The sequence below is a fragment of the Rhizobium laguerreae genome (assembly GCF_002008165.1).
In the GTDB taxonomy this organism is placed as follows: domain Bacteria; phylum Pseudomonadota; class Alphaproteobacteria; order Rhizobiales; family Rhizobiaceae; genus Rhizobium; species Rhizobium laguerreae.
The window spans coordinates 226776-267849 of the sequence record NZ_MRDM01000031.1; the positions used below are offsets into that span (position 1 = coordinate 226776).

The following is a 41074-nucleotide window of genomic DNA, read 5'->3' on the forward strand; positions in this document are numbered from 1 at the left end:
CCGGGCCGAAGGGCGGTGAATCGAGCTTTGCCGGCGGTGACACGCTTTCCCTGATAAAGGGCATCAGCGACGAGAAGAAGAAAGTCGCGCTCGATTTCGTCAATTTCTACATGCAGCCCGAGCAGCAGGTCTATATCACCCAGGAATCGGGGATGCCCTCGCGCACCGACCTCGCAGCGGAAGCCTATGCAAAGTTCGACCCGCGCAATCTCGTCGCCTACAATATCCTCGCCAATGCGCGCACGCCCTACACATTTTCGTCCGACGAACTCTTCGTCAGCCGCACCGGACCCTTCCTCAATCTGATCCAGGGCACGATCTTCGGTGACGATGTCGACGGAACGATCGCCAAGACGCAGGCCGACTTCACCCGCATCCTCGAACGCACCAATCCGAACTGAATCCGACGGGGCTTCGGCAGGGTATTCACGGATGCCCTGCCGTTCCCTTCACATCTCGACATTCAAACGGAAGGAGGAGTTGCGGTGATACCCTCGACACTTCGCAACCGGAGGCGCACAGCCGCTACCGGAGAGCCCGAGCCGAAGGGTTGGCTCGGCCTTGCCTTCATCTTGCCGGGCTTGCTGTTCATCGTCGTGCTCTTCCTCGTGCCGCTTGTCATGACCGTCTGGATGAGCTTCTACAACTGGCCGCTTCTCGGCCGGACGAAGTTCGTCGGCCTGTCCAACTATGCCGAACTGATCGGCGACACCCAGCTCTGGCATTCCCTGGGCTTCACGCTGCTCTACACCGTGCTGGTCACGGCTGCGATCTTCCTGGTGGCCTTTCCCCTGGCGCTGCTCGTCGACCGGCCGCTGCGTATCGCCGGTTTTTTCCGCACGATCTATTTCATGCCTGTCGTCATCGGCTTCGGGGCGGCCTCGACATTGTGGATGTGGCTGCTCAATCCAGATAGCGGCGTCTTTGCGCAGCTGTTGCGCGGCGCGGGCATCATCGACAGCGCGCCGAGGCCGCTTGAAAGTTTCTGGCCGGCGCTCGGCGTCGTCATCCTGATGGTCGTCTGGAAAACGGCGGGCTTCACGATGATCATCCTCCTGACCGGCCTTCAGAGCATTTCGAACGACGTCATCGAAGCCGCCAGGATCGACGGCGCCAGCGTCTGGAGCCGGTTTCGCCGGATCACGCTGCCTTTGATGAGAAACTCGGTGGTGCTGGCGCTCGTCCTCAACGTCACTTCATCGATGCTGGCCTTCGATCAGTTCTTCATCATCACCCAGGGCGGCCCTGAGAACAGCACGATCTCCGCGGTCTTCTCGATCTATCTCGCGTCGTTCTCATCCTACCGTCTCGGTTACGGCTCGGCGATCTCCTTTGCCCTGCTCGTCGTCCTGGTGGCGATCAGCGCGATCCAGTTCGTCCTGCTGCGCCAGCGGCCGGAGGAGGGTTGATGGAACGGCTCAACCACAAACTCGCAGCGAAGCCGGTGAGCGAGCGGCTCGGTTATCTCGCCTTCGTTCTGGCGGCATGCGTCTTTGCCGTCTTCTTCGTTATGCCGATCGTCTGGTCCTTCGCCAATTCCTTCAAACCCGCGGCCGCAGCACTTGCCGATCCGGCAGCGCTTTTCTCGAAGGCATTCTCGCTCGAAAACTACCGCCGTCTCGAACATGTCGGCGCCGGCTGGTACGTCTATGCCGGTAATTCGGTGCTGATTGCCGCCGGAACGGTGGCCCTGACGGTACTCGTCTCGGTGCCGGCGGGATACGGTTTTTCGAAATTCCGCTTTCCCGGCCAGTCGCTGCTCTTCGTGCTGATCATGGCAACGATGATGATCCCGTTCCAGTCGATCCTGACGCCGCTTTTCCTGATCCTGAAAGTCTTCCGGCTGCAGAACAATCTTTTCGGCCTGGTGCTGATCTACGTGACCTTCCAGCTTCCTTTTTCCGTTTTCATGATGCGCAACGCCTTCGACGCGGTGCCGAAGGCGTTGATCGAAGCGGCGCGGATAGATGGCGCGTCGCAGGCGACGATCCTGCGCCGGATCATGCTGCCGATCGCGCTTCCCGGTGTCGCCACCGTTGCCATGTTCGCCTTCCTGAATTCCTGGAACGAATTCCTCGCTGCCCTCATCTTTCTGTCCGATCAGAACAAGTTCACGCTGCCGATCATGCTGGTGAATGTTTCGTCGGGCATCTATGGCATCATCGACTGGGGCGCGCTTCAGGCCGGCATAGCCGTGACTATGGTTCCCTGCATCCTGCTTTTCCTTCTCTTGCAACGATATTACGTGCGCGGCCTGACGGCCGGCGCCGTGAAGTAACAGCGCTCGTCCGCTCAGGAGTCCTCATGACCAGCTCACCTCGCTTTCAACCGGCACGCGCTGCGGGACGGCAGCGATACAGGCCTGCCGACCATTCCGGTGTCGTATTCGATGGCGGTTTCTGGCAGAGCTGGACGGAGACGGTCCGCAACGTCACCATCCCGACGCAGCACAAGCGGCTGGAAGAGGAGGGCTTCCTCGATGTGCTCGATTTTGACAAGCCGGCCGGGCCGCTGGTGCGCCCGATCCAGCCGAGCGGACTGTCGATGCAGCATTTCTTCGATTCCGATTTCGGCAAATGGATCGAGGCCGCAAGTTACACGCTGAAGGCTCACCCGAATGCTGCGCTCGAAACGAAGATCGACACCATCGTCGAAAAGCTCGAAAAAGGGCAGATGGCGGATGGCTATCTCAACAGCTGGTTCATTCGCCGCGAGCCGGACAGGCGCTGGACCAATCTGCGCGACCTGCACGAGATGTATTCGATGGGCCACTTGCTGGAAGGGGCCGTCGCCTACTACGAGGCGACGGGAAAGCGACGTTTCCTCGATGTGATGATCCGCGCCGTCGACCATATCATTGCCACCTTCGGTGCGGAGCCCGGAAAACTCAGAGGCTACGATGCCCATGAGGAAATCGAGCTGGCGCTGGTGAAGCTCTACCGCGTGACGCGCGATCCGCGGCATCTGAAGCTTGCGACCTATTTCGTCGACGAACGTGGCCGGATGCCCTCATATTACGATGAGGAGGCTCGCAAGCGCGGCGAGAGCCCTGATGATTACGTCTACAAGACATATGCCTATAGCCAGGCCCATATGTCGGTGCGCGACCAGTACCAGGTCGTCGGCCACGCGGTTCGCGCCATGTATCTGTTTTCTGCGATGGCGGATCTCTCCCATGAAAACGACGATCCGACATTGAAGGAGGCCTGCGACCGGCTTTTCGACAATCTGGTCAGCCGCCAGCTCTACGTGACCGGCGGCCTTGGCCCATCCGCATCCAATGAAGGGTTCACCCAGGAATTCGACCTGCCGAACGAGACGGCCTATGCCGAGACATGCGCAGCCGTCGCACTCGGCTTCTGGAGCCATCGCATGGCGCAGGTCGATCTCGATAGCAAGTTCACCGACAGACTGGAAACGGTGCTCTACAACGGCGCGCTTTCCGGCATCTCGCGCGACGGCGAACATTATTTCTATGAGAACGTCCTTGAAAGCCACGGGCAGCACCGCCGGTGGAAATGGCATTACTGCCCCTGCTGCCCGACCAACATTGCCCGTTTCATCACGTCGCTCGGCCAATATTTCTATTCGACTGATGATCATGAGCTCGCCGTCCATCTCTACGGCACCAATTCCGCCGAGCTGACAGTCGGCGACAGCTTCGTGCGCCTGGTACAGGAGACGCAATATCCCTGGGATGGCGACATCAGCCTGCGGTTCGCAGTCGAGCGGCCAAGCCGGTTTCAGCTTCGTCTTCGCATCCCCGGATGGTGCAGGCAGGCGCAGATTTCGGTCAACGGCGTTGCCGTCGATCTCGATCAATGCGTGACGAAGGGTTATGCCGCAATATCAAGGGAATGGTGCAATGGTGACGAGGTCCGCATCGGCTTCTCGATGCCGGTCGAGCGCATCTACGCACATCCTGCCGTCTCCGAAGACGGCGGACGCGTCGCGCTGCGGCGCGGGCCTGTCGTCTATTGCATCGAGGAGACGGACCTCGGCGGCGAGCCGCAGCGGCTCCGCCTGCCGGCATCTGAGGAAATTTCTGCCCGTTACGATGCCGCGCTTCTCGGCGGAGCGACCGTCCTCGAAGGCAACGCGCTCGAAGCCGATATAGCCGATTGGCAGAATGCACTCTATCGCACCGCGCCTCCCTCGCTGAAGGAGCGGCCCTTCACGGCGATCCCCTATCACCTCTGGGCCAATCGCGAGCCCGGAGCGATGGCGATCTGGCTGCAGGAGGTCTAGGAGAAAACCATGGCACGGCTGGAACTCAAGAGCATCGTCAAATCCTATGGCATCTACGAGGCCGTGCGCGGCATCAGCCTTGACATCGAAGACAATGAATTCGTCGTTTTCGTAGGCCCGTCGGGATGCGGAAAATCGACGACATTGCGCATGATCGCGGGTCTCGAACACATTACCGGCGGTGAGATCGTGATCGGCGACCAGGTCGTCAACCGGCTTGGCCCGGGCAAACGCGATATCGCCATGGTCTTTCAGAACTACGCGCTCTATCCGCACATGACGGTGCGGGAGAATATTTCGTTCTGCCTGGAGCAGCAGAAACTCGCCAAGAGCGAGATCGATGCGCGTATCATCAGGGCGGCGGAAACCCTGCATATCAGCGAGCTGCTCGGCCGGCGTCCGGGCCAGCTTTCGGGCGGCCAGCGTCAGCGCGTCGCGATGGGGCGCGCGATCGTGCGGAATCCGAAAGTCTTTCTCTTCGACGAGCCGCTGTCCAACCTTGATGCCAAGCTTCGCGTGCAGATGCGCACGGAGATCAAGCGGTTGCACCAGCTGTTGCCGACGACGACCGTCTACGTCACGCACGACCAGGTCGAGGCGATGACCATGGCGGATCGTGTCGTGGTGATGAATGGTGGCATTATCGAACAGGCGGGGCCGCCGCAAGCACTCTATCATCGGCCGGTCAGCCAGTTCGTCGCCGGCTTCATCGGCTCACCGTCGATGAACTTCCTGTCCGCGACGCTGCTATCAGGAGAGAAGGGTCTCGTTGTCAAGCTGACCGACGGCAGCGAGCTTCCAGTGCCGGAGACGCGCGCCGGCGACTATGCCAGCCATGCCGGTAAATCAGTCGTGTTCGGGATCAGGCCGGAATCGATCACCGAGCGCCAGGCCCGTCCTGGTTATGCCGACATCGAAGCGAAGATCGATCTTGTGGAACCACTCGGGCCGGAGACCATGGTTTATTTCGGCATCGGCGAGGCAAGCCTTTGCGCCTGCATCGATCCGGAGAGCGGGCCGAGGCCGATGTCGACGATGCCGCTCTCGTTCAACATGAACCGGATGCATCTGTTCGATCCGGCGAGCGGCCGGTCGCTGGCGCTTGCCTGAACCGCAAACACGGAAAGGCCGGCAACCGCGGGGTCGCCGGCCTCGTTGTATCAGGCGGCCTGGCGGATCTTCGAGGGACGCGTGGCGGCGGCCTTCTCGACCATGGCGGTGACTTCAGCGCGGCGGGCGCCCGAAAGCGGCAGGCGCGGCATGCGAACGCGCTCGGAGCCGCGGCCCATGATCTGCTCGGCAAGCTTGATCGACTGCACGAGGTCGTGTTCGGCATCGAGGTGCAGAAGCGGCATGAACCAGCGATAGATCTTGCGGGCCTCTTCCCAGTCGCCTCGTTCGGCGGCGGCAACGAGCTGCACGGATTCCTCCGGGAAGGCGCTGGTCAAGCCCGAGACCCAGCCCTTGGCACCGAGCAGCAGGCCCTCAAGCGCGACGTCGTCGAGACCTGCGAAGATATCGAAACGATCGCCGAATTCATTGATGAGATCGGTGAAGCGGCGCGGATCCGGCGCACTTTCCTTGACCGCCTTGATGTTCGGCACGTCGGCAAGCACCTTCAGCACATCGGCGCCGATATTGACGCGGTACGCCGGCGGGTTGTTGTATAGCATGATCGGCAGCGAGGTCGCTTCGGCGACGGTGCGGAAATGCGCGATCAGCTCTTCGGGTTTCGGCACATAAACCATGGCCGGCAGCAGCATCAGGCCGTCAGCGCCGAGCTTTTCGGCGTCACGAGCATAGGCGACGGCACGGCGCGTGTCGAATTCGGACACGCCGGTGACCACGGGAACGCGGCCGTTGACGACTTCGACGGCAGCTTTCAAGATCGTGCGCTTCTCCTCGGGGTCCAGCGAATTGTTCTCGCCACATGTGCCCATGACGATTAGTCCGTTGACGCCATCGTTTACAAGCGCGTCCTGGACGCGCTGGGTCGAGGGCAAATCAACGGAAAGATCATCGTTGAACTGTGTCGTTACGGCGGGAAATACGCCCTTCCATCCTGTGGTCATTGATCGAGCCTCGTTGAAACTGGTTGCCTTATATACAAACTGTCGACAAGATTCAATGATGTGAGCTTACAAATTTGAGGCCCCCGAAGACCGACATTGCGAGAATCGGCCGAAACGAAATACAAGGCTCTAACGAAAGAGGGCAGACGGATGCGGAACGACGCGGAAAATGTGCGGGTGCGCGGCTCTGGCACGCAGAGCGTCTATGTGACGCTCCGCCGGGAAATCCTGTCGATGGCGCTGGAGCCTGGCAGTCCGCTCGACGAGGTGCGGCTGTCGGAGCGTTTCAGGATGTCGCGGACTCCCATTCGCGAGGCGCTGTTGCGGCTCGCCGCCGACGGGCTCGTCACGACGCTGCCGAACAGGAACACGATCGTTGCGACGATCGATTTCGCAAGCCTGCCCACCTATTTCGAAGCGCTGACGCTGATGTACCGGGTGACGACCCGCGGCGCCGCACAACGGCGAAACGCTGAGATCATGAAGACCGTCCGCCGGCATCAGAAGGACTTCGCCGACGCGGTAGCCGCGCACGACGCCTATGCGATGATCGAAGCAAACCGCGAATTTCATGTTTCGATCGCCGAACTTGCCGGCAATCCCTATTACACGGCCTTCTTCGCCAGGCTGCTCGACGAGGGCCGCCGCATCCTGCGCCTTTACTACTCGACATTCGACGACCGCCTGCCGCGCCAGTATGTCGATGAACACGAGGAAATGATCGCCGCGATCGAGGCCGGCGACGTCGAGCGGGCCGACCAACTGGCGATCGCCCATGCCGCCCAGATCGTCCGCCAGATCCAGGAATATATCGCCCGCGACCTCGACCGGCCGGTGGCGATCAGCATGTCCTGACGCGACGAGAGTAATGGAACCGTTGGAGCCTCAGGAGGCGAGGGGGCCGCCCTGCTCCCTGACCAAGGTTATCAGCCTGCGCAGGACAGCCGCCGACTGGCGAACGCCGTCATGTTCGAATTCGTTGGTCACCCATGCCTGCACATTGGCTACGTGGTGCGCCGTTTCGAGCGAAAACCCGGCAGCGGTGCGTCTTCAAGCTTCAGCAAGCCATGGCGGCCATCGCTCTCCTCATTTTCATGTCGACATATTGCCTACAGCGGCATTAGTGTCGGTTCACAAGATCCTGGCTGCAAGGCGAGGGCTTCATCGATCTGGAAGCGCAGGAAAAGCAGGAAAACAACATGTCGTGGCAGCATACGGTACCCCGCATAACTGAGGATGAACGGCAGAACCGCCTCGCCAGGCTTCGCAAAATGATCGAAGCCGAAGGGTTGGCTGCCGTGCTTCTTGGGCCGACCGAATGCCTGCATTACTTCACGGGGTTGGTCTGGCATCCGACCGAGAGGTTCCTCGGCGCGCTCGTCACGTCCGCGACCATTTCCTACATCGTTCCGGGGTTCGAGCGCAGCCGTGTCGAAACGCTGCCGCATCTGCCGGGGGAAATCCTGGTCTGGGAAGAGGAGGAGAGCAGTGCCGCTCTCATCGCCCGTCTTGTTGCCCAGGGCGGCAGACTTGCCCTCGACGATGGTTTGCCGCTTTTCTTCTATCATGCATTGGCAGCGGAGATGGGCGCGGTGAGGCTTGCCGATGGCGGGCGGCTGATCCGCGACCTGCGTTGCATCAAATCGGCCGCGGAGATTGCCCTCATTCAGTATGCGATGGACCTGACGCTTGACGTCCACAGGCAAGTGCATGGGCTTTTGAAGCCGGGCATCAAATCATCCGAGGTGGTCGATTTCATCGACCGGCAGCATCGCCAGGCCGGCGCCGATGCCGGCTCGACATTCTGCATCGTCTCCTTCGGCGCGGCGACCTCGCTTCCGCATGGCGCCGACGGCGATCAGGTCCTTGGTCGCGATGACGTCATTCTCATCGATACAGGATGCCGAATCGACGGTTATCATTCCGATATCACCAGGACCTATATGCTGGAGGGCGGCGAAAGCGCATTCGAACGGGCCTGGTGGATCGAGCGCGAGGCGCAACAGGCCGTCTTCGACGCAGCCCGGATCGGCGCCGCCTGCTCGAGCCTCGACGATGCGGCCCGCAAGGTGCTTGCCAAACACTCCCTCGGCCCCAAATATCGCCTGCCAGGTTTGCCGCATCGCACCGGTCATGGCCTCGGGCTCGAGATCCACGAGGAACCCTACATCGTTCGCGGAAACGACGCGCCGCTTGCCGCCGGCATGTGTTTTTCCAACGAACCGATGATCGTCTTCCCCGGGAAATTCGGGATCCGGCTGGAAGACCATTTGTACATGACCACCGAGGGACCATGCTGGCTGACCAATCCGGCGGCGGGACCGACCGAGCCATTCTCCTGAGCAGGCCCCATCTCCTGCCCGCTCAGGCAGCGCCGGTTTTCAAGTGGCTGTCAGGCGGCTGACGATCGCTCACGCCGCGCAGATCGTCCGACAGAACCAGGAATATATTGCCCGCGATCTCGGCCGGCAGCCGGCGATCAGCGTAGCCTGAAGCGACCGGATTGATGACGCGGAGGCAGCCCCGGCCCGCACATTAGCGAGGGTAGCCGGAAATTCGATCCGTAAAGTATTACTTCACAAACGTTACTTGCTTTCTGGCGTGGTAAAAGGTTGACTATGGTTAACCCTATAGTCTCGAGGATAGGATGATGGATTTGTTCAGAAGGGAGGGGGATGACCACGCTCAACTGAAGAAAATGACACTGACTGGCAGATATAGAAATATAGCAGCGATGCTTTCGATAGCCGTGGTTGCCCTGTCTATATTCTTGATATCGTTTGGTGCTTTAATTGAATTTTTTCAACCTTCGTTTTTGTCAAACGTCATTCTCGACGACGTCCCCTTGCACTACATCGCCTGGTTCATGATTACCTTCGGGATCACTATCGCCGTCATCAACGTGATTTTGGCAGCAAGACGGGAGATCGAGCAAGAAACGGCCGAAAGCATGCTTCCATCGGACGCAGCCGAGATCAAAAGGCAGGCTTTGCGTGACCTTCGAACACATCGAAACGGCTATGCGCGCTCCTCCAAGCTCAATCAATATCTCTGGAATTTTCTCACATTGGGGATCATCGTTTTGAGCGGTCTCTCATCGTTGTTTTCCGCCTACGGCCCGGTTGTCCCCAATTGGCTGCCAATGACCGCTTCCGCGCTCGTGGCACTTTTCGGCGTTATAATGGTTCAATTTCGCGTCAGGGATGTCTGGCAATTGCGAGAGCAGGGAAGGATTGAGGCGGAGGTGCTCGTCGCCGATGCCCACCTCATCGAGACAACTGACAATCTTGCAACGCTCAAACAGGCTGCCGCCCTCAGAAGGCGCGCCCATGCGCTCGAGATGAAACAACTCAACCAGCTCTTCGTGGAAACCACCGAAGCCAATCCGTAAGCCACTGTCGGCTTATGGCGGGGCGGAGCCGTTCTGAGCCGGCATATGCCCCGCCCGCTCGGGCAATCTATCTCAGCTGCGCGATCGTCCGCCGCCCTTTAATCCTGAATGCCGGAGGAGCTCCCCGCCTTGAGCTTAACTTCGATGACCGGGACCACGATCTGAGGTCGACGCACCGGCAGGACGAATGTCATTTGATCATCACCGACGGGGAACTGGGTGTTTGCCCACAAGGTATTGGCGGACGGGCGCAGCCAGGTGACCTCGCTGCCATCATGCAGGAATTGCGCATATTCGACTTTCCCCGCCAGCGCATCGAAATGCAGATGGCGATAGGGCCAGTTGAAGAGGTGGATATAGAGACGATCGCCATTCTGGGTCAGGCGGCAGTCGGCCGGCGCGGTGAAGTCGGACTGGGTGCAGCCGACGATGCTGCGCTCGTGCAGCGCCATCCACTCCTCATAAGCGGCAAGGGCCGCAATCGCTCGGTGGTCGAGCGTGCCGCGCGCCGTCGGGCCGACATTCATCAGCAGATTGCCGCCCATGGCAACGGTACCTACCAGCATCTGCACCAGTTGTTCCGTGCTTTTCCACGTATCTTCGTCTCGGTGATAGCCCCAGGAACCGCTGAGCGTGTGGCACGCTTCCCAGACGACGCGTCTGCCATCGCGGAGCGGCCGGGCGCGCGGCATATATTGCTCCGGCGTGACGATGTCGGGCTGCAGGCCGGCGAGATCGAGCCGGTTGTTGATGATGATATCGGGGGCGAGTTCGCGCACCAGGCGCACGAGTTTCTCGCTTTCCCAATCCTGATGACCCTTTCCGACCAATTCTCCGAGCTTCCATTGCGGATAGCTGAAATCGAACCACATGATGTCGATCTGCCCGAACTCGGTCAGCAACTCGCGGACCTGTTCGCGCATGAAGGCGGCATAGCGGTGCATATCCCGGCCTTCGTTGATTTTCAGCGCATCTGGATGATTGCGCTGCGGGTGGCGCGGATCGACCGTGAAGTCGGGATGATGCCAGTCGATCAGCGAATAGTAGAACCCGATCCTCAGGCCCTCTGCGCGGAAAGCGTCGACGAATGGACCCAGCAGATCCCGCCCATAAGGCGTGTTGGTCACCTTGAAGTCGGTCGCCTTGGTATCCCAGAGGCAGAAGCCTTCGTGGTGCTTGGTTGTCAGCACGACATATTTCATGCCGGCCGCCTTTGCGCGTCTGGCCCATTCTCTGGGGTCGTAGAGATCGGGATCGAAATGATCGAAATATTTCTGGTAGTCGGCATCATCAAGTTCTTCGCGGCTCTTGACCCATTCATGGCGTGCCGGCAGGGCGTAAAGCCCCCAATGCACGAACATGCCGAACCGGTCGTGGACGAACCAGGCCTTCTTCTCCTCGGGCAGGGCCAGTGACTGCAGATTGCTGATATCCATCGGATACTCCTCCTGTTCCAAGCTTTAAGAGTTGGAGCATGATGTCGTCCGAAAACCGCTCACACTTTTCGGCATCATGCTCCGGGCGTTCAGGTTGTTTCGCGGATGATGAGCTCGGGCACGATGACGATGCCGTGCTGGCGATTTCTGGTGGCGATGCGGCTGAGCAGCAGACGCACGGCTTCCTCTCCCATTTCGCGTTTTTGCACCCGCAAGGTGGTGAGCGCCGGGGACAGCAGTTCGGCAGTCGGAATATCGTCGAAACCGATCAGGGCGATTTGCCCGGGGATCGAAATACCGGCGGCCCGGCAGACCTTCATGGCGCCAATTGCGTTAAGGTCGTTGTAGCAGACGAGAGCATCGATGCCGGGCGCCTCCGCCAGCAATTGCGCGGCCGCCGTTTGGCCGCCTGCCGCGGTGGGATCGCAATAAACGATGCCTTGCGCCTTGAGCCCGTGGGCTGCCAGCGTCTTGCGAAAGCCGACAAGACGGCTCTTGCCGCCAAACGAACTGCGCGGCCCGGCGATGATCGCGATCCTGCGGCGCCCGCGCTCGACGAGATGGTCGATGGCACGCGAAGCTCCCGTCTCGTAGTCGGTGACGATCGTCCCGGCGACCTCGTTGGGCGCCTCGCGGTTGATGAGCACCACGGCGCGGTGGGGCGCAAGCGCCTTGTGCAGCGCGGCATCGGGCAGCCGCGGGCTGCAGACGATGATCCCGTCGACCCGGTGCCGCAGCAGCGTTTCGATGAGCTCTTCCTCCCGCTTGCTGTTTTCGACGACATTGGACAGAAGCAGATTGTAGCCGGCGGCGCTCGCGGCATCCTCGGCTCCCCTGATGACTTCGGGAAAGAACGGATTGGTGATGTCGGGAACGAGAAGGCCGATGGCCTTCGATCGATCGGACCGCAACCCGCGCGCAAAGGGATTGGGCCGGTAATTGAGTTCGCTCGCCGCTAAAATAATGCGCTGACTGGTCTCCGCGCTGGCTCCGCCCCGATCATTGAGCACGCGCGATACCGTCATCGGCGATACCCCTGCGGCGCGAGCGACATCGGCAATGGTTATTTTGGATTCTGGCTCTTTAGGGCGGCTCAACTGGATAGTCTCATCAAAATCGGCGGGAATCTACGATAACGATAACTAGCATAATTTCGGGGAAAGCCAAGGCTGATACGGGCATGGATGGGGCTCCGAGAATCTCTTTGACAAGATTTGACGGTAACGATAACGTTAAAGAAAGAGGAGAATACGTTAACGATAACCTATAGCGGAATATTGGGAGGAAAGAATGCAACACGTCAGAATCTTAAGACGGCAGGTTGTCTCGACCGTTGCCGCGGCGATCCTCATGGGTGCCGGCTGGGCCGGTGTCGCATTCGGCTTTGAGGAGTCGCCCGAACTGAAGGCGCTCGTCGAAGCCGGCAAACTGCCGCCGGTCGAAAAGCGGCTGCCCAAGGAGCCGCTGGTGCTCACTCCGCTTGAATCGGTCGGTACCTACGGCGGCACCTGGCGCACCGCCACCTTTGGCGGTGGCGACAGCGAGATCGAACGTTCGATCGGCTATACAAGACTGGTCCGCTGGAATCCTGAATGGACCGAAGTGATCCCCGATATCGCCAAGAGCGTCGAGGTCAATGCCAATGCCACCGAATATACGTTTACCTTGCGGGAAGGCACGCGCTGGTCGGACGGCGAGCCGTTTACCGCAGACGATCTTGTGTGGTGGAACGAGAACGTGCTTCGCAACACCAGGATCACCCCTGCCGCACCCAACTGGCTGACCGCAGGCGGAGAGACCGTCAAGGTCGAAAAGCTCGCCGACGACAAGGTCGCCTTCAAGTTTGCCGCGCCGAACGGCCTGTTCCTGATGAACATGGCGACCGTGCGAGGCTCCGATATTCTGGCGGCCGCGCCGGCGCACTACCTCAAGCAATTCCACAAGGATTTCAATCCCGACGGCGTCGACGCCCTGGTGAAAGCAGCCGGCGCAACCGACTGGGTCCAGCTCTTCAACAACAAGATCGGCTTTCCCGGCCGCTGGCGCGATCTCGGCCGTCCAACGCTCGATGCCTGGGTGTTGACCGCGCCCTATAACGGCACCACCCAGGTCGTCGCGGAACGCAATCCATACTATGCCAAGGTGGATACCGCAGGAAACCAGCTGCCTTACTTCGATCGGATCACCATTGATGTGATGCAGGATACCCAGGCCATCATCCTGAAGGCGATTAGCGGCGAAATCGACATGCAGAACCGCTTCATCGAGACGACGGACGCCCGTACGGTGATCGTGCAGAACCAGGAGAAAGGCGGCTACGGCCTGTTCATCGCCCGGCCGGCGTGGTCGAACGCCCTGCTGATCACCCTGAACCAGACCCACAAGAATCCGGCCTTGCGGGCTGTCTTTTCCAGCAAGGATTTCCGCATCGGCCTCAGCTACGCCATCAACCGCGAAGAGCTCAACCAGCTGATCTATGCCGGACAGGCCAAGCCTTATCAGGCAGCACCGCGCGAAGGCACTGCGCTCTACGACGAGAAGATGGCGACGCAGTATCTGGAGTATAATGTCGATCTCGCCAATCAGTATCTCGACAAGGCCGGCCTCACCAAACGTGACGCGGAAGGCTATCGCCTCGGTCAGGACGGCAAGCGGATTACCTTTGCGATCGACGCCTTGACCGGAAGCCCGATCCAGGTGGACGCCCTTGAGATGATCCAGCGCTACTGGCGGGCTGTCGGCATCGACATGCAGCCCCGCCCGGCCGAACGTTCGCTGATCTTCTCCCGCCTGCAGAACAACGAGAATGACGGCCTTGGATGGGTCGGCGGCGGTGGCTACGACTTCCTCGGCCTGCTCGATCCAAAATGGTATTTCCCGCACGAATACGAATCGAGCTTCGCGACAGCCTGGGGCCTCTATTACCAGAACCCCAAGGATCCGAACGCGCAAGAACCGAGCCCCGCTGCCAAGAAGCAGATGGATCTCTACCGGCAGGTGAAGGAAGCGCCGACGCTGGAAAAGCAGTTGGCCGCGATGAAGGAACTGCTGGCGATCACCCGTGACGAATTCTACGTCATCGGCACCAACCTGGAGCCGGACCGCGTCGGAATCGTCAAGACCAATATGCGCAATGTCCCGAAGGTCATTCCGAGCACGTCGTTCTACATGACGCCGGGGCCGGCAAAGCCCGAGACCTTCTACTACCAGCAATAACGGATCGCGACCGACAGGGATGGCGCCCGCGGGCGCCATCCCATCGACACCAGCCCAGTCCCAATCATCCAATCCGATCGGCGATCGCCGATTGAAGGAGCTTGACCATGGCCGGCTTCATCATCAGACGCCTGCTTTATATGATCCCGATGATGTTTGCGATTTCCGTCGTGACCTTCATCATCATCCAGTTGCCGCCCGGCGACTTCCTGACCGCGCTGACCGCGCGTCTTGCCTCCCAGAACGAAACGATCGATCCCAGCGTCATCGCCGGGCTGCGTGAACGTTATGGCCTCGATCAGCCCTGGGCCGTCCAATACTGGAAATGGATCAGCGGCATCCTGCTGCGCGGCGATTTCGGCCAGTCCCTCGATTGGAACAAGCCGGTCAGCGAGCTGATCTGGGCCCGCATGGGCCTGACGATGGTGGTCTCGGTCACCACGCTGCTCTTCGTCTGGGCGGTGGCCTTTCCGATCGGCATCTATTCGGCCGTGCGGCAATATTCGGTGGGAGATTACGTTGCCACCTTCTTCGGCTTTCTCGGCCTTGCCATCCCGAACTTCCTGCTGGCGCTGGTGCTGATGTATGTTTCGGCACAGTATTTCGGCCAAAGCACCGGCGGGCTGTTTTCACCCGCCTATATCAATGCAGTGTGGAGCTGGGCTAAGCTCGGCGATCTCATTTCGCATATGTGGATCCCGGTCGTCGTTCTCGGCACCGGCGCCACTGCGGCGCTGATTCGCATCATGCGCGCCAACCTGCTCGACGAACTCAACAAGCCCTATGTCGACATGGCCCGCGCCCGGGGCTTGAGCGAAATCCGGCTGCTGTTGAAATATCCCGTGCGGGTGGCGCTTAACCCGTTCATCTCGACCGTCGGCTGGGTGCTGCCGCACCTCGTTTCCGGCTCTGTGGTGGTCTCCATCGTTCTTAGCCTGCCGATCACCGGGCCACTGCTGCTCAACGCCCTCTTTGCCCAGGACATGTATCTGGCCGGCACTTTCATCCTGCTGATGAGCATGCTGACGCTGATCGGCACGCTGATTTCGGACCTGCTGCTCGCCTGGCTCGATCCACGCATTCGCAACGGCTGAAGGACGAGACCAATGACCGATCAAGCCATCGCGCTACAGCCCGAACTGATCCAGAATTCCGACGCGGTCGCCGGGCAGTGGAAGCTCATCTGGCGGCGCTTCCGTCGCCATCGGCTGGCGCTGGCGGCAGGCGTCGTCATCTTTTTGATCTACCTGGTCGCCTTGTTTGCCGAGGTTCTCGCCCCGGTTTCATCGCAGACCTACGATTCCCGCTACACCTATGCGCCGCCGCAGCAGATCAAGTTCGCCGGCTACGACGCGGCCGGACAGTTTCATCCGCTCTACGTCAACGGTTATTCGATGAAGGTTGACCCGATCGCGCTCAGCCGCAATTATGTGCCCGATCCGGCCGTCGTCATCCCCCTCGGCTTCTTCGTCAAGGGCGAACCCTACCGGCTCTGGGGGCTGTTCGATTTCGACCGGCACCTGATCGGCCCGATCGAGATGGGCAAACCATTCTACCTGTTCGGCGCCGACCGCCTCGGTCGCGACGTCTTCAGCCGGACGGTCCACGGCACGCGCGTTTCGATGTCCGTGGGGCTTATCGGGGTGGCAATCAGCCTCATCCTCGGCATCGTCCTGGGCGGCATCTCGGGCCTCTACGGCGGCTGGGTGGACGATGTCATCCAGCGTTCCATCGAACTCATCAACTCTATCCCGACCATCCCGCTGTGGATGGGCCTTGCGGCTGCCGTCCCGATCAGCGCCGATCCGATCCTGGTCTATCTCTGGATCACCATCATCCTGTCACTGATCGGCTGGACCGACCTGGCGCGGGTGGTGCGCGGCCGCTTCCTGTCGCTCAAGACGGAAGACTTCGTCATCGCCGCCCGTCTCGACGGCTGTTCGCAGATGCGCATCATCTGGCGGCACATGGTCCCATCCTTCATGAGCCACATCATCGCCTCGGTGACGCTCGCCATCCCGACGATGATCCTCGCGGAAACCGCGCTCTCCTTCCTCGGCATCGGCCTGCGCCCGCCGGTGGTGAGTTGGGGCGTGCTGCTTCAGGAGGCGCAGAACATTCTCGCCGTCTCGAGCGCGCCCTGGCTGTTTCTTCCGGGCCTCGCGGTGATCGTCACCGTGCTCGCCCTCAATTTCCTCGGTGATGGATTACGCGATGCTGCAGATCCCTATGAATACTGATCCCAATTTTGCCGCTGCCGGCGGCCGGCACGGGGAGCGAGACCCGCTGATCGAGGTCGTTGATCTCAGGACCCATTTCTTCGGCGGTGCGGGCACCATCAAGGCGGTCGACGGCGTCTCCTTTTCCATCCCGCGCGGCAAGACGGTCTGCGTCGTCGGCGAATCCGGTTCGGGCAAGAGCATCACCGGCCGCTCGATCCTCAACCAGGTCCCGCGGGGAGGGCGGATCGTCTCGGGGGCCATCCGCTACCGGCCGGATCCGGCAGCACCCTCCGTCGACTTGGCGGCGCTTGATCCGCGCGGCCACGATATGCGGGCGATCCGCGGCGCCCAGATCGGTCTGATCAGCCAAGAGCCGATGGCGGCCCTTTCCCCCGTCCATACGATCGGCAACCAGATGGTCGAGGTGATCCGCCTGCATCTGAAGATGGGAAAGAAGGAGGCGCGCGAACATGCAATAGAGACATTGGCTCTGGTCGGCATCCCGCGGCCAGCCGAGCGTATGGAAAACTATGCCTTCCAGTTTTCCGGCGGCATGCGCCAGCGCGTCTGCATCGCCTTGGCGCTCGCCTGCCGCCCCAAGCTGCTGATCGCCGACGAACCGACGACGGCGCTCGATGTGACCACCCAGGCTAATATCCTCGATCTCCTGGCTTCGCTGCAGGCCGAATTCGGGCTCTCGGTGCTGTTCGTGACCCATGATCTCGGCGTGGTGGCCGAGATCGCCGACGAGGTCGTCGTCATGTATGTCGGCCGGGTCGTGGAGGCAGGCGATGTCGAGACGATCTTCCATGCACCTGTTCATCCCTACACCAAGGCGCTGCTGCAATCGGTCCCGCGCATGCACGGGCAACCCACCGAACGGCTCGCGATCATCGACGGCATGGTGCCCTCGCGTTTCAACCGGCCCCAAGGCTGCAGCTTTCATCCCCGATGCAAAGAGGCAAGGGCAGGCCTGTGCGACCAAAATGATCCGCAGCCCGTCGCCATCGGCGACGGGCATGTCGCCAGCTGTCTGCTTTACGAAGGAAGACAATGATGGCCGATCCCATGACGCAACCAAGCCCGCTGCTCGAACTGAACGATCTCAGGATGCATTTCCCCATTCGCAAGGGCGCATTCCGGCGTGTGGTCGGACACGTCAAGGCAGTCGACGGCGTTTCCCTTCGTGTCGAGGATGGCGAAACACTCGGTATTGTCGGGGAGTCCGGATGCGGCAAGTCCACGCTTGCGCGCACGGTGCTCCGCATCTATCAGCCGACGAGCGGCGAAATCCGCTATCGCAGCCGCAGCGGCGGCACCGTCGATCTCGCGGCTTTGTCCGGTTCTGCCCTCGACGAAATCCATCGCGACCTGCGCATCGTGTTTCAGGATCCGCAATCTTCGCTCAATCCGCGCCTTCCTGTCATCGACATCATCGGTGAGGTGCTTGGTGTCAACGGCATCGCCAAGGGCCGGGAACTCGAGCACCGGGTCGCCGAGCTGATGCAGAGCGTCGGCCTGCGGCCCGAATATATGCACCGCTATCCCCATGCTTTCTCCGGCGGGGAGCGCCAGCGCATCGGCATCGCCCGGGCGCTGGCCTCCAATCCCCGGCTGGTGATCGCCGATGAGGCCGTCTCGGCGCTCGATGTCAGCGTGCAGGCACAAACCATCAACCTCCTGCAGGACCTGCAGGAACAGTTCGGTCTGACCTATCTCTTCGTCGCCCACGACCTCTCGGTCGTCCGGCATATCTCGGATAACATTGCCGTTATGTATGTCGGCCGGGTCGTCGAAAAGGCGCCGACGGAGCAGATCTTCTCGCGCCCGCTCCATCCCTACACCGAAGCGCTGCTCTCGGCCGTGCCGATCGCCGATCCGAGGATGCGCCGCCACGGCCAGCGCATCCGGCTGGCGGGCGAGGTTGCCGATCCCGCCCATCCGCCTCCCGGCTGCGCATTTCATCCGCGTTGTCGCTACGCCACCGAGCTCTGCAAGCAGGAGGTGCCGGGCTTACGCACCGTCACGGCCGATGGGCACGCAGTGGCCTGTCATTACGCCGAATCCCTGACGCTTAATCCCTTTGCCGACCGTATCGTTCCGGAGTTCAATTGATGCCCGAATTCATTCCACGCTCCGAGCAGCGTCCGATTGTGGATACCTCCTCCACGACGCTCGATCTCATCTACTTCGATCTAGTCACGCTCGCCTCCAACGAGCAGGACATCCGGCGGCTGCCGGCGCACGAAAGCCTCTACGTCGTGCTGTCGGGTCAGGTGGATATCGAGGTGGATGGCATCATGTTCGAAGCGGTGGGCCGGCGAGCCGATATCTGGCGAGGCGATGCGGACTCGGTTTACGCGCCCGTCGACGCCAAGGTCCGGATATCGGCTCGTGGTGCGGCGGCGGAAGTCGCCATCGCCGGCGGCCTCTGCGACACGCGCTACGAGCCGTTTCGGGTGACGCCGGATGAGGTCGATGCGGTCAATGTCGGTTCGTCGGACACGCACAGCCAGCGGCGGATCGTCCATCTGCTCGGCCAACGGCAGAACGGACGCTGCGGCAACCTGCTGGTGAGTGAACTCTATGCCGGCGAGGGCTGCTGGTCCGGCTATCCCCCTCACAAGCACGATACGGAAGACGGCGATGTCGAGACCCGGCACGAAGAACTGTATCACTACCGCTTCCAGCCCGAGACCGGCTTCGGCAGCCAGATCACCTATGACGAAGACGGTCCGGTCAAGATCCTCATGACCCGCAACGGCGACACTGTCCTGGTCGACCGGGGTTACCACCCGACGGTCACCTCGCCTGGGCATCGCGGCTACATCTTTACCATTCTGGTTGGCAAGCATCGCCGGGGGCTGATCCAGCGCTTCGATCCCGCCCATCAGCATCTGACCAAAACCATCCCCGGCATCGATGCGATGCGCGACAAGTTCAAATAATCCGGCTCCTGGCCTCGTGCGCCGGAATTGCGGCGCTGTGCCAACATTCCGCCCAAGGAGAGACGACCCATGCGTGAACGTACGCGAATAAACGTTGATGCCAGTGAAGCGGTGCGCCCGTTCAACCGGTTCTGGCGCGGCACCGGCTTTTCGCCCGCCGAGCTGCTGCTCGAGCCCGAGATGCGCCAGATGCTCGCCTATATCGGCGGCCTGCCGAATGAGGGCATACGGTTCCTGCGGGTGCATTATCTCTACAATCTGCTGAGCGCGAAGGGCGAGGGCAGCTATGACTGGTCGCTGCTCGATCGCGCGCTCGACGTGATGATCGAACACCGCCTTAAGCCGTTCTTCGAGCTGATGGGCAACCCGTCGGGCCTATTCACCGATTATGAGGACATGGATCAGGTCAGGCGCTGGCGGGATCTCGTAACAGCGACGGCCGATCGCTATGGCGCGCGCTACGGCATGGACGAACTGCGCACATGGTATTTCGAAACGACGAACGAGGCCGACTCCGGCTGGTGGACCTACGGGATCAAGGGTTACACCAACTACTACGACGCCTGCGTCGCGGGGCTTGATGCCATCGATCCCAGCCTGCCGATGGGCGGACCCGGCACCGCCCGCACGCTGTCGCCGATCTTTCGCGCCCTCATGGCCCATTGCGACAGCGGCACGAACTGTCTGACCGGTGACGGCCAGCCGCGGATCGATTACATCTCGATCCACGAAAAGGGTGTCAACGGCAGCAAGGTAGACCTGACTCCGAAAACCAACGGTATCGTCGACCGCACGCTTCTCGTCGTCGACTATCTCAAGGAGCATCACCCGCGCCTTGCAGGCCTGCCCATCATCAACGATGAATGCGATCCGCAGCTCGGCTGGAGCGATCACCATAGCTGGCATGGCAAAGCCTATTACGCCGGGATCATCGCCCGCATCATCGAACAGCACGACCGGCGCATCATCGCCCCGAAAGCGGCGAATTTCACTTTCCTCAGCAATGACCACGCCTTTATCGGCGGCTGGAGCCAGCGCACGATTTTTGCCTATTTCGGTTCGCGCAATTTCACCAAGGCGCAGTGGGAGCACAAGACCAATCTGGACATGCTGGTCACGGATGTCGACAGGGCGCCGCCCTTCGACATCATCAAGAAGCCCGGCCTCACATCGATGGAATTGCTGGCAACGCTTGGCGATACCGTCTGCAAGGTGACCGCCGAACCGCCGCTTGCGCCCGATCAGGATGGCCTGGCGATCCTGCCGACGCGGCTGCCGGGTGGCGGTGTTTCCATCAGCCTCATCCATAGCGTCGATGCCATCAACCGCTCGGGCCGGACCGCCGTCCGTCTCGAGGTGAGCGGTTTGGTTGCCGGCCGCCACGCGCTTTGTCTGCTGCGCATCGACGAGGAATTCACCAATCCGATGGAGGTCTGGGAAGCCCAGCGCGACGAAAGCAACCCGCGTGGGCTCTTCGAGCCGGTCGGCGCACCGCCCGCACCTGATGAAGCGCAGTTTGGCGAAATGCGCCGGGCGCAGGAGCCCGCTTTGCTGCATCCGATCAGCGTCGTCGCGTGCGACGAAGGCCGGATCAGTGTCGACCTGGATGTGCCATTGCCGTCGCTGACGCAGGTGCTTGTCGTTCCCGATATCGGCGCGCCCCCGGTGGCACCTGCCCGCCTTGTCGTCGAACGCTACCTTGGTCTTGGCGGTCGGGAGGAGCGCATGCTGTTCTGGGCTGCCGGCGATGCCGGGCCGGCCATCTTCTACGATGTCCTGGTCAGCACCGATGGGGGGACTTTTGAAAAGGTCAGTCCCGTGCCGCTGATCTCGACGGCATTCCTGCACATGTCGCCGCCGGAGGGCGTGCGGTATGCGGTGCAGGCTCACGATGCATTCGGTCGCCGCAGCGAGCTTTGTCTCTCCCGCTCGTGAACAGCGCCTTTCCGTCTGGGATATGATCCATGGATATCGCCTATTTCACCAAGACCCTCGAAGGTCTGCCGCTCGCGACGGCGGCCAAGATCACAGCCGGTTTGGGGTTCGACTGTGCCGATCTCCTTATTCGCGATGGCCATGCCGTTTCCCCTGACAGGCCGGAGGGGATCGTCAATGCGGTAAAGTTCTTTGCCGCGGCCGGTGTTCGCACCCCGATGGCGACCATCGATTCCACCCGGCCCGACGATGCCGCATCTCGGCTTCTCGGTTGTTGCGGCGAGGCCGGCATCGGGCAGATCAGGCTTGGCTTCTGGCGCTACGACCCGTCACGGCGCTGGCAGGTCCAGGTCGATGAGGCACGGTGGGATCTCGACGGCTTCGAGCGCCTGGCCGAACGCTTCGGCATCAAGCTGACCGTCCAGCTTCACGGCGGCACCCTGCACAGTTCGGGCGCGCTGGCGGTGCGATTGCTGGCCGGGCGCGATCCGATCCGGATCGGCGCCTATCCCGATCCCGCCAATCAGATCATTCGGGAGGGAAGCGAGGATTGGCGTCTGACCCTTGATATTCTCGATCCGTGGTTCTGCTGCATGGGCGTCAAGAACAGCGGTTGGTCGCCCGGCGCTTACGGATCCAACGGCCAGCGCGCCTGGCATTCCGACTGGTACGGGCTCGACGAAGGCATGGTGCCTTGGAACGAAATCGTCCCGCATCTGGTCGCCAGCGGCTTTGCCGGCGTGCTCTCGATGCATTCCCAATACCGCGTCTCCCGAGAGCAGGCGCTCGACAAGGTTCGCGCTGATCTTGCCCATTTCCGGCGCCTGGTCGCCGCAGCGAAAGAGTAGAACCATGAACGAACAGGCTCCCGTTATCGCCGTACTGCTGACCGAAAAGACCCGCCGGATGATGCTGGACGATGTGGCGATTGCCCAGTTGAACGCTCTTGGCGAGGTGCGTTGGCCGACCGGTGCCGCAATCGACGCTGCCGATGTCGACCAGCTGCTGCAGGGCGCTGTCGCGTGCCTCACCGGATGGGGCACGCCGGTCTTCGATCCCACCGCGCGCCAACGCCATCCGCAACTCGCCCTCGTCGCCCATTCGGCAGGCAGCGTCCGAACACTCGTTCCCGCCCGTCTGTTCGACGATGGCCTTCGCGTCACCCATGCCGCCTCGAAAATTGCCGCCTCGGTTGCCGAGTTCGTCGTCGCCGAAACGCTGCTCGCCATGCGCGGCATTCATCGGCTGCATCATCAATTGCGCAACGGTGGCGAATGGCTCGACGTCCGCGCCGCCGTGCCGCAGAGATTGCTTGGCGCCAGAACGGTCGGCATCGTCGGTGCCGGATATGTCGGGCGGGCGGTCATGCGGCTGCTCGTCCCATTCGGCTGCCGCGTACTGGTCGTCGATCCGTTTCTCCATGATAGCGAGGCTGCTGCGCTCGGCGTTTTCAGAGCCGGGCTGAACGATATGCTGGCCCAGGCAGATGTGGTCTCTCTGCATGCGCCTGTCCTGCCCGAAACGCGCCGCATGATCGGTGCCCGCGAACTGGCGCTACTGCGCCCCGGCACGCTGTTCATCAACACGGCGCGCGCGGAGCTGGTCGACGAGGCGGCGCTGCTCGCCGAGATCCGCTCCGGCCGTATCGAAGCGGCTCTTGATGTCTTCGACAACGAGCCGCTGCCTCCGGACAGTCCCTTCCGCGATCCCGCACTGGCCAATGTCACCATTTCGCCGCATGCCGCCGGTCACACTGAAGAGGCGCACTTCGCCCAAGGCCAGGCCATGGTGGACGAGATCGGCCGGCTGCTTCGCGGGGAGCCGCTCCATCACGAAGTGTCGCGCGCCATGCTCGACCGGATGGCATGACCGTGGACAGAAACATTGGAGGTTCCGTGACGGCGCCGCGTATCAGAATCATCGAGATCGACGCCTTCGAGCGCGATATCAGGCTGCGCCTGCCGTTCCGCTTTGGTGCGGCAACCCTCGAAAAGGCGCCGCAAGCCTTCCTCAGGGTCCGCGTCGAGGATGAAGAGGGGCGAACCGCCCTTGGTGCGGCCGCCGAGATGATGGTGCCGAAATGGTTCGACAAGGATCCGGCCTTCACGCCGGCGCAAAATGTCGATCAGTTGCGCACCTCGATCCGTACCGCTGCGGCTGCTTCGCTCGAACCGTCTGCGCCGGCGACACTGTTTGCCGCAGCCCGCCTGAACGAGATGGAGACCGTGCGGCGCCTGCCTGGAAATCCATTGGCCGCCTGTTTCGGCCCTTCGCTGATCGCCCGCGCCGCGCTCGATGCCTATTGCCGCCTTGCCGGCATTTCCTTCTTCGAGGCGGTGCGGAGCAACCTCGTCGGCATCGGCGGCCCCATGCTGCCCGACGATATCGACGTGGATGCAGCGTTGGCGGTGCTTTCCGATCTTCGTCCTGCCGGCGCGATCTCGGCCCGGCATACGATCGGGCTTGTCGATCCGATCACCGAGGGCGATATCGTCCATCCCGTCGACGACGGCCTGCCGGAAAGCCTCGAGGCGGTGATAACACGCTATGGCAACCGCTGGTTCAAGATCAAGCTTTCGGGCACGATCGATGCCGATATCGACCGCCTGACCAGGATCGCCGCCGTGCTGGACCGCCTGCCCGACTATCGGGTGACGGTCGACGGCAACGAACAGTTTGGCGCCGCCGAACAGCTTGCCGCCTTGCTGGCACAAATCGAGGCGACGCCGCGGCTGGCGAGGTTGCGTGCGGCCATTGCCTTTGTCGAACAGCCATTCTCGCGCGCGATCACCATGGAAACGTCGCTGGGGGACCTGGCGGCGCAATTGCTCTTCCTGATCGATGAGAGCGACGACGGCGACGGCGCCTTCGCCGGCGCCAGGCGGCTGGGATATACCGGCGTCTCCTCGAAGACCTGCAAGGGCATCTACCGTTCGCTCATGAAGGCGATCCGCATCAGAACTGGAACCGTGCCGGGACTGTTCCTTTCGGGCGAGGATCTGACCTGCCAGGCGGGGCTTGCCGTGCAGCAGGATCTGGCGCTGGTCTCGCTGCTCGGCCTCTCTCATGTCGAGCGCAACGGCCATCACTATGTCGCCGGCATGCAGGGTGCGCCGCAGGCCGAGAAGGCGCGCTTTGCCGCGGCCCATCCCGATCTCTACGAGCAGGGTGCCGATGGACCGCTCCTGTCGATCCGCGACGGCCGGATCGCCATCGGCTCGCTCGGGGCGGTCGGCTACGCGAGCGGCGCCTTGCCCGATTTCGCAGCCATGAAGCCAATGTTATGACGCCCGACCCAACGTGCAGCAGGTCGCCAAAGGCTATGTGGACCTTTATGTCCCGGTCGGTGCCGGCTACCTCACAGGACAAGGGCCTGTTGCCTCCGAACGAGCGGGGAAGTCAGGCTGAAGGCGGCTTCTTGACTATCGCCCGGCCACATCCAGGATGCGCATCGCGAGCTTGAGATGCGGCAAATCCAACATGCGCCCATCAAGCTGAACGACGCCCGCGTCGGGCCTGGCGGCGAAGGCGGCGGCGACTTTCTCGGCCCAGGCGATCTCGGACGGATCCGGCGTGAAGGCGTGATTGATCACCTCGACCTGGCTCGGATGGATGGCCATCATACCGGAAAAGCCATCGCGCCGGGCGCGGCCGACATAGGCCCTGAGACCGCCCAGATCGCGGAAATCTGGATAGACGGTGTCGATCGCCGGAACGGCGGCGGCATGGGCTCCGAATAGCGTGAGCGAACGGGCAAGCTCGTAAGGTGGCGTATAGCGGCCATCCGTCCTCCGCGCGGTCGCAGCCCCCATCGCGGCCGGCAGATCCTCAGCCCCCCAGGTCAGGCCGCAGAGGCTGGTTGAGACATCCCGGTAGCTGCCGATCTCGAAGATCGCAGATGGCGTTTCGGTTGCGATCGGCAAGATGGGAATTGCAGATGCAAGAGAGCCTGCGAGCTTCAGCACCGAGGCGGCACCCTCGGCCTTCGGCAGCACGATCGCGAAAGGATGAAGGCCGCTCAAAGCGGCAAGGTCGTCTTCGAATTCTTGCGAGGCGAGGGGGTTGATGCGGATAAGAAGAGGGGTCTCGCCGGCATGATGCAAGACGAATTCGTGCACGCTCTCTCGCGCTTTCGGCTTGTTTAGGGGCGCAACCGAATCTTCCAGGTCGAGAATGACGGCATCGGCGCCCGAGGCAAGCGCTTTTTCGAAACGCTCCGGCCGGTCACCGGGCGCAAAGAGCAGCGAGCGCAGCCTCATGACGGTTTCACCTTCAGCATTGCCGTGCGCAGGCACTGGCAGACGATCTCGCCGCGCTGGTTCAGGGTGATATGCCGGAAGGTGACGATGCCGGCATCGGGGCGGGAGTTCGAGCGACGCAGCTCCATCACCTCCGTTTCCACCCGCAGCGTATCGCCGATGAAGACCGGCTTCGGCATCGTCACCTTGTCATAGCCGAGATTGGCGACGAGCGTGCCGAGCGTGGTGTCGCCGACCGAAAGGCCGACGGTGAGCGCGAAGGTGAAGGTGCCGTTGACGACGATCCGGCCGAATTCGGTGCCGGCCGCATAGTCGGCATCGAGATGCAGAGGCTGCGGATTGTGGGAAAGCGTCGTGAAGAGCAGATTGTCGGTCTCGGTGACCGTGCGACGGATGTCGTGGGCGATGCGGTCGCCGACCGTCCACTCGTCGAAATAACGGCCGGCCATCAATCCTGCTCCTTCACAATGCTGACGACCAGCTGGTTTCCCGAGACCCTGATCCCCGAGGCAACCTGCAGTTTTTCGACGATGCCGTCGAAGGGCGCACGCAGAGAATGTTCCATTTTCATCGCTTCGACCGTCAGCAGGCGGTCCCCCTTGGCGACCCGATCGCCTTCGGCGACATCCACCGAAATGACGAGGCCGGGCATGGGCGAAAGGATCGCGCCGTCGCCGGCACCCTGACTTGCTTCGACTTCGCTGGCGACCGGCAGGCTGATCGGCCAGGCGTTGCCGGCGTCGAAAAGCACCGTGGTTTCACCGATCGTGACTGTATTTGCCTCAAGCTCCGGACGTGATTGCCCCCAATGGAGGTGATCGCCGATACGGATGCGCACCCTTTTGTCATCCGCGCCGGCGATGCGGAACCCGGTCAGCGCAGACCAGGGATCACCATCCGTATTTTTTGAAAGCACGGTGGCCGCGGTGTCGATTGCGGTTTCGCTCGGCTCCGTCGCCACAAGCCTGTCGCCATGGCGGTCGAGAAAGCCGGTATCGATCCGAGCTGCGCGAAAATCCGGATCGACGGCGATGCGGGTGAGAAGGCCGGCATTGGATCTGACCGGCCAGACCTCGATCTCTGCGCAGGCGGCTGCGAGCTTCGAAAGTGCGGCCTCGCGGTTCGGCCCATGGGCGACAATCTTGGCAATCATCGGGTCATAGAAGGCGGTGATCTCGTCCCCTTGCTCGACGCCGCTATCGACGCGGATTGTGTCAGGCAGGCGCAGATGTTCGAGCCGGCCTGTCGACGGCAGATAGCCGGCGGCAGGATTTTCGGCATAGAGCCGGGCTTCGAAGGCCCAGCCGTTCATGGCAATCTCGTCCTGCATTTTCGGCAGCGGTTCGCCGCTAGCGACCTTCAACTGCCAGAGCACCAGATCCTCGCCTGATATTGCCTCGGTGACCGGGTGTTCCACCTGCAGGCGGGTGTTCATCTCCATGAACCAGATGCGATCTTCGCGAAGGCCTTCCGAGGCATCGGCGATGAATTCGATGGTGCCGGCGCCGACATAGTTGACCGCTCTTGCGGCCTTCACTGCCGCATCGCAGATCAATGCCCGGGTAGCGGCATCGAGGCCGGGGGCAGGGGCTTCCTCGATGACCTTCTGGTGACGGCGCTGCAGCGAACAATCGCGTTCGAAGAGATGAACGTAGTTGCCGAGCGTATCGGCGAAAACCTGCACCTCGATATGACGCGGATTGGCGATGTAGCGTTCGATCAGAACGCGGTCGTCGCCGAAGGCGGCGGCCGCCTCACGGCGGCAGGAGGCGAGACGTTCGGCGAAATCCTGCGGGCGATCGACGCGGCGCATGCCCTTGCCGCCGCCACCGGCGACCGCCTTGATGAGCACGGGATAACCGATGTTTTCCGCCTCGGCCGTCAGTCTCTCTTCGCTCTGGTCCGCGCCCATATAGCCGGGGGTCACGGGCACGCCGGCTGCCTGCATCAATTCCTTGGCGGCATCCTTAAGGCCCATGGCACGGATGGCCGCCGGCGGCGCGCCGACCCAGAGGATGCCGGCCTTTTCCACCGCTTCGGCAAATTCGGCATTTTCCGAAAGAAAACCGTAGCCGGGATGGATCGCAGCAGCGCCGGTTTTCCGGGCGGCATCGAGGATGCGGGTCTGAGAGAGATAGCTCTCGCGTGCCGGCGCCGGGCCGATGGCAATCGCCTCGTCCGCCTCCCTGACGTAGGGCAGGCCGGTATCGGCTTCGGAATAGACGGCGATGGTGCGGATGCCGAGCATCTTGGCCGAGCGGATGATGCGGCGGGCGATTTCGCCCCTGTTGGCAATGAGAAGACTTTCCATCATCGGCGCCTCACATCCTGAACAGGCCGAAGCGCGGCCCTTTCGGGATCGGCGCATTCAGACAGGCGGAAAAGGCAAGGCCCAGCACATCCCGCGTCTGGCGCGGATCGATGATGCCGTCGTCCCAGAGGCGAGCCGTGGCATAATAGGGATTGCCCTCGGCCTCGTAGCCGGCGCGGATCGGCGCCTTGAAAGCTTCCTCCTCTTCCATAGGCCAATTCTCACCGCGCGCCTCCATGGAGTCCCGGCGGATCGTGGCGAGCACCGAGGCCGCCTGTTCGCCGCCCATCACGCTGATGCGGCTGTTCGGCCAGGTGAAGAGAAAGCGCGGGCGATAGGCGCGGCCGCACATGCCGTAATTGCCGGCGCCGAAGCTGCCGCCGATGATGACCGTGACCTTCGGCACGGTGGCGGTCGCAACCGCCATCACCAGCTTTGCCCCATCCTTGGCGATGCCGCCGGCCTCATAGCGGCCGCCGACCATGAAGCCGGAGATGTTTTGCAGAAAGAGCAAAGGCACGCGGCGCTGGCAGGCAAGCTCGATGAAATGCGCGCCCTTCAGCGCGCTTTCGGAAAACAGCACGCCGTTATTGGCGATGACGGCGACAGGCATGCCCCAGATGCGGGCGAAGCCGCAGACCAGCGTGGCGCCGTAGAGCGGCTTGAACTCATGCAGTTCCGAGCGATCGACGATCCGGCCGATGACCTCGCGCACATCATAGGGCGAGCGCACATCCTCCGGGATGAGGCCGCAGAGATCCTCGGGATCGAGCTTCGGCGGTCGTGGCGGCTGCAGGTCGATATCGACTGATTTCACGTTGTTGAGGGTGGCTGCGATATCGCGAACGAGCAGCAGCGCATGTTCGTCGTTTTCGGCCACATGATCGACGACGCCGGAGCGGCGGCCATGGGTTTCGGCGCCGCCGAGCTCTTCGGCCGAGATGATCTCGCCGGTTGCGGCCTTCACCAGCGGCGGGCCGGCGAGGAAGATCGTGCCCTGGTTGCGCACAATGACCGTTTCGTCGGACATGGCGGGCACATAGGCGCCGCCGGCGGTACAGCTTCCCATAACGCAGGCGATCTGCGGAATGCCTTCGGCCGACATCTGGGCCTGGTTGTAGAAGATCGCGCCGAAATGGTCGCGGTCGGGAAAGACTTCGGCCTGATGCGGAAGATTGGCGCCGCCGCTATCGACCAGATAGAGACAGGGCAACCGGTTCTGCAGGGCGATCTCCTGCGCCCGCAGATGTTTCTTTACCGTCATCGGGAAATAGGCGCCGCCCTTCACCGTCGCATCATTGGCGACGATCATCACCTCGCGGCCGGCAACGCGGCCGATGCCTGATATGATGCCGGCGCCCGGCGCCTCGTCATCATACATGCCGTTGGCCGCCAGCGTGCCGATCTCCAGGAACGGGCTGCCGGCATCGATGAGCAGCTGGATACGATCGCGAGGCAGCAGCTTGCCCTTGCTGGCATGGCGCTCGCGCGCCGTTTGCGATCCACCCTCGCGCGCTTTCGCCGAACGGTCCTGGAGCTCGTCGATCAGCGCTTTGTTCTTGCTGGCATTGGCCTTGAAGCTGTCGCTGTCGCGGTCGATCGCAGTCGAAATCACCGTCATGACGCAATGAGCTCCCGGCCGATCAGGTAGCGGCGGATCTCATTGGTGCCGGCGCCGATATCGTAAAGCTTGGCGTCGCGCAAAAAGCGTTCGACCGGCCATTCCTTGGTATAGCCGGCGCCGCCGAGCGCCTGGATCGCCTCCAGCGAGACCTTCACGGCATTTTCGCTGGCAAAGAGGATCGCAGCAGCTGCATCCGTCCGCGTCGCGCGGCCGGCATCGCAGGCGCGGGCGACGGAATAGACATAGGCACGCGCCGAATTCAGCGCGACATACATGTCGGCAATCTTGCCTTGCATCAGCTGGAAATCGCCGATCGCTTTGCCGAACTGTTTGCGATCGCGCACATAGGGCAGCACGACATCGAGGCAGGCCTGCATGATGCCGAGCGGGCCGGCGGCGAGCACGGCTCGCTCGTAATCGAGGCCGGACATCAGGATCTTCACGCCTTCGCCTTCCCGGCTCATCAGCGCCTCGGCCGGCACCGCGCAATCCTCGAAGACCAGTTCGGCCGTGTCGCTGCCGCGCATGCCGAGTTTGGAAAGCTTCTTGGAGACGCTGAAGCCGGGCAGGCCTTTCTCGATGATCAAGGCGGAAATGCCTTTCGGGCCGGCTGCGGGATCGGTTTTGGCATAGACAACAAGCACGTCGGCATGCGGCGCGTTGGTGATCCAGAACTTGGTGCCGTTCAGAATATAGCGATCGCCTTTTTTCTCGGCACGCAACCGCATGGAGACGACATCGGAACCGGCGCCGACCTCCGACATGGCGAGCGAACCGACATGTTCGCCGGAGATCAGCTTCGGCAGATAGCGGCGCTTTTGTTCCGGCGAGGCCCAGCGGCGGATCTGGTTGACGCAGAGATTGGAATGGGCGCCGTAACTCAAGCCGACGGAGGCCGAGGCGCGCGAAACTTCCTCCATGGCGACAACATGATCGAGATAACCAAGACCGGCGCCACCGAATTCTTCCTCGACGGTGATACCATGCAGGCCGAGCGCACCCATCTCGGGCCAGAGCTGGCGTGGAAACGTGTTGCTTTCGTCGATCTCCGCAGCCAGCGGAGCAATATGATCGGCGGCAAACCGCACCGTCGTTTCACGGATCGCGTCCGCGGTTTCGCCGAGCGAAAAATCAAACATGGCACTCCTCCCGCTGAAATATGTAGCGCGGGTTGCGGCGGGTTCAAAGTGCCCTTGAATGATGCGGCCGAAGAGCCTTGCGAATTCTTGTCGAGGGCGCGTGAGCGTCATTTTCTTGAAAATATGGAAAATATGGAATATATGGAATTAAACCGGAGAGATTTTTATGCGACAGTTCACGACAGGTGATCTCAACAAACAGATCGGCGATGTCACCGATGTCGCGAGCCGCGAGCCGGTTATTCTCACCCGCCACAACAAGCCACGTTTCGTGCTGATGAGCTATGAGCACTATCAGCGAATGCGCAGCGGCGGGGACCCGCGTCGTGCGCATCACATTTCGGAGATGCCGGACGAGCATGCCGAATTGTTCGACGAGGCGATTGAGCGGCTGGCGCGCGGGGAAAGCTACGACGATGAACCATGAGTTTCGTCCTGGCGAGGTGATAACCTATCCCTATCTCTGGGCATGGCAACAGCAGCGTGGTGAGACCGAGGGGCGCAAACGGCGCCCAGTCTGTGTCGTCATCGCGATCCGCAGTGCTGGCGATGGAAACACCCATCTCGTCCTTCTGGCAATCACCACACAGCCGCCGGAAGTGGGAAGGGTTGGCCTGGAAATTCCTGATATCGAACGCCGCCGCGCCGGTCTCGGTGATCTCAAACAGAGTTGGATCGTCGTCGACGAATACAATTACGATATCGTCGAGCGCTCCTGGTACATCGAGCCTCATCAGGCGGTTCTTGGTCGCTTCAGCAAGTCCTTCATGATGAAGATTGCCGCCATGTTCGCGAAAGCGCGAGGCCAGTCAGGGCGGGTCAACCGATTCGACTGACATGCCCTCGATTTCCGCTCCGTCCCGCCGAAAGACCTCGGGGCTCTTGTCCATCCATTTCCGGAAGGCCCGAAAGAAGGCGCTCGGCTCGGAATAGCCGAGATGCACGGCAATCTCGCCGATGGTCTTCGGCGTGTTCAGCAGCAGTTCGACGGCGAGGTCGCGGCGGATGTCGTCCTTGATGGCGGCATAACTTTGTCCCTCGTCGCGCAGGCGGTGGCGGAGCGTGGAGGGCGGCATGCGCATATCGGCGGCAAGCTCGGCAAAACTCCGCCACATGGCAGGCGTTGCCTGGTTCAAGCGCCGGCGGACGGCGGCGGCGATGCCGGCATCATAGCGATAGCGTATCAGAATATTGGCGGGCGCGCCGCGCAGGAACTGTTTGAGCGCCTGTTCGCTGCGCGCCACCGGCAGGTCGAGCAAGGCGCTGTCGAAGCCGAGCCGACTGATGGCTTGCGAGAAACGCACCGGGGCGCCGAAGAAGAGCCGGTAGTCGGCCCCTTGTTTGGGTTCCGCGCAGCGGAAATCGACGAGCCGGATCGGAATGCGCCGGCCGACCAGCCAGCAGATGATGCCGTGCAGGATGATCCAGTAGGTGCGGTAGGCGAAGGCCGAACGCGGGCCGCCGGCGTCGCTGAGCTCGATCTCGGCCAGACCGTTGCGGATGACGAGCCGTCCCCGGGGATCGTCGAGCACGACATCGAGGAAGCGCAGCGCCCGGCGGAGCGCATGACCGAGCGTCGGCGCATGCAGGACAGAGTGGCAGAGCAGCGTGAAGCTGCCGCTGCGCATCGGTCGGCCCCCCATGCCGAAGAATTCATCGTCGAGCTCGGCGGCGATCGCCAGCCAGAGCGCGCCATAGGTCTCTGCCGAAACCGGCTGATCGACTGGGGATGCCAGGCCGACGGGGGCAAGAATAGGCTCTGTCGGCTTATCCAGCCGCCGCAGGCTGTCGAGTGCCTCCTCCACGAAGCCCGGCGCGATCATGCGTCGCTCGATCTCGGCCATTCTATCCTCGCTATGGCAAAACTGTCCGAAATAATGGAGCAGTTCTGTCATCGCTTGCAATAGGCCGACGGAATAGAGTCCTCTCATTCGGCTGAGCCTGGAGGAGGCGCGGCCGGTAGGGAGGAACAGATTCATGCTGATCCGAGGTGCAAGTTTCATCGTGACCGGCGGCGGCTCCGGCCTCGGCGCGGCGACGGCGCGCATGGTTGTGGAGGCGGGTGGACGGGTGACAATCGCCGATCTCAACGCGGAAGCCGGTCAGGAAATCGTCCGGGAATTCGGAAGCGATGCCCGTTTCATCAAGGCCGACGTGGCTGATGGCGAGGAGGGGGCGGCGGCGGTTGCCGCTGCCGTCGAAGCCTTCGGCGGCTTGCGCGGATTGGTGAATTGCGCGGGCGTGGCGCCGGCCGAAAAAGTGATCGGCCGCGACGGACCGCACCGGCTGGAGAGTTTTGCCCGCACGGTGAGCATCAATCTCATCGGCACATTCAACATGGTCCGGCTGGCCGCCGCAGCAATCCAGAAGACCGAGCCGGATGCCGAAGGCGAACGCGGCGTCATCGTCAATACGGCCTCGGTTGCAGCCTTCGACGGCCAGATCGGCCAAGCAGCCTATGCCGCCTCCAAGGGCGGGGTGGCGGCGATGACCTTGCCGATCGCCCGCGAGCTTGCACGTCACGGCATTCGCGTCGTGTCGATCGCGCCCGGCATTTTCGAGACGCCGATGATGGCTGATATGCCGGCCGAGGTTCAGACAGCACTCGGCAAGAGCGTGCCTTTTCCGCCGCGGCTCGGCCGTCCGGCGGAATTCGCCGGGCTGGTGCGTCATATCTTTGAAAACAACATGCTGAACGGCGAGGTCATCCGCCTCGACGGCGCATTGCGAATGGGCGCGCGCTGAGCGGGTTGCCCGAAGGAGGAAAGATGGTTTTGCAAGACCCCATCGTTATCGTCGGTGCAGCGCGCACCCCGATCGGCAGCTTTCAAGGAGAGCTGAAGGATGCAACTGCACCGGAACTCGGAGCAACCGCGATCCGAGCGGCGCTTGAGCGGAGTCGCGTCGAGGCCGAGGCGATCGAGGAGGTCGTCTTCGGCTGCGTGCTGTCGGCGGGACAGGGGCAGGCGCCGGCGCGCCAGGCGGCGATCCATGCCGGCCTGCCCTTCGCGACCGCGGCCAGCACCGTCAACAAGATGTGCGGCTCGGGCATGAAGGCGGTCATGATGGCGCATGACCTGATCGCCGCCGGCAGCGCTTCCCTGGCAGTCGCGGGCGGCATGGAAAGCATGACGAATGCGCCCTATCTCCTTGACAAGGCCCGTGGCGGCTACAGGCTCGGCCATGGGCGTGTCGTGGATCACATGTTCCTCGACGGGCTGGAGGATGCTTATGACAAGGGGCGCTTGATGGGCAGCTTCGCGGAGGATTGCGCCGAAGCCTATCAGTTCACGCGCGAGGCGCAGGACAACTACGCCATCGCCTCGCTGACGCGGGCGCAGAAGGCGATCGCCGAAGGCTGTTTCGAAAGCGAGATCGCGCCGGTTACGGGGAAATCGGGCAAAGCCCAGCAGGTGGCGAGCCGCGATGAACAGCCCGGCAAGGCGAAGCTTGACAAGATCCCGACGCTGAAACCCGCCTTCCGCGACGGCGGCACGGTGACCGCCGCCAATTCCAGCTCGATCTCCGATGGTGCAGCAGCCCTTGTGCTGATGCGCCGTTCCGAAGCGGAGGATCGCGGCCTGAAGCCGCTGGCGACGATCCTCGGCCATGCCACGCATTCGCAGGCACCCAATCTTTTCACCACGGCGCCGATCGGTGCGCTGCAGAAGCTGTCCGATCGCACCGGTCTGCCGCTGTCGGAGGTCGATCTGTTTGAAATCAACGAGGCTTTCGCCGTCGTCGCCATGGCGGCGATGCGTGATCTCAACCTGCCGCATGAAAAAGTGAACGTGCATGGCGGCGCCTGCGCGCTCGGCCATCCGATTGGCGCCTCGGGGGCGCGGATTCTGGTGACGCTGCTTGCCGCCCTGGACCGATACGACCTGAAGCGTGGCATGGCCGCGCTCTGCATCGGCGGCGGCGAGGCGACGGCTGTCGCCATCGAACGGCACGAGCGGGGAGGGCGAAACAGATGATCCTTTCCGACCTCCAGCAGCAAATCTCGGATCTCGCCCGCGACTTTGCCCGCGACCGGCTGGCGCCCGGGGCGGCCAAACGCGACCGGGAGCATCTCTTCCCGCGCGAGGAATTGAAGGAAATGGGCGAACTCGGGCTGCTCGGCATGCTGGTGCCGGAGGCCTATGGCGGGTCGGATACGGGTGTGATTGCCTATGCGGCGGCGCTGGAGGAGATTGCCGCCGGCGACGGACCCTGTTCTACGATCATGAGCGTGCATAGCTCCGTCGGTTGTGTGCCGATCCTCAAATTCGGGACCGAGGAGCAGCGGCAGCGCTTCCTGCCGAAACTGGCTAGCGGCGAATGGATTGGCGGCTTTGCGCTGACCGAGCCGCAGGCCGGTTCCGATGCCTCCAACCTGAAGACGCGGGCGCACCGCGACGGCGATCACTATGTGCTCGACGGTTCCAAGCAATTCATCACCTCGGGCAAGAACGGTCATGTCATCATCGTCTTTGCCGTGACCGATCCCGATGTCGGCAAGAAGGGCATTACCGCCTTCATCGTGCCGACGGATACGCCGGGCTACGAGGTGATCCGTGTTGAGGAAAAACTTGGGCTGCATTCCTCCGATACCTGCCAGATCGCCTTCAACAGCATGCGCATTCCGGCAGAACTCAGGCTCGGTGCGGAAGGCGAGGGCTATCGCATCGCGCTCGCCAATCTCGAGGGCGGACGGATCGGCATCGCGGCACAAGCCGTCGGCATGGCGCGGGCGGCCTTCGAGGCGGCGCGCGATTATGCCCGGGAGCGCATCGCCTTCGGCAAGCCGATCGTCGAGCACCAGGCCGTTGCGTTCCGCCTTGCCGATATGGCGGTACGGATCGAGGCGGCGCGGCAGCTGGTTTTTCATGTCGCCTCGCTTAGGGAAGCCGGGCTGCCCTGCCTGTCGGAAGCCTCGATGGCGAAACTTTTTGCCTCCGAAATGGCCGAGCGCGTCTGTTCCGACGCGATCCAGATCCATGGAGGTTATGGCTACATCGCCGATTATCCGGTCGAGCGCATCTACCGCGATGTGCGCATCTGCCAGATCTATGAAGGAACAAGCGACGTGCAGCGCATGGTGATCGCCCGCAATCTCTAAGCACCACATCCGGCCCTGCTTCCGGAGGAGGAGCAAGGCCGGCAAAGGGAGGAAAGAAAGACATGGTGGATTCCGCTCGTTTGAGCCTGCATGTCCCCGAACCCGCCGTTCGCCCCGGTGGTCAGCCCGATTTTTCCAACGTCAAGATTGCCAAGGCCGGTTCGGTGCAGCGGCCGGAGGTGGATGTCGCATCCGAAGATATCCGCGACCTTGCCTATTCCATCATCCGCGTTTTGAATCGCGAGGGCGAGGCGGTCGGTCCCTGGGCTGGGTCGCTCTCCGATGAGGCGTTGCTGACCGGGCTTCGTAACATGATGAAGCTGCGTGCCTTCGACGCCCGCATGCTGATGGCGCAGCGGCAGGGCAAGACTTCCTTCTACATGCAGCATCTCGGCGAGGAGGCCGTCAGCTGTGCCTTCCGCAAGGCGCTCGAGAAGGGCGATATGAATTTCCCGACCTATCGCCAGGCCGGCCTGCTGATTGCCGACGACTACCCGATGGTCGAGATGATGAACCAGATCTACTCGAACGAGAGCGATCCTTTGCGCGGCCGGCAACTGCCGATCATGTATTCCTCCAAGGAACACGGCTTCTTCACCATCTCGGGCAATCTCGCCACCCAATATGTGCAGGCTGTCGGCTGGGCGATGGCTTCGGCGATCAAGAATGACGGCCGCATTGCCGCGGCCTGGATCGGCGACGGATCGACGGCGGAATCGGATTTCCACTCGGCGCTCGTTTTTGCCTCGACCTATAAGGCGCCCGTCATTCTCAACATCGTCAACAATCAGTGGGCGATCTCGACCTTCCAGGGCATTGCCCGCGGCGGCTCCGGCACCTTCGCGGCGCGCGGCCTCGGCTTCGGCATTCCGGCGCTGCGTGTCGACGGAAACGACTATCTCGCTGTCCATGCCGTCGCCCGCTGGGCGGCCGAGCGCGCCCGGCGCAATCTTGGCCCGACGCTGATCGAATATGTAACCTATCGCGTCGGTGCGCATTCGACCTCCGACGATCCGAGCGCCTATCGGCCCAAGACGGAATCGGAGGCCTGGCCGCTCGGCGATCCCGTGCTGCGGCTGAAGAAACATCTGATCGTCAAGGGCGCATGGTCGGAGGAACGGCATGTGCAGGCCGAAGCCGAAATCATGGATGAGGTGATCGAGGCGCAGCGCCAGGCAGAGGCGCATGGCACGCTGCATGCCGGCGGCAGGCCTTCGGTGCGCGACATTTTCGAGGGCGTCTATGCCGAGATGCCGCCGCATATCCGCCGCCAGCGACAGAAGGCGGGGTACTGACATGGCCAGAATGACGATGATCGAGGCTGTGCGCAGTGCCATGGACGTCTCGATGGCACGTGACGACAATGTCGTCGTTTTCGGCGAGGATGTCGGTTATTTCGGCGGCGTCTTTCGCAGCACACAGGGTCTGCAGGCAAAATACGGCAGAACGCGCTGCTTCGATACGCCGATCAGCGAATCCGGCATCGTCGGCACGGCGATCGGCATGGCGGCCTATGGGCTGAAGCCCTGTGTCGAAATCCAGTTCGCCGATTACATGTATCCGGCCTATGACCAGCTGACGCAGGAGGCGGCGCGCATCCGCTACCGTTCCAACGGCGATTTCACCTGCCCGATCGTCGTGCGCATGCCGACCGGCGGCGGCATCTTCGGCGGCCAGACACACAGCCAGAGTCCGGAGGCGCTTTTTACCCATGTCTGCGGGCTGAAGGTGATCGTGCCTTCCAATCCCTATGACGCCAAAGGCTTGCTGATCGCGGCGATCGAGGATCCCGACCCCGTCATGTTCCTGGAGCCGAAGCGGCTCTATAACGGCCCCTTCGACGGCCATCACGAGCGGCCGGTGACGCCCTGGTCGAAACACGACCTCGGGGAGGTGCCGGACGGCCACTACACCATCCCGATCGGCAAGGCCGAAGTGCGGCGCGCAGGATCGGCGGTGACGGTGGTTGCCTACGGCACCATGGTACATGTGGCGCTTGCTGCGGCCGAGGATGCCGGCATCGATGCCGAGGTGATCGATTTGAGAAGCTTGCTGCCGCTCGATCTCGATACGATCGTCAAATCGGTCTCGAAGACGGGACGCTGCGTCGTCGTGCATGAGGCAACCCTGACATCCGGCTTCGGCGCCGAAGTCGTGGCGCTGGTACAGGAACAATGCTTCTATCATCTCGAAGCGCCGGTCGTGCGTGTTGCCGGCTGGGACACGCCCTATCCGCATGCGCAGGAGTGGGACTATTTCCCCGGTCCCGGCCGTGTCGGGCGGGCACTTGCCGAAGTCATGGAGGCCTGAGCCGTGCGCGAATTCATCATCAAGATGCCCGATGTCGGCGAAGGGGTCGCCGAGGCCGAGATCGTAGAATGGCATGTGAAGAAGGGAGATCCCGTCCGCGAGGACATGGTGATCGCCGCCGTCATGACCGACAAGGCCACCGTGGAAATTCCGTCTCCTGTCAATGGCACCGTCACCTGGCTCGCGGGCGGGATCGGAGACCGTATCGCGGTCAAGGCCCCGCTGGTACGGATCGAGACGGCGGGAGATGTCGGCGAGGCTCAGTCCGTTGGGATTTCGCAGAAGCCGATTGTTGAGGCGATCAGGACCGAGGTTGCAAGATCTGCTCCCGCAGTGCCAGCCCCTGCGGCGGCGCCAGTGCCGGCGCCGGGGGAAAAGCCGCTTGCCGCTCCCTCCGTGCGGCTCTTCGCCAGGGAAAGCGGCGTCGATCTGAGACAAGTGCAGGCGACCGGACCGGCCGGGCGCATCCTGCGCGAGGATATCGAGCAATTCCTAGGCCATGGGACCGCGCCTGCAACGGCAAAGAACGGCTTTGCCAGGAAGACGGCGACCGATGAGATCAAGCTGACCGGCCTGCGCCGCCGCATCGCCGAGAAGATGGTGCTCTCCGCCTCGCGTATTCCCCACATCACCTATGTGGAGGAAGTGGATATGACCGCGCTCGAAGAGTTGCGCGCCACCATGAACGGCGACCGCAGGGAAGGTCATCCGAAGCTGACGGTTCTGCCCTTCCTGATGCGGGCGCTGGTCAAGGCCATTTCCGAGCAGCCTGATGTCAACGCCACTTTCGACGACGATGCCGGCATCATCACGCACTACAGTGCCGTGCATATCGGCATCGCCACGCAGACGCCGGCCGGTCTGACCGTTCCGGTGGTGCGGCATGCCGAAGCCCGCGGCATCTGGGATTGCGCCGCCGAGATGAACCGGCTGGCGGAAGCGGCGCGCTCGGGTACTGCGACACGCGATGAGCTGTCCGGCTCCACTATCACCATCAGTTCGCTCGGCGCGCTCGGCGGCATCGTCTCTACACCCATCATCAATCATCCCGAAGTGGCGATCATCGGCGTCAACAAGATCGCCACGCGACCGGTCTGGGACGGCGCGCAGTTCGTGCCACGCAAGATGATGAACCTCTCCTCCAGCTTCGACCATCGGATCATCGACGGCTGGGATGCGGCAAACTTCGTGCAGCGCATCCGCACGCTCATCGAAACGCCTGCGCTCATTTTTATCGAAGGCTGAGATCCATGAAAGAGATCGTCTGCAAACTCCTCGTCATCGGCGCCGGTCCGGGCGGTTATGTCTGCGCCATCCGCGCCGGACAACTCGGCATCGATACCGTCATCGTCGAGGCTGGCAAGCCGGGCGGCACCTGCCTGACGGTCGGCTGCATTCCCTCCAAGGCGCTGATCCATGCGGCCGCGGAATTCGACGCAGCGCAAAAGATGTTCGCCGGCAAGAACCCGATGGGCATCCGCGTCGAAGGCGCCTCGATCGACCTCATGAGGACGATTGCTTGGAAGGACGGGATCGTCGGCCGCTTGACCAGTGGTGTTTCGGGGCTGCTGCAGAAGGCGCGCGTCAAGATCGTCCACGGCCGCGCCCACTTCCGCGACGGCAAGACGGTGGAGGTGGAGACGGAAATTGGCCAGCAGATCATCCGCGCCGAGACGGTGGTGATCGCCACCGGTTCGGATCCGGTGGAGCTTGCGAACCTGCCTTTCGGCGGCCGCGTCATTTCCTCGACAGAGGCGCTGTCGCTGATAGATCTGCCAAAAAAGCTCGTTGTGGTCGGTGGCGGTTATATCGGGCTGGAGCTCGGGACCGCCTTTGCCAAGATGGGGTCTGATGTGACGGTCGTCGAGGCGACGCCGCAGGTGCTGCCACAATATGATGCCGAGCTGGTGCGGCCCGTCATGCGCAAGCTGGCCGAAGGCGGTATCCGGGTGTTGACGGGTGCGAAGGCGATCGGCCTTGCCGACAATGGCGAGGCATTGATCGTCGAAACGCCGGATGGCCGGCGAGAGACCCTGCCGGCGGACCGTGTCCTCGTCACCGTCGGCCGCCGCCCAAGAACCGCAGGATCCGGTCTCGAAGAGCTCGATCTCGATCGTGCCGGTCCCTATCTCCGGATCGACGACCGTTGCCGCACCTCGATGCGCGGCATCTATGCGATCGGAGACGTAACCGGCGAGCCGATGCTTGCCCATCGGGCCATGGCGCAAGGGGAGATGGTGGCGGAAATCATCGCCGGAAAGAAGCGCGCCTGGGACAAAAGATGCATTCCCGCCATCTGCTTTACCGACCCGGAGATCGTCAGCGCCGGCCTGTCGCCGGCGGAGGCGAAGGCGCAAGGCTATGAAATTCGCACCGGCCAGTTTCCGTTCAGCGCCAACGGACGGGCAATGACGATGCTGTCCGAAGAAGGCTTCGTGCGCGTCGTGGCCCGCGCCGACACCAATCTCGTGCTCGGCCTGCAGGCGGCGGGAGCCGGGGTTTCCGAACTCTCGGCGGCTTTTGCCCTCGCCATCGAGATGGGTGCGCGCCTGGAAGACATCGCCGGCACCATCCACGCGCACCCGACCCGCAGCGAAGCGGTCACGGAGGCGGCGCTTAAAGCTTTGGGAAGTGCGCTGCATATCTGAGTTCAAGCGCTTTCGGCGTCCTGGGCCAGTTTTGAATTTGCTCCAGCGGTTTTTTTAAGATGCTCCCCGATTTTTGGGCCGGCGGGAGCTGGAAGTTTCGGGGTTATGGCTCAGCTCGGCGAGGGTGCCGATCGCGCCATGTGGCCGAACCTCATTGTACAACACGACGACAGAACACCCACAGGACGGAGGTTCGTGAGCTTTTATATCCGTG

The 41074-nt window shown here is 62.3% G+C and carries 36 protein-coding genes and 1 pseudogene (1 of these 37 running past the window's edge); 27 read left to right on the plus strand and 10 right to left on the minus strand.

The annotated features are described in order from the left end of the window. The 5 genes from BS630_RS33660 to BS630_RS33680 all read left to right on the plus strand — a co-directional run. Window positions 1–401, plus strand: partial view of an ABC transporter substrate-binding protein gene (locus tag BS630_RS33660; protein ID WP_077980936.1) — the 3' end only. It extends 847 nt beyond the left edge of the window; 401 of the gene's 1248 nt are visible here — the last part of the coding sequence; its start codon lies beyond the left edge, outside the window; it ends in the stop codon at window positions 399–401. An 84-nt stretch (window positions 402–485) separates the two neighbouring features. Next, window positions 486–1409, plus strand: a complete 924-nt coding sequence (locus BS630_RS33665; protein WP_077980937.1) for a carbohydrate ABC transporter permease — start codon at window positions 486–488, stop codon at window positions 1407–1409. After that, on the plus strand, window positions 1409–2278 hold the full coding sequence (locus tag BS630_RS33670; protein WP_077980938.1) for a carbohydrate ABC transporter permease: 870 nt from the start codon (window positions 1409–1411) through the stop codon (window positions 2276–2278). Before BS630_RS33665 ends, BS630_RS33670 begins: the two co-directional genes overlap by 1 nt. Window positions 2279–2304: 26 nt before the next feature. Beyond that, the gene (locus BS630_RS33675; RefSeq protein WP_077980939.1) at window positions 2305–4248 is read left to right on the plus strand and encodes a glycoside hydrolase family 127 protein; all 1944 of its coding nucleotides are present in this window, start codon (window positions 2305–2307) and stop codon (window positions 4246–4248) included. Window positions 4249–4257: 9 nt separating this feature from the next. After that, window positions 4258–5358, plus strand: coding sequence for an ABC transporter ATP-binding protein (locus BS630_RS33680; RefSeq protein ID WP_020047969.1), 1101 nt, complete (start codon window positions 4258–4260; stop codon window positions 5356–5358). A 50-nt stretch (window positions 5359–5408) separates the two neighbouring features. On the opposite strand, the gene BS630_RS33685 is transcribed toward BS630_RS33680, so the two are convergent. Further along, on the minus strand, window positions 5409–6320 hold the full coding sequence (locus tag BS630_RS33685) for a dihydrodipicolinate synthase family protein (RefSeq protein WP_020047968.1): 912 nt from the start codon (window positions 6318–6320) through the stop codon (window positions 5409–5411). A 150-nt stretch (window positions 6321–6470) separates the two neighbouring features. Here BS630_RS33685 and BS630_RS33690 point away from each other — a divergent pair, with 150 nt between their 5' ends. Beyond that, entirely contained in the window at window positions 6471–7175 is a 705-nt protein-coding gene (locus BS630_RS33690) for a GntR family transcriptional regulator (protein WP_077980940.1), read from the plus strand. A 30-nt stretch (window positions 7176–7205) separates the two neighbouring features. Here BS630_RS33690 and BS630_RS38605 read toward each other — a convergent pair. Further along, window positions 7206–7358, minus strand: a pseudogene (locus BS630_RS38605) (alpha/beta fold hydrolase); the annotation flags it as partial. 161 nt (window positions 7359–7519) lie between these two features. On the opposite strand from BS630_RS38605, the gene BS630_RS33695 reads away from it, so the two are divergent. Further along, the gene (locus BS630_RS33695; RefSeq protein ID WP_077980941.1) at window positions 7520–8662 is read left to right on the plus strand and encodes a M24 family metallopeptidase; all 1143 of its coding nucleotides are present in this window, start codon (window positions 7520–7522) and stop codon (window positions 8660–8662) included. 308 nt (window positions 8663–8970) lie between these two features. Further along, complete coding sequence (locus BS630_RS33700; RefSeq protein ID WP_167383852.1) at window positions 8971–9711, plus strand: DUF4231 domain-containing protein; 741 nt, start codon at window positions 8971–8973, stop codon at window positions 9709–9711. Window positions 9712–9809: 98 nt separating this feature from the next. Here BS630_RS33700 and BS630_RS33705 read toward each other — a convergent pair whose 3' ends face one another. After that, window positions 9810–11168, minus strand: a complete 1359-nt coding sequence (locus BS630_RS33705) for an alpha-L-fucosidase (protein WP_376774652.1) — start codon at window positions 11166–11168, stop codon at window positions 9810–9812. A gap of 68 nt (window positions 11169–11236) precedes the next feature. Then, the gene (locus BS630_RS33710) at window positions 11237–12244 is read right to left on the minus strand and encodes a LacI family DNA-binding transcriptional regulator (protein WP_077980944.1); all 1008 of its coding nucleotides are present in this window, start codon (window positions 12242–12244) and stop codon (window positions 11237–11239) included. 193 nt (window positions 12245–12437) lie between these two features. On the opposite strand from BS630_RS33710, the gene BS630_RS33715 reads away from it, so the two are divergent. The 10 genes from BS630_RS33715 to BS630_RS33760 all read left to right on the plus strand — a co-directional run bounded on the left by BS630_RS33715 (window position 12438) and on the right by BS630_RS33760 (window position 24755). Beyond that, window positions 12438–14363 carry an ABC transporter substrate-binding protein gene (locus BS630_RS33715; protein ID WP_077980945.1) on the plus strand — a complete coding sequence of 642 codons (1926 nt, stop codon included), beginning with the start codon at window positions 12438–12440 and terminating at the stop codon, window positions 14361–14363. 107 nt (window positions 14364–14470) lie between these two features. After that, the gene (locus BS630_RS33720) at window positions 14471–15457 is read left to right on the plus strand and encodes an ABC transporter permease (RefSeq protein WP_017958352.1); all 987 of its coding nucleotides are present in this window, start codon (window positions 14471–14473) and stop codon (window positions 15455–15457) included. Window positions 15458–15469: 12 nt separating this feature from the next. Continuing rightward, on the plus strand, window positions 15470–16603 hold the full coding sequence (locus tag BS630_RS33725; RefSeq protein WP_077980946.1) for an ABC transporter permease: 1134 nt from the start codon (window positions 15470–15472) through the stop codon (window positions 16601–16603). Then, window positions 16578–17642: an ABC transporter ATP-binding protein gene (locus BS630_RS33730; RefSeq protein WP_183594586.1), complete on the plus strand. Its 1065-nt coding sequence runs from the start codon at window positions 16578–16580 to the stop codon at window positions 17640–17642. The genes BS630_RS33725 and BS630_RS33730 overlap by 26 nt, the downstream gene beginning before the upstream one ends. Beyond that, window positions 17642–18700 (plus strand): ABC transporter ATP-binding protein, encoded by a 1059-nt coding sequence (locus BS630_RS33735; RefSeq protein WP_170269508.1) that lies wholly within the window; start codon window positions 17642–17644, stop codon window positions 18698–18700. The genes BS630_RS33730 and BS630_RS33735 overlap by 1 nt, the downstream gene beginning before the upstream one ends. Then, complete coding sequence (locus BS630_RS33740) at window positions 18700–19533, plus strand: 5-deoxy-glucuronate isomerase (protein ID WP_077980948.1); 834 nt, start codon at window positions 18700–18702, stop codon at window positions 19531–19533. The genes BS630_RS33735 and BS630_RS33740 overlap by 1 nt, the downstream gene beginning before the upstream one ends. 69 nt (window positions 19534–19602) lie before the next feature. After that, a complete protein-coding gene (locus tag BS630_RS33745; protein ID WP_077980949.1) occupies window positions 19603–21468 on the plus strand; it encodes a GH39 family glycosyl hydrolase in 1866 nt (621 codons plus the stop codon). A gap of 29 nt (window positions 21469–21497) precedes the next feature. Further along, window positions 21498–22316: a sugar phosphate isomerase/epimerase family protein gene (locus BS630_RS33750; RefSeq protein ID WP_077980950.1), complete on the plus strand. Its 819-nt coding sequence runs from the start codon at window positions 21498–21500 to the stop codon at window positions 22314–22316. Between the two features lie 4 nt (window positions 22317–22320). Beyond that, entirely contained in the window at window positions 22321–23337 is a 1017-nt protein-coding gene (locus BS630_RS33755; protein ID WP_077980951.1) for a hydroxyacid dehydrogenase, read from the plus strand. Continuing rightward, window positions 23334–24755 (plus strand): enolase-like domain-containing protein, encoded by a 1422-nt coding sequence (locus BS630_RS33760; RefSeq protein ID WP_077980952.1) that lies wholly within the window; start codon window positions 23334–23336, stop codon window positions 24753–24755. Before BS630_RS33755 ends, BS630_RS33760 begins: the two co-directional genes overlap by 4 nt. A 135-nt stretch (window positions 24756–24890) precedes the next feature. Here the strand turns inward: BS630_RS33760 and BS630_RS33765 are convergent, their stop codons facing one another. From BS630_RS33765 to BS630_RS33785, 5 genes are read right to left on the minus strand one after another with little or no spacing between them, the layout of a single operon-like run. Further along, a complete protein-coding gene (locus BS630_RS33765; RefSeq protein ID WP_077980953.1) occupies window positions 24891–25727 on the minus strand; it encodes an HpcH/HpaI aldolase/citrate lyase family protein in 837 nt (278 codons plus the stop codon). Then, the gene (locus tag BS630_RS33770; protein ID WP_011654322.1) at window positions 25724–26176 is read right to left on the minus strand and encodes a MaoC family dehydratase; all 453 of its coding nucleotides are present in this window, start codon (window positions 26174–26176) and stop codon (window positions 25724–25726) included. The genes BS630_RS33765 and BS630_RS33770 overlap by 4 nt, the downstream gene beginning before the upstream one ends. Beyond that, window positions 26176–28041: an acetyl/propionyl/methylcrotonyl-CoA carboxylase subunit alpha gene (locus BS630_RS33775; protein WP_077980954.1), complete on the minus strand. Its 1866-nt coding sequence runs from the start codon at window positions 28039–28041 to the stop codon at window positions 26176–26178. Before BS630_RS33775 ends, BS630_RS33770 begins: the two co-directional genes overlap by 1 nt. Window positions 28042–28048: 7 nt before the next feature. Continuing rightward, window positions 28049–29659, minus strand: a complete 1611-nt coding sequence (locus BS630_RS33780) for a carboxyl transferase domain-containing protein (protein WP_077980955.1) — start codon at window positions 29657–29659, stop codon at window positions 28049–28051. After that, window positions 29656–30801: an isovaleryl-CoA dehydrogenase gene (locus BS630_RS33785; RefSeq protein ID WP_077980956.1), complete on the minus strand. Its 1146-nt coding sequence runs from the start codon at window positions 30799–30801 to the stop codon at window positions 29656–29658. Before BS630_RS33785 ends, BS630_RS33780 begins: the two co-directional genes overlap by 4 nt. Window positions 30802–30967: 166 nt before the next feature. Between BS630_RS33785 and BS630_RS33790 the strand changes: the two genes are divergently transcribed. Together BS630_RS33790 and BS630_RS33795 are read left to right on the plus strand one after the other, a co-directional pair. After that, window positions 30968–31228, plus strand: coding sequence for a type II toxin-antitoxin system Phd/YefM family antitoxin (locus BS630_RS33790; protein ID WP_011654326.1), 261 nt, complete (start codon window positions 30968–30970; stop codon window positions 31226–31228). After that, window positions 31218–31637, plus strand: coding sequence for a hypothetical protein (locus BS630_RS33795; protein ID WP_077980957.1), 420 nt, complete (start codon window positions 31218–31220; stop codon window positions 31635–31637). The genes BS630_RS33790 and BS630_RS33795 overlap by 11 nt, the downstream gene beginning before the upstream one ends. On the opposite strand, the gene BS630_RS33800 is transcribed toward BS630_RS33795, so the two are convergent. Continuing rightward, window positions 31611–32696 (minus strand): AraC family transcriptional regulator, encoded by a 1086-nt coding sequence (locus BS630_RS33800; protein WP_077980972.1) that lies wholly within the window; start codon window positions 32694–32696, stop codon window positions 31611–31613. The genes BS630_RS33795 and BS630_RS33800 overlap by 27 nt on opposite strands. Window positions 32697–32778: 82 nt before the next feature. Here BS630_RS33800 and BS630_RS33805 point away from each other — a divergent pair, with 82 nt between their 5' ends. The 7 genes from BS630_RS33805 to lpdA all read left to right on the plus strand — a co-directional run bounded on the left by BS630_RS33805 (window position 32779) and on the right by lpdA (window position 40860). Continuing rightward, the gene (locus tag BS630_RS33805) at window positions 32779–33546 is read left to right on the plus strand and encodes an SDR family NAD(P)-dependent oxidoreductase (RefSeq protein ID WP_077980958.1); all 768 of its coding nucleotides are present in this window, start codon (window positions 32779–32781) and stop codon (window positions 33544–33546) included. Between the two features lie 23 nt (window positions 33547–33569). After that, entirely contained in the window at window positions 33570–34778 is a 1209-nt protein-coding gene (locus BS630_RS33810) for an acetyl-CoA C-acyltransferase (protein ID WP_077980959.1), read from the plus strand. Continuing rightward, window positions 34775–35902 (plus strand): acyl-CoA dehydrogenase family protein, encoded by a 1128-nt coding sequence (locus BS630_RS33815; protein WP_077980960.1) that lies wholly within the window; start codon window positions 34775–34777, stop codon window positions 35900–35902. Before BS630_RS33810 ends, BS630_RS33815 begins: the two co-directional genes overlap by 4 nt. Window positions 35903–35964: 62 nt before the next feature. Beyond that, window positions 35965–37197, plus strand: a complete 1233-nt coding sequence (locus BS630_RS33820) for a thiamine pyrophosphate-dependent enzyme (RefSeq protein ID WP_077980961.1) — start codon at window positions 35965–35967, stop codon at window positions 37195–37197. A 1-nt stretch (window position 37198) separates the two neighbouring features. Then, the gene (locus BS630_RS33825; protein ID WP_077980962.1) at window positions 37199–38212 is read left to right on the plus strand and encodes an alpha-ketoacid dehydrogenase subunit beta; all 1014 of its coding nucleotides are present in this window, start codon (window positions 37199–37201) and stop codon (window positions 38210–38212) included. A gap of 3 nt (window positions 38213–38215) precedes the next feature. After that, window positions 38216–39457: a dihydrolipoamide acetyltransferase family protein gene (locus BS630_RS33830; RefSeq protein ID WP_077980963.1), complete on the plus strand. Its 1242-nt coding sequence runs from the start codon at window positions 38216–38218 to the stop codon at window positions 39455–39457. 5 nt (window positions 39458–39462) lie between these two features. Then, on the plus strand, window positions 39463–40860 hold the full coding sequence (lpdA, locus tag BS630_RS33835; protein WP_077980964.1) for a dihydrolipoyl dehydrogenase: 1398 nt from the start codon (window positions 39463–39465) through the stop codon (window positions 40858–40860). The last annotated feature ends 214 nt before the right edge of the window (window positions 40861–41074 follow it).

What these genes read in the sequence shown, in the direction of transcription:
- BS630_RS33670 (WP_077980938.1), top strand. Translation starts at nt 1,409, where the DNA reads ATGGAACGGCTCAACCACAAACTCGCAGCGAAGCCGGTGAGCGAGCGG.
- BS630_RS33675 (WP_077980939.1), top strand. Translation starts at nt 2,305, where the DNA reads ATGACCAGCTCACCTCGCTTTCAACCGGCACGCGCTGCGGGACGGCAG.
- BS630_RS33680 (WP_020047969.1), top strand. Translation starts at nt 4,258, where the DNA reads ATGGCACGGCTGGAACTCAAGAGCATCGTCAAATCCTATGGCATCTAC.
- BS630_RS33685 (WP_020047968.1), bottom strand. Translation starts at nt 6,320, where the DNA reads ATGACCACAGGATGGAAGGGCGTATTTCCCGCCGTAACGACACAGTTC.
- BS630_RS33690 (WP_077980940.1), top strand. Translation starts at nt 6,471, where the DNA reads ATGCGGAACGACGCGGAAAATGTGCGGGTGCGCGGCTCTGGCACGCAG.
- BS630_RS33695 (WP_077980941.1), top strand. Translation starts at nt 7,520, where the DNA reads ATGTCGTGGCAGCATACGGTACCCCGCATAACTGAGGATGAACGGCAG.
- BS630_RS33700 (WP_167383852.1), top strand. Translation starts at nt 8,971, where the DNA reads ATGGATTTGTTCAGAAGGGAGGGGGATGACCACGCTCAACTGAAGAAA.
- BS630_RS33715 (WP_077980945.1), top strand. Translation starts at nt 12,438, where the DNA reads ATGCAACACGTCAGAATCTTAAGACGGCAGGTTGTCTCGACCGTTGCC.
- BS630_RS33720 (WP_017958352.1), top strand. Translation starts at nt 14,471, where the DNA reads ATGGCCGGCTTCATCATCAGACGCCTGCTTTATATGATCCCGATGATG.
- BS630_RS33725 (WP_077980946.1), top strand. Translation starts at nt 15,470, where the DNA reads ATGACCGATCAAGCCATCGCGCTACAGCCCGAACTGATCCAGAATTCC.
- BS630_RS33730 (WP_183594586.1), top strand. Translation starts at nt 16,578, where the DNA reads ATGCTGCAGATCCCTATGAATACTGATCCCAATTTTGCCGCTGCCGGC.
- BS630_RS33735 (WP_170269508.1), top strand. Translation starts at nt 17,642, where the DNA reads ATGGCCGATCCCATGACGCAACCAAGCCCGCTGCTCGAACTGAACGAT.
- BS630_RS33740 (WP_077980948.1), top strand. Translation starts at nt 18,700, where the DNA reads ATGCCCGAATTCATTCCACGCTCCGAGCAGCGTCCGATTGTGGATACC.
- BS630_RS33745 (WP_077980949.1), top strand. Translation starts at nt 19,603, where the DNA reads ATGCGTGAACGTACGCGAATAAACGTTGATGCCAGTGAAGCGGTGCGC.
- BS630_RS33750 (WP_077980950.1), top strand. Translation starts at nt 21,498, where the DNA reads ATGGATATCGCCTATTTCACCAAGACCCTCGAAGGTCTGCCGCTCGCG.
- BS630_RS33755 (WP_077980951.1), top strand. Translation starts at nt 22,321, where the DNA reads ATGAACGAACAGGCTCCCGTTATCGCCGTACTGCTGACCGAAAAGACC.
- BS630_RS33760 (WP_077980952.1), top strand. Translation starts at nt 23,334, where the DNA reads ATGACCGTGGACAGAAACATTGGAGGTTCCGTGACGGCGCCGCGTATC.
- BS630_RS33765 (WP_077980953.1), bottom strand. Translation starts at nt 25,727, where the DNA reads ATGAGGCTGCGCTCGCTGCTCTTTGCGCCCGGTGACCGGCCGGAGCGT.
- BS630_RS33770 (WP_011654322.1), bottom strand. Translation starts at nt 26,176, where the DNA reads ATGGCCGGCCGTTATTTCGACGAGTGGACGGTCGGCGACCGCATCGCC.
- BS630_RS33775 (WP_077980954.1), bottom strand. Translation starts at nt 28,041, where the DNA reads ATGATGGAAAGTCTTCTCATTGCCAACAGGGGCGAAATCGCCCGCCGC.
- BS630_RS33780 (WP_077980955.1), bottom strand. Translation starts at nt 29,659, where the DNA reads ATGACGGTGATTTCGACTGCGATCGACCGCGACAGCGACAGCTTCAAG.
- BS630_RS33785 (WP_077980956.1), bottom strand. Translation starts at nt 30,801, where the DNA reads ATGTTTGATTTTTCGCTCGGCGAAACCGCGGACGCGATCCGTGAAACG.
- BS630_RS33790 (WP_011654326.1), top strand. Translation starts at nt 30,968, where the DNA reads ATGCGACAGTTCACGACAGGTGATCTCAACAAACAGATCGGCGATGTC.
- BS630_RS33795 (WP_077980957.1), top strand. Translation starts at nt 31,218, where the DNA reads ATGAACCATGAGTTTCGTCCTGGCGAGGTGATAACCTATCCCTATCTC.
- BS630_RS33800 (WP_077980972.1), bottom strand. Translation starts at nt 32,696, where the DNA reads ATGACAGAACTGCTCCATTATTTCGGACAGTTTTGCCATAGCGAGGAT.
- BS630_RS33805 (WP_077980958.1), top strand. Translation starts at nt 32,779, where the DNA reads ATGCTGATCCGAGGTGCAAGTTTCATCGTGACCGGCGGCGGCTCCGGC.
- BS630_RS33810 (WP_077980959.1), top strand. Translation starts at nt 33,570, where the DNA reads ATGGTTTTGCAAGACCCCATCGTTATCGTCGGTGCAGCGCGCACCCCG.
- BS630_RS33815 (WP_077980960.1), top strand. Translation starts at nt 34,775, where the DNA reads ATGATCCTTTCCGACCTCCAGCAGCAAATCTCGGATCTCGCCCGCGAC.
- BS630_RS33820 (WP_077980961.1), top strand. Translation starts at nt 35,965, where the DNA reads ATGGTGGATTCCGCTCGTTTGAGCCTGCATGTCCCCGAACCCGCCGTT.
- BS630_RS33825 (WP_077980962.1), top strand. Translation starts at nt 37,199, where the DNA reads ATGGCCAGAATGACGATGATCGAGGCTGTGCGCAGTGCCATGGACGTC.
- lpdA (WP_077980964.1), top strand. Translation starts at nt 39,463, where the DNA reads ATGAAAGAGATCGTCTGCAAACTCCTCGTCATCGGCGCCGGTCCGGGC.